Origin of the sequence: uncultured Castellaniella sp. (assembly GCF_937988725.1) — a bacterium.
Lineage (GTDB): Bacteria > Pseudomonadota > Gammaproteobacteria > Burkholderiales > Burkholderiaceae_B > Castellaniella.
Window position 1 is genome coordinate 507737 of the sequence record NZ_CALKHS010000009.1, and the last position, 57045, is coordinate 564781.

Annotated in this window: 53 protein-coding genes and 1 tRNA gene (1 of these 54 running past the window's edge); 33 read left to right on the forward strand and 21 right to left on the reverse strand. The window is 65.4% G+C overall.

Translation table 11 applies throughout. The features are described 5' to 3' along the window. Positions 1-31: 31 nt before the first annotated feature. The gene (locus Q0263_RS09940) at positions 32-820 is read right to left on the reverse strand and encodes a biotin/lipoate A/B protein ligase family protein (RefSeq protein ID WP_298015612.1); all 789 of its coding nucleotides are present in this window, start codon (positions 818-820) and stop codon (positions 32-34) included. Continuing rightward, positions 817-1122 (reverse strand): biotin--protein ligase, encoded by a 306-nt coding sequence (locus Q0263_RS09945; protein ID WP_298015613.1) that lies wholly within the window; start codon positions 1120-1122, stop codon positions 817-819. The genes Q0263_RS09940 and Q0263_RS09945 overlap by 4 nt, the downstream gene beginning before the upstream one ends. Positions 1123-1181: 59 nt before the next feature. On the opposite strand from Q0263_RS09945, the gene Q0263_RS09950 reads away from it, so the two are divergent. The 4 genes from Q0263_RS09950 (at position 1182) to Q0263_RS09965 (ending at position 4184) form a co-directional block, all read left to right on the forward strand. Continuing rightward, positions 1182-2717 carry an MDR family MFS transporter gene (locus Q0263_RS09950; protein WP_298015614.1) on the forward strand — a complete coding sequence of 512 codons (1536 nt, stop codon included), beginning with the start codon at positions 1182-1184 and terminating at the stop codon, positions 2715-2717. A gap of 216 nt (positions 2718-2933) precedes the next feature. Continuing rightward, positions 2934-3254 carry an SMR family transporter gene (locus Q0263_RS09955; RefSeq protein WP_298015615.1) on the forward strand — a complete coding sequence of 107 codons (321 nt, stop codon included), beginning with the start codon at positions 2934-2936 and terminating at the stop codon, positions 3252-3254. Between the two features lie 45 nt (positions 3255-3299). Then, complete coding sequence (locus Q0263_RS09960; RefSeq protein ID WP_298015616.1) at positions 3300-3689, forward strand: multidrug efflux SMR transporter; 390 nt, start codon at positions 3300-3302, stop codon at positions 3687-3689. A 72-nt stretch (positions 3690-3761) separates the two neighbouring features. Next, positions 3762-4184 (forward strand): MarR family transcriptional regulator, encoded by a 423-nt coding sequence (locus Q0263_RS09965; RefSeq protein WP_298015617.1) that lies wholly within the window; start codon positions 3762-3764, stop codon positions 4182-4184. Positions 4185-4272: 88 nt separating this feature from the next. Here the strand turns inward: Q0263_RS09965 and aqpZ are convergent, their stop codons facing one another. Together aqpZ and Q0263_RS09975 are read right to left on the reverse strand one after the other, a co-directional pair. Then, positions 4273-4971 carry an aquaporin Z gene (gene aqpZ, locus Q0263_RS09970; RefSeq protein WP_298015618.1) on the reverse strand — a complete coding sequence of 233 codons (699 nt, stop codon included), beginning with the start codon at positions 4969-4971 and terminating at the stop codon, positions 4273-4275. A 150-nt stretch (positions 4972-5121) separates the two neighbouring features. Further along, complete coding sequence (locus tag Q0263_RS09975; protein WP_298015619.1) at positions 5122-6372, reverse strand: M20/M25/M40 family metallo-hydrolase; 1251 nt, start codon at positions 6370-6372, stop codon at positions 5122-5124. A 619-nt stretch (positions 6373-6991) separates the two neighbouring features. Between Q0263_RS09975 and Q0263_RS09980 the strand changes: the two genes are divergently transcribed. From Q0263_RS09980 to Q0263_RS10045, 14 genes are all read left to right on the forward strand, one after another. Then, on the forward strand, positions 6992-8401 hold the full coding sequence (locus tag Q0263_RS09980) for an amidase (protein WP_298015620.1): 1410 nt from the start codon (positions 6992-6994) through the stop codon (positions 8399-8401). 35 nt (positions 8402-8436) lie between these two features. Next, a complete protein-coding gene (locus Q0263_RS09985; protein ID WP_298015621.1) occupies positions 8437-9441 on the forward strand; it encodes a TRAP transporter substrate-binding protein in 1005 nt (334 codons plus the stop codon). Positions 9442-9509: 68 nt separating this feature from the next. Then, a complete protein-coding gene (locus Q0263_RS09990) occupies positions 9510-10019 on the forward strand; it encodes a TRAP transporter small permease (protein WP_298015622.1) in 510 nt (169 codons plus the stop codon). Between the two features lie 33 nt (positions 10020-10052). Next, positions 10053-11345: a TRAP transporter large permease gene (locus tag Q0263_RS09995; protein WP_298015623.1), complete on the forward strand. Its 1293-nt coding sequence runs from the start codon at positions 10053-10055 to the stop codon at positions 11343-11345. Positions 11346-11555: 210 nt separating this feature from the next. Beyond that, positions 11556-11885: a helix-turn-helix transcriptional regulator gene (locus tag Q0263_RS10000; RefSeq protein ID WP_298015624.1), complete on the forward strand. Its 330-nt coding sequence runs from the start codon at positions 11556-11558 to the stop codon at positions 11883-11885. Between the two features lie 14 nt (positions 11886-11899). Next, entirely contained in the window at positions 11900-12376 is a 477-nt protein-coding gene (locus Q0263_RS10005) for an ArsI/CadI family heavy metal resistance metalloenzyme (RefSeq protein WP_298015625.1), read from the forward strand. Positions 12377-12384: 8 nt separating this feature from the next. Next, a complete protein-coding gene (locus tag Q0263_RS10010; RefSeq protein ID WP_298015626.1) occupies positions 12385-12879 on the forward strand; it encodes an arsenate reductase ArsC in 495 nt (164 codons plus the stop codon). Positions 12880-12888: 9 nt separating this feature from the next. After that, positions 12889-13938: an ACR3 family arsenite efflux transporter gene (arsB, locus tag Q0263_RS10015; protein ID WP_298015627.1), complete on the forward strand. Its 1050-nt coding sequence runs from the start codon at positions 12889-12891 to the stop codon at positions 13936-13938. Further along, on the forward strand, positions 13935-14390 hold the full coding sequence (arsN2, locus tag Q0263_RS10020) for an arsenic resistance N-acetyltransferase ArsN2 (protein WP_298015628.1): 456 nt from the start codon (positions 13935-13937) through the stop codon (positions 14388-14390). Before arsB ends, arsN2 begins: the two co-directional genes overlap by 4 nt. A gap of 41 nt (positions 14391-14431) precedes the next feature. After that, the gene (locus tag Q0263_RS10025; RefSeq protein ID WP_298015629.1) at positions 14432-15019 is read left to right on the forward strand and encodes an MFS transporter; all 588 of its coding nucleotides are present in this window, start codon (positions 14432-14434) and stop codon (positions 15017-15019) included. A gap of 588 nt (positions 15020-15607) precedes the next feature. After that, positions 15608-18220, forward strand: a complete 2613-nt coding sequence (locus tag Q0263_RS10030; protein ID WP_298015630.1) for an AAA family ATPase — start codon at positions 15608-15610, stop codon at positions 18218-18220. A 121-nt stretch (positions 18221-18341) separates the two neighbouring features. After that, positions 18342-19079, forward strand: coding sequence for a hypothetical protein (locus tag Q0263_RS10035; protein WP_298015631.1), 738 nt, complete (start codon positions 18342-18344; stop codon positions 19077-19079). Between the two features lie 90 nt (positions 19080-19169). Then, positions 19170-19394 carry a hypothetical protein gene (locus Q0263_RS10040; protein ID WP_298015632.1) on the forward strand — a complete coding sequence of 75 codons (225 nt, stop codon included), beginning with the start codon at positions 19170-19172 and terminating at the stop codon, positions 19392-19394. A gap of 285 nt (positions 19395-19679) precedes the next feature. Then, complete coding sequence (locus Q0263_RS10045; RefSeq protein WP_298015633.1) at positions 19680-20252, forward strand: hypothetical protein; 573 nt, start codon at positions 19680-19682, stop codon at positions 20250-20252. A gap of 315 nt (positions 20253-20567) precedes the next feature. Here the strand turns inward: Q0263_RS10045 and Q0263_RS10050 are convergent. Then, a tRNA-Ser gene (locus Q0263_RS10050) sits at positions 20568-20658 on the reverse strand. Positions 20659-20756: 98 nt separating this feature from the next. Further along, complete coding sequence (serS, locus tag Q0263_RS10055; RefSeq protein WP_298015634.1) at positions 20757-22094, reverse strand: serine--tRNA ligase; 1338 nt, start codon at positions 22092-22094, stop codon at positions 20757-20759. Positions 22095-22249: 155 nt separating this feature from the next. Here serS and Q0263_RS10060 point away from each other — a divergent pair, with 155 nt between their 5' ends. Further along, entirely contained in the window at positions 22250-22858 is a 609-nt protein-coding gene (locus Q0263_RS10060; RefSeq protein ID WP_298015635.1) for a HutD family protein, read from the forward strand. 19 nt (positions 22859-22877) lie between these two features. Here the strand turns inward: Q0263_RS10060 and Q0263_RS10065 are convergent, their stop codons facing one another. From Q0263_RS10065 to Q0263_RS10080, 4 genes are all read right to left on the reverse strand, one after another. Further along, positions 22878-23585 carry an aspartate/glutamate racemase family protein gene (locus tag Q0263_RS10065; protein ID WP_298015636.1) on the reverse strand — a complete coding sequence of 236 codons (708 nt, stop codon included), beginning with the start codon at positions 23583-23585 and terminating at the stop codon, positions 22878-22880. Then, positions 23578-24885, reverse strand: a complete 1308-nt coding sequence (locus Q0263_RS10070) for a replication-associated recombination protein A (protein WP_298015700.1) — start codon at positions 24883-24885, stop codon at positions 23578-23580. Before Q0263_RS10070 ends, Q0263_RS10065 begins: the two co-directional genes overlap by 8 nt. Positions 24886-24959: 74 nt before the next feature. Further along, the gene (gene lolA, locus Q0263_RS10075; protein ID WP_298015701.1) at positions 24960-25610 is read right to left on the reverse strand and encodes an outer membrane lipoprotein chaperone LolA; all 651 of its coding nucleotides are present in this window, start codon (positions 25608-25610) and stop codon (positions 24960-24962) included. Positions 25611-25612: 2 nt separating this feature from the next. Further along, a complete protein-coding gene (locus tag Q0263_RS10080; protein WP_298015637.1) occupies positions 25613-27970 on the reverse strand; it encodes a DNA translocase FtsK in 2358 nt (785 codons plus the stop codon). A 45-nt stretch (positions 27971-28015) separates the two neighbouring features. On the opposite strand from Q0263_RS10080, the gene trxB reads away from it, so the two are divergent. Genes trxB through Q0263_RS10095 form a run of 3 tightly spaced genes read left to right on the forward strand, consistent with a single transcriptional unit; the run spans position 28016 to position 30083 of the window. Beyond that, the gene (gene trxB, locus Q0263_RS10085; protein WP_298015638.1) at positions 28016-28975 is read left to right on the forward strand and encodes a thioredoxin-disulfide reductase; all 960 of its coding nucleotides are present in this window, start codon (positions 28016-28018) and stop codon (positions 28973-28975) included. Beyond that, positions 28962-29714, forward strand: a complete 753-nt coding sequence (locus tag Q0263_RS10090) for a Smr/MutS family protein (RefSeq protein WP_298015639.1) — start codon at positions 28962-28964, stop codon at positions 29712-29714. Before trxB ends, Q0263_RS10090 begins: the two co-directional genes overlap by 14 nt. A gap of 33 nt (positions 29715-29747) precedes the next feature. Then, on the forward strand, positions 29748-30083 hold the full coding sequence (locus Q0263_RS10095; RefSeq protein WP_298015640.1) for a multidrug efflux SMR transporter: 336 nt from the start codon (positions 29748-29750) through the stop codon (positions 30081-30083). 228 nt (positions 30084-30311) lie between these two features. On the opposite strand, the gene Q0263_RS10100 is transcribed toward Q0263_RS10095, so the two are convergent. From Q0263_RS10100 to Q0263_RS10115, 4 genes are all read right to left on the reverse strand, one after another. Next, on the reverse strand, positions 30312-32075 hold the full coding sequence (locus Q0263_RS10100; protein WP_298015641.1) for a TRAP transporter fused permease subunit: 1764 nt from the start codon (positions 32073-32075) through the stop codon (positions 30312-30314). Positions 32076-32091: 16 nt separating this feature from the next. After that, complete coding sequence (locus Q0263_RS10105; protein ID WP_298015642.1) at positions 32092-33060, reverse strand: TAXI family TRAP transporter solute-binding subunit; 969 nt, start codon at positions 33058-33060, stop codon at positions 32092-32094. A 101-nt stretch (positions 33061-33161) separates the two neighbouring features. After that, entirely contained in the window at positions 33162-35738 is a 2577-nt protein-coding gene (locus tag Q0263_RS10110) for a GGDEF domain-containing protein (protein WP_298015643.1), read from the reverse strand. Positions 35739-35806: 68 nt separating this feature from the next. After that, on the reverse strand, positions 35807-36292 hold the full coding sequence (locus tag Q0263_RS10115) for an Lrp/AsnC family transcriptional regulator (protein WP_298015644.1): 486 nt from the start codon (positions 36290-36292) through the stop codon (positions 35807-35809). A 119-nt stretch (positions 36293-36411) separates the two neighbouring features. On the opposite strand from Q0263_RS10115, the gene metC reads away from it, so the two are divergent. Continuing rightward, a complete protein-coding gene (gene metC, locus Q0263_RS10120; RefSeq protein ID WP_298015645.1) occupies positions 36412-37641 on the forward strand; it encodes a cystathionine beta-lyase in 1230 nt (409 codons plus the stop codon). Positions 37642-37665: 24 nt separating this feature from the next. On the opposite strand, the gene Q0263_RS10125 is transcribed toward metC, so the two are convergent. Beyond that, positions 37666-38868, reverse strand: a complete 1203-nt coding sequence (locus tag Q0263_RS10125; RefSeq protein WP_298015646.1) for an MFS transporter — start codon at positions 38866-38868, stop codon at positions 37666-37668. Between the two features lie 99 nt (positions 38869-38967). Here Q0263_RS10125 and Q0263_RS10130 point away from each other — a divergent pair, with 99 nt between their 5' ends. Continuing rightward, positions 38968-39978 (forward strand): AraC family transcriptional regulator, encoded by a 1011-nt coding sequence (locus Q0263_RS10130; RefSeq protein ID WP_298015647.1) that lies wholly within the window; start codon positions 38968-38970, stop codon positions 39976-39978. 33 nt (positions 39979-40011) lie between these two features. Beyond that, on the forward strand, positions 40012-40923 hold the full coding sequence (locus Q0263_RS10135) for an MBL fold metallo-hydrolase (RefSeq protein ID WP_298015648.1): 912 nt from the start codon (positions 40012-40014) through the stop codon (positions 40921-40923). Positions 40924-41075: 152 nt separating this feature from the next. Here Q0263_RS10135 and icd read toward each other — a convergent pair whose 3' ends face one another. Continuing rightward, the gene (gene icd / locus Q0263_RS10140) at positions 41076-42332 is read right to left on the reverse strand and encodes an NADP-dependent isocitrate dehydrogenase (RefSeq protein ID WP_298015649.1); all 1257 of its coding nucleotides are present in this window, start codon (positions 42330-42332) and stop codon (positions 41076-41078) included. A 183-nt stretch (positions 42333-42515) separates the two neighbouring features. Between icd and Q0263_RS10145 the strand changes: the two genes are divergently transcribed. Continuing rightward, on the forward strand, positions 42516-42947 hold the full coding sequence (locus Q0263_RS10145; RefSeq protein WP_298015650.1) for a DUF1841 family protein: 432 nt from the start codon (positions 42516-42518) through the stop codon (positions 42945-42947). Positions 42948-43034: 87 nt separating this feature from the next. Here Q0263_RS10145 and Q0263_RS10150 read toward each other — a convergent pair whose 3' ends face one another. Both Q0263_RS10150 and Q0263_RS10155 read right to left on the reverse strand, forming a co-directional pair. Then, entirely contained in the window at positions 43035-43388 is a 354-nt protein-coding gene (locus Q0263_RS10150; RefSeq protein WP_298015651.1) for a cytochrome c, read from the reverse strand. A 9-nt stretch (positions 43389-43397) separates the two neighbouring features. Further along, positions 43398-43754 (reverse strand): c-type cytochrome, encoded by a 357-nt coding sequence (locus Q0263_RS10155; RefSeq protein ID WP_298015652.1) that lies wholly within the window; start codon positions 43752-43754, stop codon positions 43398-43400. Between the two features lie 163 nt (positions 43755-43917). Between Q0263_RS10155 and Q0263_RS10160 the strand changes: the two genes are divergently transcribed. The 7 genes from Q0263_RS10160 (at position 43918) to Q0263_RS10190 (ending at position 52857) form a co-directional block, all read left to right on the forward strand. Beyond that, positions 43918-44778 (forward strand): MoxR family ATPase, encoded by an 861-nt coding sequence (locus tag Q0263_RS10160; RefSeq protein ID WP_298015653.1) that lies wholly within the window; start codon positions 43918-43920, stop codon positions 44776-44778. Positions 44779-44864: 86 nt separating this feature from the next. Then, positions 44865-45479, forward strand: a complete 615-nt coding sequence (locus tag Q0263_RS10165; protein WP_298015654.1) for a GNAT family protein — start codon at positions 44865-44867, stop codon at positions 45477-45479. 30 nt (positions 45480-45509) lie between these two features. Continuing rightward, entirely contained in the window at positions 45510-46679 is a 1170-nt protein-coding gene (locus Q0263_RS10170) for a VWA domain-containing protein (protein ID WP_298015655.1), read from the forward strand. A gap of 56 nt (positions 46680-46735) precedes the next feature. Beyond that, positions 46736-49537, forward strand: a complete 2802-nt coding sequence (locus Q0263_RS10175; protein ID WP_298015702.1) for a pitrilysin family protein — start codon at positions 46736-46738, stop codon at positions 49535-49537. Positions 49538-49688: 151 nt separating this feature from the next. Further along, complete coding sequence (locus tag Q0263_RS10180; protein WP_298015656.1) at positions 49689-51122, forward strand: amidohydrolase family protein; 1434 nt, start codon at positions 49689-49691, stop codon at positions 51120-51122. Continuing rightward, positions 51119-51829: a sulfite exporter TauE/SafE family protein gene (locus Q0263_RS10185; protein WP_298015657.1), complete on the forward strand. Its 711-nt coding sequence runs from the start codon at positions 51119-51121 to the stop codon at positions 51827-51829. The genes Q0263_RS10180 and Q0263_RS10185 overlap by 4 nt, the downstream gene beginning before the upstream one ends. A gap of 17 nt (positions 51830-51846) precedes the next feature. Next, positions 51847-52857: a substrate-binding domain-containing protein gene (locus Q0263_RS10190; RefSeq protein ID WP_298015658.1), complete on the forward strand. Its 1011-nt coding sequence runs from the start codon at positions 51847-51849 to the stop codon at positions 52855-52857. A 73-nt stretch (positions 52858-52930) separates the two neighbouring features. Here the strand turns inward: Q0263_RS10190 and Q0263_RS10195 are convergent, their stop codons facing one another. The 3 genes from Q0263_RS10195 to dnaK all read right to left on the reverse strand — a co-directional run. Further along, on the reverse strand, positions 52931-54322 hold the full coding sequence (locus Q0263_RS10195) for a solute carrier family 23 protein (RefSeq protein ID WP_298015659.1): 1392 nt from the start codon (positions 54320-54322) through the stop codon (positions 52931-52933). A gap of 196 nt (positions 54323-54518) precedes the next feature. Beyond that, the gene (gene dnaJ / locus Q0263_RS10200; protein ID WP_298015660.1) at positions 54519-55649 is read right to left on the reverse strand and encodes a molecular chaperone DnaJ; all 1131 of its coding nucleotides are present in this window, start codon (positions 55647-55649) and stop codon (positions 54519-54521) included. A gap of 180 nt (positions 55650-55829) precedes the next feature. After that, positions 55830-57045, reverse strand: the 3' portion of a protein-coding gene (gene dnaK, locus Q0263_RS10205) for a molecular chaperone DnaK (RefSeq protein WP_298015661.1). It continues 707 nt past the right edge of the window; only the last 1216 of its 1923 coding nucleotides appear in the window; its start codon lies beyond the right edge, outside the window; the stop codon is at positions 55830-55832.

Below are 57045 nucleotides of genomic sequence, written 5' to 3' on the forward strand. Positions count from 1 at the left end.
ACGCCCGGGCCGGCTTCGGGGACGCGCCGGACTAGGGCACCTTGGACAGCCAGTCCGGGGCGCCGAACTTTTCCCGGATCAGGAGATCGGCCTTGGCCATCTCGCCGTCGGTCAGGACGTCGTCCCGCAGGCCGTTGCGCTGTCTGAATGTATCCAGCATGCGGGCGATGATGGCTTCGCGGGGCAGGCCCGTCTGGCTGCGCAGCGGGTCCACGCGCTTGGCGGCGGACGTGGTGCCCTTGTCCGACAGCTTCTCACGGCCGATGCGCAGGACCTGCAGCATTTTCGCGGCATCGATGTCGTACGCCATGGTCACGTGATGCAGCACGGCGCCGCCCCGGCGGGCCTGGGCCGCGCCGCCGATCTTGCCGCCGTCGGACGTGATGTCGTTCAGCGGCTGGTACCAGGCCCTGATGCCCAGTTCCTTCAAGGCCTGCAGGACGAAATCGTCCATGTAGGCGTAGGCATCCCGGAAGCTCATGCCCTCCACCAGGGACAGCGGCGCGTAGATAGAATAGGTGATCGCGTTGCCGGGCTCGATGAACATGGCCCCGCCGCCGCTGATGCGGCGCACGACCTGGATGCCGAGCGCCTGGGCGGCTTGGGCGTCGACTTCGTTCCTCAGGGACTGGAAGATGCCGATGACGACCGCCGGCGCCGCCCATTCCCAGATCCGCAGGGTCGGCGCGCGGCGCCCCGCGGCCACCTCATCCAGCAGCGCCTGATCCAGGGCCACGTGCTGCAACGGCGTCAGCGGCGCGGGATGGAGCAGCCGCCAATCGAAATCGGTCCATGCGCTGCGGCTTGCGGGCTCGTTCATGCCAGCGCCCTCCCGACCACGACGGCGATGCCTTCCGGCGTCAGGCCGAACATCTCCACATCCGCCCCCAGCGCATCGCTCACGGCCTGGGCCAGGCGCCCCGCATCGATGTCCGCGGGCAGGCCTTCGAGCGCCGCGTCGATGGCGTCCAGGGCCTCGGGCGGCTCCAGAAAGAAATCCCCCGACAGCCGCACGTGATTCAGGCGTCCGTCCAGAACCTGCAGATCCACCACCACCAACTTGCCGCCGGGGATCTTGTATTCCCCATGCCCCTGACGGGGGTTTCGCTTCGCGTCATGCATGCCTGTTCCCTCATGTTCCGCGTGGACTAAGATTGAAGCCTCGCCGCACTGCCGCCATTATGACCGTGACCGCCCCCGAAAAGCAGGATTCCCCCCACGGCCAGCCTGCCGAATCCGCCCCCGTCGCCCATCGGGGCTCGATCCTGGCCGCCCTGATGCTGACGATGTCGCTGGCCGCCATGGACATCACCATCGTCGCCACCGTCATTCCGCAGATCGTCGGCGACCTGGGGGGCTTCGATCGGTTCACCTGGCTGTTTTCCATCTATCTGCTGGCCCAGACCGTCACCATCCCCATCTACGGCAAACTGGCGGACCTGTACGGCCGCAAGCCCGTGCTGATCGGCGGCTCCGCTCTCTTCCTGCTGGGCTCGGCGGCCTGCGCCCTGGCCTGGGGCATGATCCCGCTGATCGTCTTTCGCGCCCTCCAGGGCTTCGGGGCCGGGTCCATCATGGCCACCGTCAACACCCTGGCGGGCGATCTGTATTCCACCCGCGAACGCGCGCGGGTGCAGGGCTGGCTGTCCAGCGTCTGGGGCATCGCGGCCATCGTCGGCCCCACCCTGGGCGGCGCCTTCGCCGAATACGCCACCTGGCGCTGGGTCTTCCTGATCAACCTGCCCATCGGACTGGCGGCCATCGTCCTGATCGCCCGCTACCTGCACGAGCAGGCGCCCGCCCACCGGCACGCCATCGACTACGCCGGCGCCATCCTGATGATGCTGGCGGGGGCCGCGGGGGTCTTCGGCCTGCTGCAGGGCGGCAATGCCTGGGCCTGGCTGTCCGCCCCCAGCCTGGCGACCTTCGCCGTGGTGACCGTGCTGACGATCGCCACCGTGATGCGGGAACGGCGCGCCGCCGAACCCATCATGCCCGGCTGGGTCTGGCGCCACCGGCTGATGCTGGGCTCGAACCTGGGCGCGCTGGGCATGGGCCTGGTCATGATGGCGCCCGGCACCTACCTGCCGGTCTTCGCCCAGTCCGTCATGGGCCTGGGCCCGATCAGCGCCGGCCTGGTGCTGGCCAGCATGAGCCTGGGCTGGGTCCCGGCATCCGCCTGGGCGGGCCGCCTGTACCTGCGCTTCGGCTTCCGGGACACGGCCCTGTTCGGCGGCGCCCTGATCCTGCTGGCGGTGCTGGGATTCGCCGCCCTGCCGCCCCAGCCCGCCGTCTGGCTGGTCACGGCGGACCAGATGCTGCTGGGGGCCGGCTTCGGGATGCTGTCCACCCCCCTGCTGGTCGGCGTGCAGTCCGTCGTCCCCTGGCGCCAGCGCGGCGTGGCGACCAGCGCCAACATGTGGTCGCGCTACCTGGGCCAGAGCCTGGGGGCCGCCGTGGTGGGCGCGCTGTTCAACAACGCCATGCGCGAAGCGCTGGACGCCGCCCCGGCCGCGCTGGGCGGCGCCCTGCCGACCGTGAACGGCGTGATCACCGCGTTGCAGACGGATCCGGCGGCATCGGCCGGCCGCCGGTACCTGCTGTCGGCTTTCGACGCGGCCACTCATCAGGTATACCTGGGCATGATCGGCGTGGCCCTGCTGACGCTGCTGGCCGTGCTGCTGATGCCGCGCCACACCGTCGAGACCGCGCACTGATTCCGCCGGGCCGGATCGCTCCTCGCGCAGCGTTCCATTTATACATATGCATGCGCATGCATAATATTTGACACCCACCGCTTTGATCATTAATATGTATGCGCATGCAATTAATGGCATCCATTCGGAGGAAAATCGATTTCCTCCGATTCCAGGAATAGTTTTCCCACCCCTGAACGGTCCGGCAGGACCGATCGACGACAAGGAATCTTCATCATGAACTGGCTTTATCTGGGCATCGCCGTAGTCTTCGAAATCGCCGTCGCCCTCTCGGCGGGGAATGCGAAGGGATTCACCCGGCCCGGGTGGACGATCGCCACCTTAGTCACCGGCGCGATCGGCACCTTCTTTCTCAGCCTGGCGCTGCTGACCTTCGACGTCGGCGTGGGCTACGCCATCTGGACCTCCGCCGCCGGCGTCGGCATCGTGGTCCTGGGCGCCCTGTTCTTCGGCCAGAAGCTCAGCTGGGGCAAGTCCCTGGGCATCCTGCTGGTCATCGGCGGCGTGGCCGGGCTGCGCCTCAGCGGCGCGGCCTGAGCGCGCGCCCCATCTCCCATCCCGAACGACGACAAGGAACTCGACATGACGAACGATCACGACATCACGCGCGGCAAGGGACGCGCCTGGATCATGCTGCTGCTGGCAGGCGCCTTCGAGATCGGCTACGCGCTCAGCGTGGGCGGCAGCAAGGCCTTCACCGTGCCGGCCTGGTCCATTTCCGCAGCGGTGTTCTTCCTGCTGACGCTGTATGCGCTCAGCGCCGCCCTGAAAACCATCGGCGTTGGCATCGGCTACGCCGTGTGGGCCGGCATCGGCTCGGTGGGCGCCGCCGTCTTCGGCGGCATCCTGCTCGACCAGCCGTTGACCCCGCCCCAGGCATTCTGGCTGGCGGTCATCATCGTCGGCGTCGTGTGGCTGAAACTGGCGGACAGCGCGGCCCTTCGCGCCGGCAAGGCCCGGGGAATCCCATGACCCCATGTGCATGGGCATGCATATGAGACAATGCGGGATCCACCCCGTCCCCACACGGAGCGCAAGCCCGCGATGTCCAAGAAAAGCGACGCATGGCGAAACCTGATCCAGGCCGTCGGCAACATCGAAGCCGATCTAGGCAAGATGCTGCAGGCGCGGCACGGGCTGGGCCTGTCCGAATACCGTGCGCTCGACATCCTGGCGCAATCGCCGGACTCCGAACTGCGCATGCAGGAACTGGCTGCGCAGCTGGGCCTGAATCAAAGCTCGGTCTCGCGCATGGTCGAGCGCCTGGAGCGCACCGGCCTCAGCGTCCGCGACCTGTGCCCCGACGACAAGCGGGGGGTGTATACGGTGCTGACCGATCAGGGGCGCGCGCGCCTGGAAAGCGCATCGCCCGACTACGAGCGGGCGCTGGACGCGGCGCTGGAAGAGCACGGCGCAGGGAAGCTGCTGTCGGGCAGGGTCGGCAAGACGGCAGCCAAGGGATCCTGAGCGCCTGCCGCCCCCGACACACCGAGTCCGCCTGGCGCCCATACCGCCCGGGCGTCGGGACGCGGCGGCCATGAGGCCGCGCCGGACCTCAATCGTCGCTGGTGAGCAAGGCGCGGTAGATCAGCGCGCCGATCACCCCGCCCGCGATGGGCGCCAGCCAGAACAGCCAGAGCTGGTCCAGCGCCCAGCTGCCCTGGAACAGGGCCACGCCGGTCGACCGCGCGGGATTGACGGACGTGTTGGTCACCGGAATGCCGATCAGGTGGATCAGCGTCAGCGACAGGCCGATCGCGACGCCGGCCAGGCTGGACTGCGCCAGCCGGTGCGTGGCGCCCATGATGATGAACAGGAAAAACCCGGTCAGCACCACTTCGGCCGTCAAGGCCGCCGTCAGCGAATAGCCGCCGGGCGAATGCTCGCCGTAGCCGTTCGATGCGAAGCCCGCCGACGCGTCGAAGCCGGCCTTGCCGCTCGCGATCAGATACAGCACCGCGGCCGCGGCGATGGCGCCCAGCACCTGGGATACGACGTAGGGAATCAGGTCGCGCGCGGGAAAGCGCCCGCCCGCCACCAGACCGAACGTCACGGCGGGGTTGATGTGGCAACCCGAAATATGCCCGATCGCATAGCACATGGTCAGCAGCGTCAGGCCAAAGGCCAGGGCGACGCCCGCAAAGCCGATCCCCAGCTCGGGAAACGCCGCGGCCAGCACCGCGCTGCCGCAGCCGCCGAACACCAGCCAGAACGTGCCGAACAGTTCCGCGGCGCATCGCTTGGTCAAGGACATATGGTTGACTCGTTGGAAGTTCAAGAGCCAAAAAGTCTACCAACGCGATCTGCCGGATGGCGCACGGCAAACGCAATGAATTGTCAATTTAAAGGTAATTGACAATCTATCGCGACGCCGCATCCCCGAAGCGGCGGATGCGGCCGCCGTTCACGACATCAATTCGACCAGGGCGCCGGCCACGATGCGCGTCGCCATCTTCAGTTCGTGCAAGGGCACGCGCTCGTCCGCCCGATGGCCGTTGGCCTCCAGGGGATCGGCGGGCCCCGCGCCGAACATGACCGTCGGGATGCCGGCCTCGCTGTACAGGCGCGCATCGGTATAGAGCGGCATGCCGATCGTCGTGACGGGCTTGCCCAGGATGTCGCCGGCCTGCGCGCACAGCAGACCGGCCAGGCGCTCCGAAGCCTCGGTCGGCCTCAGGGGATGGGCCAGCAGGATGCGCCGGATATCGACCCGCACACCGGGCAGGCTGGCCAGGGCCTGGCGCACGGTTTCCATCAATTCCGCTTCGACCGCGGCCGGATCTTCCTCGGGGATGATGCGCCGATCGACGCGCAGGCTTGCCTCGTCGCCCACGACATTCGTATTGATGCCCCCCTGGATCAGACCCACGATGAACGTCGGGCTGCCGATCCCCGGCACCCGCGAGCTGCGTTCGGACAGGCGGTCCCGATAGGCATACAGGGCGTTCAACAAAACGGAAGTCGCCTCGATGGCATCGGCGCCCGTGGTCGGAAAGGCCGCATGCGCCGAACGTCCCTTGACGGTGATTTCCAGGTGCAGGCAGCCGTTGTGGGCCACCACCACATGATGCGTGAAAGCGGCGGAGATGACGTAATCGGGCGCGCTCAGCTTGTGTTCGAGAATCCACCCCGGCCCCGTCAGGCCGCCCGTTTCCTCGTCATAGGTCAGGTGCAGTTCCACCGTGCCGCCGAAATCCGCCCCCTGACGCTTGAGTTCGCGCAAGGCCAGCATCGCGTACGCGTAGGTCGTGAAGTCGGATTTGGATACGGCGGCGCCACGTCCGTAGAGCCAGCCGTCGCGCACGACGCCGCTGTAGGGGTCGTCGCTCCAGCCTGACCCCGGAGGCACCACATCGCCATGCGCGTTCAGCGCGATCGTCGGGCCTGGCCCGAATTTTTCCCGCACGATCAGATTGGTCACGCTGCGCATGCCGGCCGCCCGCACCGCTGCCGCATCGACCCCGTGCCGTTCCACGGCGAACCCCAGTCTTTCGAGCAGCTCCGCGGCGAGCTCCGCATGCGCGGCGCAATCCCCGGGGGGGTTGTCGGAAGGGCACTGGACCAGCCTGGACAGCATGGCGACCTGCTGTTCGAAGTGCGTCTCCACAAAAGCGCGAATCGTTTCCCTGGCGCTTGGCGTGTTCTCTGTCGGCATCTCTGACTCCTCCATGATTCCGGTTCGGCGCGTCTCGACCGGACGCGACCCCTTGCCAGAACAATACTGTCAACAATGAATTAAACATTATCCGCGCCATTCAATCAATAGCGTTGTCATTATTTTCTTCCATAAATACGCCAATACCCCATTAAAACAATTTATCTTTCCGTATTTCCAATTCCATTTCAAAACGCCGAGGACGATGTCAGGATCGCTGCAGGAAATCGGCTTTCCTGAGATCCACATTCGGCAGTTCGATTGTTCAACACGAATTACATCATTGTTAACAATAGGGTAAACACTTATGTTTTAAAAAAATCCGATCTCTATCATTAGCCATGTTGCGATTAAGGTTTTTGTCAGCTGACAGTCCAGGGGTTCCCGGAGCACTGTTCGCCGACCCCAAAGATCTCACCACACCAGCGAGGCCCATCGTTGAAGCTGCCGATCGTCAACCCCGATACCCCCGAGAGCGCCGCGGCGCCCCTCGACCTTCCCGCTTCCGACAGGTAGGCGCCGCCACACGGCGGCTTCCCCCGCAGACCGAACCCGCAGCGCCCGTACGGCCGGACGTCACGCCGGCCCCGACCGATTCACACCAGAAGGGAAACGCCCAGTGGACATCATCGACCTTTCCGCTACAGAACTGGCAGCCCGGGTCCGCGACGGCCGGGTGTCGCCCGGAGACATCGCCGAAGCCCTGATCGACGAAGTCGAGCGCGCCAATCCCGCGCTCAACGCCCTCATCCGGTTCGACCCGGCTCTGATCCGCGGCGAAGCGGCCCGGGTGCGGGACCTGATCGCATCCGGGGCGCCGGCGCCGCTGGCCGGCGTGCCTTTCACCGCAAAAGACAATCTCTGGGTCAAAGGCCAGGTGGTCTCCCAGGGATCGCGGCTGTTCGAAGATTTCGTGGCGCCGCGCGATGCCGTGGCCGTCGAACGGCTGCGATCGCAAGGCGCCATGATCCTGGGCCTGACCAACTGCTCGGAATTCGCCTGCAAGGGGCTCACGACGAACCTTCTGTTCGGCGCGACCCGCAATCCGTGGGACCTGGAACGGACGCCCGGAGGCTCGTCCGGCGGCGCGGCAAGCGCGGTCAGCGCAGGCCTGGGCGCCCTCGCGCTGGGCACCGACGCCGGCGGTTCGGTGCGCCGGCCGGCAGCCCACGTCGGGGTCTTCGGCATGAAACCCAGCCCAGGCCGCATTCCCCATCCCGTCGGCTTCACGGAGCCCGTCTTCGGGCAGAGCGTCATCGGCATCATGGCGCGCACCGCCGCCGACCTGGATCTGTCCTTCAAGGCCCTGTGCGCCTACGATGCCCGAGACCCCATGTCGGCGCCGCACATGCCCGGAGAACCCGCGATGCTCAAGGGCTTGCGGGTCGCCTACAGCCCGCGCCTGGGATTGGGTTTTCCGGTCGATCGGGACGTACAAGCCGCCGTCTCGGAGACCGCGCGGCTGCTGGAACGCTTCGGCTGCCACATCGAAGAAGCCGACCCCGCCTGGCCGGCCGACACGGATGAAGCCGCCTTGATGCCGCTGCAGCTCGGCGGGCTGGCCGCCCTGTACGGCGACGCCTGGCGGCAATCCCCCGACCGGTTCGACCCCGACATCGGCAGGCAGATCGAACAGGGGTTGCGCCTGAACGCATCGGACATGGCGCGGGCCTGGTTCCTGAGAGAAGAAATGCTGCGCGCGCTGACGCGGTTTCAGACGCGCCACGACCTGCTGCTCACGCCGACCACGCCCTGCGTGGCATGGCCGCTCGACCGCCTGGGGCCCGAAACGATCGAAGGAAAGGCCGCATCGCCGCGCGGACATGCCGTATTCACGCCGATCTTCAACCACACCTTCGTCCCGGCGTGCTCCGTGCCCTGCGACGTGGCCCCGGACGGCCTGCCCATCGGCCTGCAGATCGTCGGGCGGCGATACGAAGACGAACTGGTGCTGGCCGCAGCGTCAGCGATAGAAACCGCGGGCGGGGCCAGGCATGCGAAGCCCCGCCGCGTCGCAGTGCGCCGCTGATCCGCCGATCAGCATCAATAAAGTGGAGAGACACCATGATATCGATCAAGAAACTGGCAACATCATCCGCCATCGCCGCCCTGGCATGCGTTTCCCTCAATGCTTCCGCGGCCAACATCAAAGTTTCGACCAACGTCGCCGAAACCTCGACCTGGGTCGCCGGGGCCAAGAAGTTCAAGGAACTGGTCGAAACCCGCAGCGAAGGCCGGCATACCGTGCAGATCTATCCCAATGCCACGCTGGCCAGCGGAAACGATCGCGTCGAGATCGAAATGGCCCAGGCCGGCGCCATCGACATCGTCCTGAAATCCACCGTCTGGCTCGCCCAGCTGGACAGCAAGTTCATGGCGATCTCGCTGCCCTGGGCGTTTCCCGACGCTGACAGCGCCTTGCGCGTCATGGACGGCGCTCCGGGCAAAGAACTGAACACCATCCTGCGCAAGAAGAACCTGCAGGCGCTGGCCTGGGGGTCCGGGGGCTTCTTCCAGCTCTACAGCAACGCGGGCCCCATCAAGACGCCGGAGGACATCGCCGGCGTGAAGATCCGGACTCCCGGACTCTCTCTGTTCCTCGACTCCTGGAAGGCGGTCGGCTCCGTCCCCGTCGCCCTGAATTTCTCCGAGGTGTTCTCCTCCCTGCAGGCGGGCGCCATCGAAGGCGGCATTTCGCCCGTCCCGCTGATCTATTCGTCGCGTTTCTTTGAAGTCAGCAAACACATCTCGCTCGTCAACTTCTCGTTCGAGGCCATCGGCCTGCTGGCCAGCAACGTCTTCTGGTCCGGCCTGTCGGAAGCGGACCAGAAGATGATCCAGGAAGCGGCCACGGAAGCCATGCGCCACCAGCGCCAGGTCGCGGCCGAACAGGAGAACGTCCAGAAACAGAAGATGGCGGAAGCCGGCGTCTCGATCTACACCCCGACGCCGGAGCAGATCGCGGCGTTCCGCGCCAAAGCGCAGGACGTGCTCCCCCCGTTCGTCGACAAGATCGGGCGGGGCTTCGTCGACAGCATCAATGCCGAACTCGCGAAATCCAGCAGCTGAGCGAGGAGGCCGGCACGGACGTCACGTCCGTGCCGAGAAAGATCCGACCATCCAAAGGAACCTAAGCAATGTCATCTCAACAGCCTCTGAAGAAGCTGGCGTCCTGGCTGGATTCCATCGAATACATGGCCATCATCCTGTGCTGCACCGGGATCGTCCTGCTCGTGTTCTTCGGCGTATTGTCCAGATTCATCTTTCACCATTCCATCGCATGGTCGGAAGAACTGGCGCGCTACATGTTCCTGTGGGGCGCCTTGTTCGGGGGCTCCGCCGCATGCCGCAACGGCCAGCACGGCGGCATCCCTCTGCTCGTGGACAAGTTCCCGTACCTGGGTCAACGCTTCATCGAAACGATCGTGCCTTTCGGCTGCGCCCTGTTTCTCGGCTGCATGGCCTGGCAAAGCTACCGGGGCGCCGTCCAGGCCTTCGTCAGCGAGCAGGTCAGCTCCACCACCGAGATCCCCGTCTGGATCGTCAACGGCATCGTCGCCTTCGCATTTGCCCTGGCGACACTGCGCTGCATCCAAGGCTATCTGGAACGCGCCTACCGCGTGGACCAGATCGACATCAAAGAATAGCGTCACGACGCCCTCTCTAGAGAGACCTCACCCATGGAACTGCTCTCCTCGCCAAGCATCGTTGGCGTCCTGATCTTTCTGACGCTGCTGGCCCTGAATTTCCCCATTTTCGCAGCGGTGGGCCTGGGCGCGCTGGCGACCCTGGTGTTCTACCAGGTGGCGCCTCTGAGCGTCGCCTCCTACGTCTTCGCCGGATCGCTGGACTCCTTTCCGCTGCTGGCCACGCCGCTGTTCATCATCGCGGGCGCCTTCCTGACCAAGACAGGCATCGCGACCCGGCTGGTCCGCCTGGCCGAACTGATGGTCGGCAATCTCCCCGGGGGGTTGCCGCTGACCGTCCTGGTCACCGGAGCCATCCTCGGATCCATGTCCGGCTCGAATCTCGCCACGGTGGCCGCGCTGAGTTTCCTGATCCAGCCGATGGCGGAGCGCGGCTATCCACGGCCTTTCGCCGTGGCGGTCGTCGCGGCGGGATGCACCTTCGGCGTCGTGATTCCCCCTTCCATCAACCTGATCATCTACGGCGTGATCACCGAGGAATCCATTCCCAAGCTCTTTGCCGCCGGCGTCGGGCCAGGGCTGCTGATGCTGCTCACCCTCGGCGGCTACGTCGTCGCGGCATCCAAGATCAAGGGCTACAAACGCGGCGGCGAGGAACGGTCCTGGGCCAGCATCTCGCACGCCTTTCGCGAAGCCTTCTGGGGGCTGCTGGCTCCGGTGGTGATCCTGGGCGGCATCTACAGCGGCCTCTTCACGGCGACCGAAGCGGCCGCCGTCGCCGTCGTGTACATGTTCCTGGTCGACCGCTTCGTCTACAAGGCCATCCCCTGGAAGGCGCTGCCGCGCGTCATGTTCGAATCCGGCCGCACGATCGGCGTGGTGGTCTTCATCATCTCCACGGCGGCGGTATTCGGATGGATCATGCAAACGCAGGGACTCGCCAGCATGATGAACTCGGCCGTGATGTCGGCGACCGACGGCAAGCCGGCTCTGATCCTGCTGGCCTTCAATGCGATCTTCGTCGGCGCGGGGATGTTCCTCGAACCCCTGGCGGCCATCTATCTGCTGGTCCCGCTGTTCAAGCCGACCCTGGACGCCATCGGGTACGACCTGATCCAGTTCGGCGCGATGATGACCGTCAACCTGTCGATGGCGCACCTGACACCCCCCGTCGGCGTGGGGCTGTTCCTCGCCTCTCAGCTGGGCGGCGTGCCCTTCACCCAGGCGGTACGCGCGGCGATCCCCTTCATCATCTGCGAGATGACCGTCATCCTGATGGTCACGTTCATTCCCGGCATTTCGCTGTGGCTGCCCTCGCTCATGTAGCCTGAACCGGCCGGGACGAACCTCGGCGCCTGCGCTGCGAAGTCAGTCAGGCGCCGATTGCCATCCCGCCCCGAAAAACTTTCAGTCGTATGAAGGGCCTTCAGGCATGGCCTTGCGCGATGCAAACTGAGGCAGCATCCTTAGCGCTTGTCTTCGGTCTGCACATGGCCATATAATTCAACCTTAGTTGAATAGTTGAATTATTGGACTATGACTGAAGATCAAACCATCCTTTCGCTGGCCGCCTTGGCCCACCCGCAGCGCTTGCGGGCTTTTCGCGCGTTGGTCGTCGCCGGCCACGAAGGGCTCACACCCAGCGCTTTGGCCGATCACCTGGGCGTGGCACGCAACGCTTTGTCCTTCCACCTCAAAGAGCTGGCTCATGCCGGCCTGGTGACGGTCGAACAACAGGGCCGCAACCTGATTTATCGCGCTGATTTCCCACGCATGAACGACCTTTTGGGCTACCTGACCGAGCACTGCTGCCAGGACGGCATCTGCGAGGTCAGCGCCAACGGAACCGGCTGTCAAACCTGCTGAACCAGGAGAACTCCATGAAACGCTTCCATGTGCACCTGCACGTCGATGACCTGAACCGCAATATCGCCTTCTATTCGAGCCTTTTTGCCGCACGACCCGCCCGGGTCGAAGCGGACTATGCCAAGTGGATGCTGGAAGATCCGCCAGTGAATTTCGCCATCTCCGCACGCGACCATGAGCCGGGGCTGGATCACTTCGGCATTCAGGTCGACAACGATGCGGATCTGGCCGCGCTCAAGGCGCAGGCCCAGGCGGCCGAAGCGCCGATTCTCGACGAGGGCCAAACCACCTGCTGCTATTCCCGCAGCGAGAAGCACTGGGTCACCGACCCCCAGGGCATCGCCTGGGAGCACTTCCACACGCTGGAGGGCATCCCGACCTTCAACGAGTCCGAACGGCCGGCCGCCAACGCCTGCTGTACTCCCACGCCGGCCCGCTCCGCCTGCTGCACGCCCGCTGCGGCCAGCGGCGCCGATAAATCCTGCTGCTAGGGGCCGTCATGCCGGACAAGGTCTACAACGCGCTGTTCATTTGCACCGGCAACTCCGCCCGGTCCGTCCTGGCCGAAGGCCTGCTCAACGGCCTGGGCAAGGGTCGCTTCAAAGCCTATTCGGCCGGCAGTCACCCCAAGGGTGAAGTGCATCCGATGGCGCTCGCCACCCTGGAGAAGCTGGGCATGCCGGCAACCGGCTATCGCAGCAAGAGTTGGGACGAATTCACGCAATCTGGCGCACCGGTGTTCGATTTCATTTTCACCGTGTGCGATAACGCGGCCGGTGAGGTGTGCCCGATCTGGCCAGGCAAGCCCACGTCGGCCCATTGGGGCGTGCCCGACCCGGCTGCCGTGGAGGGTAGCGACGAGGCAAAAGCGAAGGCGTTTCAGGATGCGGCGGTCACGCTCAAGCGTCGTATCGACCTCCTCCTGTCACTGCCGCTGGAACGCCTGGACGCCATGTCCCTGCAGCGTGAATTGCGCGGCATCGGCAAAGCATAAGAGGGAAGCATGAGTGTTTTCGAGCGCTACCTGACTCTATGGGTCTTTCTCTGCATTATCGCGGGCGTCCTGCTGGGACAAGCGGCGCCAGGCGTCTTCCAGGCCATCGGGAGCCTGGAAATTGCCCAGGTCAACCTGCCGGTGGGGCTGCTCATCTGGCTGATGATCATCCCCATGCTGGTCAAGGTGGACTTCGGTGCGCTCAGCCAGGTACGCCGGCATTGGCGCGGCATCAGCGTCACACTGTTCGTGAACTGGGCCGTCAAACCATTCTCGATGGCCTTCCTGGGGTGGCTGTTCATTCGGCAGGTGTTCGCGCCTTGGCTGCCCGCCGCTCAGCTCGATAGTTACATCGCGGGGCTGATCCTGCTGGCCGCCGCGCCATGCACGGCCATGGTGTTCGTATGGAGCCGGCTCAGCGGCGGCGACCCGCTCTTCACCTTGTCCCAAGTGGCATTGAACGACACCATCATGGTGTTCGCGTTTGCGCCAGTCGTGGGACTGCTGCTGGGCCTGTCGTCCATCTCCGTGCCATGGGTTACGCTGCTGACTTCGGTGGTGCTCTACATTGTCATTCCCGTCATCCTGGCCCAGCTCTGGCGTCGGGCGCTACTGCGCCGTGGCCAGGCTGTCTTCGATGCCACCTTGACGCGCGTTGGTTCGCTGTCCATCGCCGCGCTGTTGTTGACGCTGGTTCTGCTCTTCGCCTTCCAAGGGCAAGCCATCATTGAGCAGCCCCTGGTGATCGCCATGCTGGCCGTGCCCATCCTGGTCCAGGTGCTATTCAACTCGGCGCTGGCATACTGGTTGAACCGGCGCCTGGGCGAACGCCACGACATTGCGTGCCCCTCGGCCCTGATCGGCGCCAGCAACTTCTTCGAGTTGGCCGTGGCCGCAGCCATCAGCCTGTTTGGTTTTCAATCCGGCGCAGCACTGGCCACCGTGGTGGGGGTGTTGATCGAAGTGCCAGTCATGCTGCTTGTAGTACGAGTGGTCAACCGCACCCGTGGTTGGTACGCTTGTAGCGCCGAGACGCCTGTTCGGGAGCCTGTCCTATGAATGCCGCGACTGATCTCCTGCACGACGAGCCGATCGCCGGGGATGACCCCGGCTTCGTCGCCGCATTGCTGGATGCCGGCTTGCCCGTGGATGATCTGGCCGAGGTCGGCCGGGCCTTCTACGCCTACCGCATGCGCTCCGGCCGCTTGATCGGCTATGGCGGCTTCGAGCGCTACGGACGGGACGCGCTGCTGCGATCCATCGTCGTGCCTTCGGCGGACAGACGCCAAGGCATAGGACGAAACCTTCTGAATTTGCTGCAGCAACGTGCTTATGATCAAGGCGCTCGCCAATCCTGGTTGCTGACGGAGGCGGCTGCGCCATTCTTCGAACGGCTGGGCTTCAAAGCCGCTGACAGAGCGGACGCACCGCAAACCATCCTGGCCACCCGACAAGCCCGAAGCCTGTGTCCGGCCAGCGCCACGCTGATGACGCGAACGATCGTGTTCTGAGACGGCCATGAGGCTGACACATCGCGGCCTTCTCGTTTGCCTTGCTGATCTCCGCGCTGCTGGGTCCCTCTGCCGGCCGTGCGATAGACCGCCTGGGAGGGCGGCCTGTGCTCATTGCCACTAATGTCCTGTTCGCCCTGGGGCTGATTTGGCTGGGCTGCGTGCACGGCGTCGTGGGCCCCTTTGCCGCCTGGGCGCTATTGGGCGTGGGGTTGGGCAGCGGCTTGTATGAAGCCGCTTTCGCCGCGTTGGTCGCTCGCTACGGCAGGGATTCGCGCAGCGCCATTTCAGGCATCACGCTGATTGCCGGGTTCGCCAGCACAGCTGGCTGGCCGCTGTCGAGCTACCTGGAATTGCACATCGGCTGGCGCGGCACATATTTTGCGTGGGCCGGCTTGCACCTGTTGCTGGCCCTACCCTTGAACAGCCTGCTGCCTTCGGCGGCGCCATCCGGATTCCGCCCAGCGCAGCAACAGGAAACGCAAAGCGCCACGCCTCCTCATGAGGCGCTGTGCAACACGATTCTCCTGGCCATCGTATTCGCCATCCCGCACGCATCGCTCAGGCGTCGGCTCCGTGGCTATTCGGGCTGTGTTTGGACCGCTGGCAGTCCGGAGCCCTATGGGTGACCTCGGGATTGTGGCTGATCGGTTTCGTGGCGTTGCTCGTGCTTCGGGCAAAGAAGGCTCAGCCCGCCACTGCGACTGGCGCTTTTACTTAGTAACCCTTTGGTTCTAAAGGACTTTTTAAAGGCGGGGCTTAAAACTGGCGGAGAGGGTGGGAATCTTCCGCAGCCCCTCGGAGAGCCGCGTCTTTCCTGGGAGCCTCGGCAGTTCTACACAGCGTAATGGAACGCGTTGTGTAGAACTCCTTGGCATGATCTCAAGCAACATTTGGTGCCCCGGCAACCCCGCCTGCCCCGCCCCCTTCACCTGGACCACGATGTGTAGAGGCCTGGCGCCACGGCCCAGGCTATAAGTCGGCGATTGTCAGATGACGCATCTGCGGCCCAGACCCTTTGCCCGCTCCAACGTGTATTGCCAGAGCCCTCGAGGCTCAACACGGCCAATCACTCCAGTTCAAAGTTGGAGCGCTAAGACCACGTGGGTTATGCAGCTATTGGAAATGCTTGACAAAATGATACTAAGATGGACGGGTCAATAGCTGCTTGCGTCTCGTAATCTGTTCTGCGTAGGCACACCGTGAGAGGGGCCAAGATGGCATTGTTGGACGAAATACTGAGGTGGTCTCAGACTGATCTGAAACCGTGGCAGCAAGATGCTGTGCGCCGCTTATTTCTTTCACAAGAGGTAGATCTCACTGAGCAGGACTGGGCTGAGCTCTATGCCCTCTTGCTTGCGGAGCACCGACTACCTAATCCGGACAACCTAGTGCCAGTGCCGTTGTCCGCTGCAAACCTTCCAGCCAGCCAAGGGACCGCAGTACCTGTGGTGCTCAAGGCCATGAGGAACACAAAGCACCTCAATCGTCTATCAGAAGGGCAGGTACTCACCTTCGAGGCGACCGGATTGACGATGATATTCGGTGGCAACGGCAGTGGCAAATCTGGCTACGCCCGCGCTCTGAAGCATGCGTGCCGCGCGCGAGATCAGTTCGAACCAGTACATCCGGACGCCACTGATCCACTCGCTCAGACACAAACCCCTGAGGCAACATTTGATGTTGAAGATCAAGGTACCGATTTGGCGCTGACTTGGAAGCGCGGCGAGGTCCCGCCAGAGAAGCTGTCGAGCATTGCAGTTTTTGACTCCCGCTGCGCCCGCGTCTACCTGACGGCCGAACAGGAAGCAGCTATTGCTCCATACGGGTTAAGCGTGGTGGAGAGTTTGGGTAGTAAGGTATTGCCCCAACTCAAACAGCGATTGGATAAGGAACGAGAGTTGATTGATATCGATCCTACTCCATATGCAAACTTGCTCGGCAATACTGCCGTCGGGAGCCTGATTGCTGGCCTGAGCAATAAGACCGACACCGATACGATTAACAAGTTAGGTACGTTGAGCCAGTCGGAGGTCGGCCGTCTGGTGGAGTTGGAAAAGCTATTGAAAGAGGCTGACCCGAAGGCGGCCGCCAGTGTTCTGCGCAGCCAATCCCAGCGCATAACCGAAGTTTCACAACAGGTGGAGAAGGCATACGGCTGGGTTAACGAAGAGTCGATCTTGGGCCTACGTACGCTTGTCGACGCTGCTGCGGCTGCTACGCAGGCCGAACTTCTTGCTGCCGAGGCATTCCGTGCCGGTGAGACTTTGCTGGCGGGTACCGGTGAACAAGTGTGGAAGGTGTTGTTTGATGCAGCGCGCCGCTATTCCGAGACCGTTGCCTATAAGGGCCATATCTTTCCACACGTAGATGAAGCGGTCTGCGTCTTGTGCCAGCAGCCGCTCGTGGATGGGGCGCAACGATTAGTGCGCTTTGATCAGTTTGTTGAAGCCGACGCTGCTAAAACCGCCCGAAAGGCACGTGATGACTTAGCGGTTGAAACCAAGAGACTCACCGATGCTGTACTGTCACACGAAATGCCGGCGTCTTTGATCCAGGAGTTAGATGCTCTGGAGAGCGGACTCGCAGCATCGATATCAGCCTTCAAGGACGGCCTCGGCACTCGGCGCAAAGCCATGTTGTCTGCAGCGAGTTCCGGGGAGTGGGGATCCTTCCCTATCTTGCCGGAAGATCCCCGTCCGAGGCTAACGACGCTCGCTGAGCAGTTGATGCAGAAAGCCACCATTCTCGACAATGCAGCGGACATCGCAACGCGACAGGGGTTGGAGAGTGAGCTCAAGGAGCTGCAAGCCCGTCAGCAGTTATCGCTGGTACGGACCAAAGTGGTCGAGCTAGTGAATCGCATGAAACGACATAAGCAACTTGGAACTTGCGATGTCGATCTGAAAACGAACAAGATCACGGCCAAATCCAAGGAGTTCGCTACTATCGGTGTGAATCAGGCATTGGCGATCGCTCTGAATGATGAGTTTAGTCGTCTGGGCATTGGGCATATTAAGACCAAGTTGATCCCTAGAGGCGACAAGAGTAAGAATAAATATCGCCTCGGCTTGGATCTGCCGGTAATGTTCGATGTGGAGGAGGTCTTGTCTGAAGGGGAGCAGCGGGCCATCTCTATTGGCTTCTTCCTGGCCGAGCTACGGCAATTCAGCTATAAGGGCGCGATCGTTTTCGATGACCCGGTGAGTTCGCTCGACCATTGGCGTCGGCGTGACGTCGCTCGTCGTTTAGCAGAGGAGGCGCGCGACCGCCAGGTAATCATCTTCACCCACGAGACTGTATTCCTGGCGCTACTGAAAGACGCAGCTGATGATGCTCAGGTCGGTTTTCTTTCTCAGAACCTCGAGTGGAGGGATGGCAAGCCGGGGGTTGTCGTATCAGGGCTGCCCTGGGATCATCAGCCATACGCGGCTCGAATCGATGCGCTGGAGCGAGCCCAGCGCGGCCTTGAAAGGACTTGGCCTATTTACCCCAATGCGGAAGATACCGCACGGATGCGCCAGCAGTACAGTCTTCTGCGTTCGACTATTGAGCGGGTGATACAAGATCTAGTCTTAGGCGGGGTCATTCGTCGGCACCACGAATATGTGAAGGCCGGGGACCTACACCGGGTAGTCGGGTTTCCGGTTTCAGAGCAGCAGGAATACACTCGTTTGGTCAATCGCTGCAACCGAATAACGGAGGCGCACGATTCTTCGACTGGTCAGAACTTGCCACCACCAACGGCTGCTGATCTAGGCGAGGATCTCGCGGCCCTCAAGGCTGTCATGGGCGTTACCAGATGCCGCCAAAAGACCATGAAGCAGTAGCAGGCTGATCTGTGGCAGATTTAGCCGGAACGACGGATAGTGAGACGGCCAAGAATCGCTCAGTCTGGCCCGTAGAGTTAGTGTGGTCATTGACCTCCGCAAAATTTTACTGGGAGTGCTTATGGCTGAATTATCCGGAAACGAACTGCCAGACAAGTTGGAGAAACTGCGGAGTGTCTGCGGCGAAGCTGAGGCGCTTTTAGTTGAGGCTGGTATCCGAAATTTGTTTGATTCCTGCTATCTGGATCTTGCGGAGACAGCGTTCTTGTCACTGATAGTTCATGAACGACCTTCTGCTGTATTCTTCGAGGCTGTTGCGTATGAACCGGACCCGTTTATCCGCGGAACGATGATAAGCGAAGGGTGGCGTGAGAGTTGGGAGCATGACCCCAATTCAATCTGGCCAACCCCGGATGATGTAAAAACCGAGCTTCGTACTGACTTGGAATCCGTCGCTAACCAGATTGGACTGCCTAGGTCTCTTATGGCTACCTACGCTATTGCGGGTCAGAATCGGGTTTGCTGGCTTACCACAGAGTGGTCCGAGGAACTGTCGGACAAGATTGTCAAAATTTTAGATGAACGCCACGAGCGAGCAGAAAAAGCTGCGGAACAGATCGCGCGCGAACTCGAGTCACTGATCGTAGAGATTGCTGATGATCCCGGTTTTCGAGCAATTCGCGGGCGACCCAAACGGCTTCTATTCATACAGAAGAAGTATGGAGATCGCGTTCCTGTTCATCCTCGCGGGAAGATGATGCAGCCTGCTCAAAATTGCGAATACGTGGACATGAACCTTGGCACCGTCTTGGTCAAGGCAGACGAGCGAGTTTGGTTGGATACGAACCTCTCCGACTGATGCAGGTCGTATGGCCGCCCCTACTCGAGTCGGCCTGCAACCTGCATCCGCTACGTGGTCGGCAATGCCGCTTACCATGGAGCGGACCGCGTGATCGAGGCTTTCGGCCATGATCTGGCTTGTGACGCCGATCGGTATGCCGACAGATTCACCAGCGGCCGGCCGATGTCGGCTCAGAGGGTGGGCGAGGTCCTGGAGATCCGCATCCATGATGCGCGGGATTTCTCGCAGCACCGAGAACGGGCGCTGCTGCAACTCAAGCGCCTGATCCGGTCGGCGCTGTCGACTCACGAACTGGGCGGGGTGGCAGCATGAGTGCGAGCTCACAATCCAGTCTGAGCGAATTGAACGCACTATATCTCCCTGGGGTGGATGTTTCTCATGTGCTAGTTGAGGAAAGCGAATCATGGGAGTTATGGAGTTCAACCGTTCGGCGGCCAGGCTTGCCCGCCGCCGAACGATACTCGATATGCCAGGACGGAGAGATTCAAGCTACAGCGATGCGTGAGGAAACGGCTCGATTGACCTTTGATGCATGGCGTATGAAGCTCCGCAGTCAGTGGTACACCTTTATCATTCCTGTAAAAGGAGGAGGCAACGATGGACTGGCTTCAATCTATTTTGTCGGCGGTGGGCGGCGGCGGCATAGTAGCGGTATCCGCATCATGGCTTTTTAAAACCACATACGAGTCTAGACTGCAGCGCCAGCTTGAGGAATCAAAAGCTGAGTTGGCACGATTTTCAGTTGAGCATCAAATACGGTTCTCCCACCTCCACGCCAAACGAGCAGAGGCGATGGCGGAGTCTTATTCGCTCTTGAACGAATTGATGAATGCAGCAAGGGCTTATACAGCAGTGTTTGAGGTGTCCTCGATGGGCACGAGAGAGGACCGTGCGAAAATTGCTGGTGAGGCAATGCAGGCGGTCCGAGGGTACATACCCGGCCGGCTGATCTATTTTCCAAAGCCTGTGGCCAGCTCAATTCAGGAACTGCTGACGGAGATCAATAGGAACCTTGTGCAGTTTCAGTTCTTGGTAGATGACCCAGAAGTGAAGGCGGAAAGGATTCAAAAATGGACCGAAATCGCAGAGAACATGACATCTACGCTACCGACCCTTTTGGAGGCCGTTGCGGATGCATTCAGAGACCTCCTCGAGCCGGGCACTTCGTAAAAGAGCTCACTATCCACGTCAATACTGCCCTCATTTGACGACTTGGATCTCTGATCTGGGAGGCTGGGCCTCGACACCCCCGAAGTGAGGTTCTCGGGCTGCCCCCCGGGATAGGAGTCCAGGTTGGTCAGATTTGAAATCCGACCAAGTCAGATTCGAGAGCTGACTTTGGCATTTGAAATGCGGAAGTCTGGCGGGCGACTATTGCGCAATGCCGACCGCCACGAGATCAGCATCTATGTGGGGCTGAATGATGGCCCACAAAACAAAACCCGCTGATTCACTCAATGAAATCAACGGGTTATGCATTCTTTCTGGCGGAGAGGGTGGGATTCGAACCCACGGTACGGGGTTACCGTACGCCTGATTTCGAGTCAGGTACATTCGACCACTCTGCCACCTCTCCGGTCATGACTGCGGTCAAGCTGCGCATTCTAGCACAGAATCCTGCGCCTGCCCGGCAGGCACGGACGGGGATCGGGCCCCGCCCGCCCGGCGCGGCGGCTAGGCGCGGATGACTTCCAGCCCGCCCATGTAGGGGCGCAGGACCGGCGGCACGACCACGCTGCCGTCGGCCTGCTGGTAGTTTTCCAGCACGGCGACCATGGCCCGGCCCACGGCCAGCCCGGAACCATTCAAGGTATGCAGGTATTCCGGCTTGGCCTTGGGGCCTTCGGGGCGGAAACGCCCTTGCAGACGGCGGGCCTGGAAATCCAGGCAGTTGGACACGGAGGAGATTTCCCGCCAGGTGTTCTGCGCCGGCAGCCAGACTTCCAGGTCGTAGGTCTTGGCCGAGCCGAAGCCCATGTCGCCCGCGCACAGCAGCACCACGCGGTAGGGCAGGCCCAGGGCCTGCAGCACGTGTTCGGCATGGCCGACCATCTCGTCCAGGGCCTGCCAGGACTGCTCGGGATGCACGATCTGCACCATCTCGACCTTGTCGAACTGGTGCTGGCGGATCAGGCCGCGCAGGTCGCGCCCGCCGCTGCCGGCTTCCGAGCGGAAGCACGGGGTGTGGGCCGTCAGCTTCAGGGGCAGGTCCTGGGCGTCCAGGATGCGGTCGCGCACGGTGCCGGTCAGGGGGATTTCCGCCGTCGAGATCAGGTACAGGTCTTCGGCGGGGCCGTCTTCATCCGGCGTGCTGCCCTGCCCGCCCTTGGTCACCCAGAACATGTCGTCCTTGAATTTCGGCAGCTGGCCGGTGCCGAACAGGGTGGAGCTGTTGACGATGTAGGGCGTATAGCATTCCTGATAGCCGTGTTCGCCGGTCTGCAGGTCCAGCATGAACTGCGCCAGGGCGCGGTGCAGGCGGGCGATGGGGCCGCGCAGCATCATGAAGCGCGCGCCCACCAGGGACCGGGCCGATTCGAAATCCAGGCCCACGGGTTCGGCCAGCGCGACGTGATCCAGCGGCTCGAAACCCAGGCCGGCCGGATTGCCGTCGGCGTCGGCCGCCCCCGGCAGCCAGCGTCGGACTTCGACGTTGTCGGCTTCGGACGTCCCGTCGGGCACGCTGTCGTCGGGCAGGTTGGGAATGGTCATCAGCCACTGGGACAGTTCCTGCTGCACGGCGCCCAGGTCCTGTTCCAGGGCCTTGAGGCGGTCGGGAATCGCCTGGGATTCGGCCAGCGCGGCGGATGCGTCCTCGCCCCGGGACTTGAGCTGGCCGATCTGCTTGGCCAGCGCATTGCGGCGGGCTTGCAGTTCTTCCGTCTGCACCTGGACGGCCTTGCGGCGGGCTTCCAGGGCATGATAGCGGTCTGTGTCGAAGGTCAGGCCGCGGCGGCCCAGCGCGTGCACGACGCGGTCCAGGTCCTTGCGCAGCAGATTGGTATCTAGCATGACGATGAGCGAATGATGAAGACGTTCCGGGAAGTCCCTGAACGTCCGTGACTGGGTCCGCGCAGCGGGCGGGCCGAAACCGGGCGCCCCGGATGGCGGCATCCGGGGCCGGGTTATTGTATTAAATTAAACTCAACCACAGCACGCGAGCCTTCATGCAGGACGCCATCCGCTTCATCCCCGCCGCCGAACTGCGGCCCGTCCCCTGGAAAAACGGCGGCGGCACGACCCGCCAGATCGCCATCTTCCCGGACGACGCCGGGCCTGACGACTTCGTCTGGCGCATCAGCGCGGCCGACGTCGCCTCCGACGGGCCGTTCTCGCACTGGGAAGACATCGACCGCATCCTGATCCTGACCGAGGGCGGCCCCCTGCGCCTCACCCGGACCGACACCGGCCAGGAAACGCTGCTGGACACCGGCGCCCGCCTGTATTTCGCGGGGGAAACGCCCTACACCGCCGCCCTGACGGCCGGCCCGGCCAAGGATTTCAACCTGATGCTGCGCCGCAAGCAGGCGCACGGCTGCCTGGACATGCGCAGCGGCGCCCAGCATCTGCCCCTACGGCCGGGCGAGACGATCCTGCATTGCGTGCGAGGCCGCTTCCAGGCGGACCTGCCCGCCCGCCTGGGCGGCCAACAGGTGCTGGACACGGGCGACACTCTGCGCATCACCCTGGATTATGTGCCTTTCTTCAAGCTGGAACTGACCCCGCTGACGCCGGACGCCCGGCTGGTGGACGCGCGCGTCAATCTGTATCCCTGACGGCGGGCTGGAAGAGGCCTTAGCGGTCCAGCGCGGCTTGCGCCGCAGCCTGCGCATGGATCGCCGTGGTGTCAAACAGCGGCACGACGGCGTCCCGGGGACCGACCAGCAGCGATATTTCCGTGCAGCCCAGGATGATGCCCTGGGCGCCCCGATCGGCCAGGCGCTGCATCACGGCGCGGTAGGCCTGGCGGGACGCGGCTTCGATGCGGCCCAGGCACAGCTCGTCATAGATGACGCGGTGGACCAGGGCGCGATCGTCGGCGTCCGGCACCAGGACCTCGATGCCGTGCCGGTCCCGCAGGCGGTCGCGGTAGAACGGCTGTTCCATGGTGAAGGCCGTGCCCAGCAGGCCGATGCGGGCAAGGCCCGCCTGGCGGATGGCCGCCGCCGTGGGGTCGGCGATGTGCAGCAGCGGGATCCGGACGGCGGATTCGATGGCGGGCGCCACCTTGTGCATGGTGTTGGTGCACAGCACCAGGAAATCCGCGCCGGCGCGTTCAAGAGAGCGGGCGGCTTCCGCCAGGATAAGCCCCGCGGCATCCCAGTCGCCGGCATGCTGCAGCCGTTCGATCCCGGCGAAATCGACGCTGTAGAGCACGATCCTGGCGGAATGCAGGCCGCCCAGCCGCGCCTTGACGGCCTCGTTGATCTGGCGATAGTAAGGCACGGTGGATTCCCAGCTCATGCCGCCGATCAGGCCGATGGTTTTCGAAACGTCAGGCATCGTCGGCTTCCTCGTCCCACTGGCGCAGCTGCGCCAGCTTTTCGCCGATCCTGATTTCCAGGCCGCGGGGCGCGGGCCGGTACCAGCCGGGCTCGTCCATGCCTTCGGGCAGGTAGGTTTCCCCCGCCGCGTAGGCATTGGGTTCGTCGTGAGCGTAGCGGTAGGCGTGACCGTAGCCCAGTTCCTTCATCAGCTTGGTGGGCGCGTTGCGCAGGTGCACGGGCACTTCGCGGCTCTTGTCCTGCTTCACGAAGGCGCGGGCCCGGTTGTAGGCCATGTAGCCCGCATTGCTCTTGGCGGCGACGGCCAGATAGATCACGGCCTGGCCCAGCGCCAATTCGCCTTCGGGGCTGCCCAGCCGCTCATACGTCAGGGCCGCGTCGTTGGCGACCTGCATGGCGCGGGGGTCGGCCAGGCCGATGTCCTCCCAGGCCATGCGCACGATGCGCCGCGCCAGGTAGCGCGGGTCGGCGCCGCCGTCGAGCATGCGGGTCAGCCAGTACAGGGCGGCATCGGGGTGGGACCCGCGCACGGACTTGTGCAGCGCCGAGATCTGGTCGTAGAAGTTGTCGCCGCCCTTGTCGAAGCGCCGGGCGTTCAGGGTCAGGGCGTTTTCGATGAACCCGGCGTCGATCCGCGTGACGCCGCTGGCGCCCGCCGCGGTCTGGCATTGTTCCAGCAGGTTCAGCAAGCGCCGGGCATCGCCGTCGGCATAGCCGATCAGGGTATCGATCGCCAGCTCGTCGAAGCTCAGATCGCCCATGGCCTGCGACTGCGCCCGCCGCGCCAGCTGGCGCAGTTCGTCTTCGTCGAGCGACTTCAGCACGTAGACCTGGGCGCGCGACAGCAGCGCGGAATTGACTTCGAAGGACGGGTTCTCGGTCGTGGCGCCGATGAAGGTCACCAGGCCGCTTTCCACGTAGGGCAGCAGCGCATCCTGCTGGGATTTGTTGAACCGGTGGATTTCATCCACGAACAGGATGGTGGGCCGGCCCTGGGCCTGGTGCTGTTCGGCCTGGGCCATGGCGGCGCGGATGTCCTTGACGCCCGAGAACACCGCCGACAGGGCGATGAAGGCGCAATCGAAGGCCGTGGCCATCAGCCGCGCCAGCGTGGTCTTGCCGACGCCGGGCGGCCCCCAGAAGATCATGGAATGCGGCTTGCCGGACTGGAACGCCAGGCGCAGCGGCTTGCCCTCGCCCAGCAGATGCGATTGGCCGATGACCTCGTCCAGGGTATGGGGGCGCAGGGATTCCGCCAGCGGCGCATGCGCGGGATCGGCCGCGCGGAGCGGCGCCAACCCGGGGTGATCCCCCGTTCCGCCCTTGCCGGGCGGCGGGGGCGCATCCCCCAGCAGGTCCCCCTGGGTGGCCATCAGTTCATCTTCACCAGATCAGCGCCCTTGGGCACGGTGAACTGAAACTGGGACGCGGGAATCCCGGGATTGGCCTTCAGGTCGGAAAACCGGATGCGCGAGGTCTGGCCGAAGGCGTCCAGCAATTCCAGGCGCTGGGGCAAGCCGTCCGAGAAGCCGATGTCCACGTGGGTGAAGCCGGCGTCCGGGGTCTTGGGCACGGCGCGCAGCCATTGCAGGCCGTCGCGATCGGGCTGGGCCTGCACGTTGAAAGCGTCATCCAGGGAGCCCGAGCCGAACAGCAGCGCCGCCGGCGAGGCGCCGATGGCCTGCCCCGCCTTGCGTTCGGTGACCTGTTCCAGGTCCGGGTCGTACTGGTAGACGCGCTGGCCGTCGGAGACGATCAGCTGGGCATAGGGCTTCACGACCTGCCAGCGGAATTTCCCCGGGCGCTGAAAGGCGAAAGTGCCGGTCTGCAGGCGCTTGGCGCCATCCGGGGCGGCCTGTTCCTGCTGGAACTGGCCGGTGGCGGACTTGACCTTGTCGACGAAGGCCTGCAACTGCATCTGGGCCGTATCGACGGCCCAGGACAAGGCCGGCGCGCCCGCCAGGCCGCAGGACACGACGACGGCCAGCAGGCCGCGGCGGATCTTCGGGCGATAAGCATTCATGTTCATGACTCTTCTTCGCCGGGCTGCGCCGGCACCAGGATGTCGCGGTTGCCGTTGGGCTGCTGCGGGCTGACCAGGCCGGAACGTTCCATCTGCTCCAGGATCCGCGCCGAGCGGTTGTAGCCGATGCGCAGATTGCGCTGCACGAAGGAAATCGAGGCCCGGCGGCTGCGCATGACGACTTCCACCGCCTGATCGTACAAGGGGTCGTTTTCCTGGTCGGCGAAGCCGGTGACGGAACTGACGCCATCGCCGGTTTCGCCCTCCAGGGCGCCTTCCAGCAGGCCTTCGACGTAATCGGGTTCGCCGGCTTCCTTCAGGGATTCGACCACGCGGTGGACCTCGTCGTCATGCACGAAGGCGCCATGGACGCGGGTGGGCACGCTGGTGCCGGGCGGCTGGTACAGCATGTCGCCCTGCCCCAGCAGCGTTTCGGCGCCCATCTGGTCCAGGATGGTGCGGGAATCGATCTTGGACGAGACCTGGAAGGCGATGCGGGTGGGAATGTTGGCCTTGATCAGGCCGGTGATCACGTCCACGCTGGGGCGCTGGGTGGCCAGGATCAGGTGCACGCCGGCCGCCCGCGCCTTTTGCGCCAGGCGGGCGATCAGTTCCTCGACCTTCTTGCCCACCACCATCATCAGGTCGGCCAGCTCGTCGATGACGACCACGATCATGGGCAGGGTGTTCAGGGGTTCGGGCGCGTCGGGCGTGAGCGAGAACGGATTGGGAATGGGCTGTTCCTGTTTCTGGGCCTCGCGGATCTTGGCGTTGTAGCCGGCCAGATTGCGCACGCCCAACTTGCTCATGAGCTTGTAGCGCTTTTCCATTTCGGACACGCACCAGTTCAGGGCGTTGGCCGCGTGGCGCATGTCGGTGACGACGGGCGCCAGCAGATGGGGAATGCCTTCGTAGACGGACATTTCCAGCATCTTGGGATCGATCAGGATCAGGCGCACCTGGCTGGCGTCGGCTTTATAGAGCAGCGACAGAATCATGGCGTTGATGCCCACCGACTTGCCCGAACCGGTGGTGCCCGCCACCAGCAGGTGGGGCATCTTTGCCAGATCGGCGACCACCGGATTGCCCGCGATGTCCTTGCCCAGCGCCATGGTCAACATCGAGGCGCTGCTGTGATAGACCTGGGACCCCAGGATTTCCGACAGGCGCACCATCTGGCGGCGCGGATTGGGCAGTTCCAGCCCCATCAGGTTCTTGCCCGGAATGGTTTCCACCACCCGGATGCGCACCAGGCTGAGGGCCCGGGCCAGGTCCTTGGCCAGATTGACGATCTGGCTGCCCTTGACCCCCGTGGCGGGCTCGATTTCATAGCGGGTGATGACCGGGCCGGACTGGGCCGACACCACCGTGACGCTGACGCCAAAGTCCGACAGCTTCTTTTCGATCAGGCGCGAGGTGAATTCGATGGTTTCGGGCGAGACGGTTTCCTGGGCCTGCTCGACCGGATCCAGCAGGGACAGGGCCGGCAGGCCGCCGCCCAGCGCCGGGTCTTCCTTGACGGTGAAGAGCGCCTGCTGCTTTTCCTGCTGGACGCGCGGGGACTTGGGCACCGTGGTGACGGTGGGCTCGATGCGCACCGGCTGTTCGTGCACCAGCTGCGTCTGGCGGGTCTCGACGATTTCCTGGCGCTCGGCCTGGGCTGTCTGGCCGGCCCGGCGGTCCAGCCAGGCGTTTTTCAGGTAGAGCAGCCGGCGCGCCGCCAGTTCCAGGTAGTAGCCGACCTTTTCCGAGACGTTGAGCCAGGAGAATCCGAAGAACAGGCTGGACCCCATAACGATGAAGGCCAGCAGCAGCAGGGTGCCCCCGGCGCTGCCCGCGGTTTCGGCCAGGATGCCGGCCAGCAGGCGGCCCAGCTGCCCCCCGGCGCCCGCCGGCAGGGCGGTCCCGAGGCTTTGCAGGCGCAGGGCTTCGATGCCCATGCAGCCCAGGAACAGCAGCGTGAAGCCGATGCCGACTTCCCAGCGCACCCGGGGCAGCAGTTCCGGGACCTTGGACGGCAGCACCACGCGCGTCAGGCGATAGAAGCCCGCCGCGACGTGGCGCAGCATCAGCAGCACCCACAGCCAGGCGGAGGCGCCGAACAGATACAGCATCAGATCGGCCACGTAGGCCCCGAACGTGCCGCCCCAGTTCTGGGTGGCGCCGATGGTCAGGGAGTGCGACCAGCCCGGATCGGACCGGTGCCAAGTTCCCAGGACCAGGATCAGCCAGCCGGCGACCGCCGCGAGCAGGATCCAGCGGGCCTCGCGCAGCAGGCCGGTCAGGCGCGTCTGCAAGGGTGAAGGGCCATTGCGCACGTTGCGCGTGGAGCGGGAAGAGGTCACCGGAATTCTAGCCATCCGCCCATTATAATTGTGCGGTTGATGATGAACGGATTTTCTGTGATGTCTACTGCAAAACACGCGAAAGTGATGATTCTGGGCTCCGGCCCGGCCGGTTATACCGCCGCGGTCTACGCCGCGCGCGCCAATCTGTCCCCGGTGCTCGTCACCGGCCTGGAACAGGGCGGTCAGTTGATGACCACCACCGAAGTCGACAACTGGCCCGCCGACGTGGCGGGCGTCCAGGGGCCGGACCTGATGCAGCGCTTCATGGAACACGCCCAGCGCTTCAATACGGAAATGATCTTCGACCACGTCGCCAGCGTCGACCTGTCCAAGCGGCCCTTCGTGCTGAACGGCGACACGGGCGCCGCCTATACCTGCGACGCCCTGATCATCGCCACCGGCGCGTCCGCCCAGTACCTGGGGCTGGAATCCGAACACTCCTTCATGGGCCGCGGCGTATCCGCCTGCGCCACCTGCGACGGGTTCTTCTACAAGAACCAGGACGTGCTGGTGGTGGGCGGCGGCAACACGGCGGTGGAAGAAGCCCTGTACCTGTCCAACATCTGCCGCACCGTCACGCTGGTGCACCGGCGCGACAAGTTCCGCGCCGAACCCATCCTGGTCGATAAGCTGATGGACAAGGTCGAGAACGGCAACATGCGCCTGAAGCTCTTCTACGAACTGCAGGAAGTCCTGGGCGACGATTCCGGCGTCACGGGCGCCCGTCTGCTCAACAACCAGACCGGCCAGACCGAAGACCTGGCCGTGACCGGCACCTTCATCGCCATCGGCCACAAGCCCAACACGGCCATCTTCGAAGGCCAGCTGGCCATGGAAAACGGCTATATCACCACCCGCAGCGGCCTGCAGGGGCTGGCCACGATGACCTCGGTGCCCGGCGTGTTCGCCGCGGGCGACGTGCAGGATCACGTCTACCGCCAGGCCATCACCAGCGCCGGCACCGGCTGCATGGCCGCCCTGGACGCACAACGCTGGCTGGAGAATGAAGGACTCTAAGCCCACGCTGGCCGACCTGCGCCGGCTGCGTTCCGCCGCCGAACAGGCGGCGCAGCCTCCGGCGCCCACGCCCCGGCCCCGCCCGCGCAAGGCGCGCCGGCCGGGCCGCTCCGGCCAACCGACGCCGACCGCCCGCCAGGCCGATCCGCCGCCCGTCGCCGACGACGCGCCGCCCGCGCTCGATCTGGCCGACCAGGCGCTATTTCGCCAGGCCATGCGTTTCGTGCAGCCGCTGCCCGATCACGGCCCGCGGGCGCGGGCGTCCCTGCGCCGCGCCCCGGACAGCCTGCTGCGCGCCCGCCGCGAACATGCCCAGGGAGCGTCCGAATCCCCCAAGCGGCCGAAACCCGCCCGCCAGCGGCAGCCGGCCCAGGCGGGCATCCTGGATCCCGAGGCCCGGGAGTTCCTGCAGCCCGGCTGCGGGCCCGACCTGCTGCGCGGCCTGCGGCGCGGCAAATGGATCGCCCAGGCCACCCTGGACCTGCACGGCAGCACGCTGGACGAGGCCCGGGAACGCCTGGACCGCTTCCTGTCGTCCTGCCTGGAACACGGCATCCGCTGCGTGCGCGTCATCCACGGCAAGGGCATCGGATCGCGCCAGGGCGAACCCGTGCTGAAGTCCGCCATCCGCCAGCACCTCAGCCGACTGGAAGCCGTCCAGGCCTGGGTCCAGGGCGACGAACGCGACGGCGGCGCGGGCGCCGTGACCGCCCTGCTGCGCCTGCCCCAGGAACCCTGACGTCCCATTTACCGGCGCCCCCAGGAAGCCATCATGAACATCAGCTGGATCTACCTGATCATCGCCATCGCGGCCGAAGTGATCGCCACGTCCGCCCTGAAGGCGTCCGCCGGTTTCACCCGGGCGGTTCCGTCCGTCATCACGGCGATCGGCTACGGGCTGGCGTTCTATCTGCTGGCGCTGGCGCTGCGCACCATTCCGGTCGGCATCGCCTACGCCGTCTGGTCGGGCGTCGGAATCGTCGCCATCGCCATCATCGGCTATTTCATCTTCGGGCAGGCGCTGGATGCGGCCGGCATGATCGGCATCGGCCTGATCCTGGCGGGCGTGCTGGTGCTGAACGTGTTTTCCGCATCGGGCGGGCATTGAGGCCGCAGGCCGGCCGCCGAAGGGACAAATGAACAGGGCCGGTGATCAGATCACCGGCCCCGCCAGATTTTCATTTTTATGGGTACCGCCTACAAATGAAAGCGCCATCTGTGTAGCGCCAGTGCCCAAGCAGGGCTGTCTCCTCACCTGCATGTGCAGCATTATGCAGGCTGTATCGACAGATGACACCTAGGGAAGTCCCTAGGAAAGCGGTCCGCAGGCGCATTGTTACAACAGGGCCGGGCCGAAACAGATCGCGGCGCCGGCCAGTCCGGCCAGCAGCCTCAGCCACAGGCGGTGTCCCGAAATGAAGGCGAAGGACAGCCCCCAGAGCCCGATGCCGATCTGCACGAAGGCGAGCACGGCCAGCCAGGGATGCTCGATCAGCTGCACCAGCCGGGGGTTGGCGATCATGGCCAGCGGGATGATGTAGAGCCCCACGCCCAGCCGCATGGCCGAAGCGGCGACCTTCAGCCAGTTCTCGCCCACGATGCCCGCGGCGATGAACACGGTGCCGCACACGGGCGGCGTGATGGTCGACAGCAGGGCGAACCAGAACACGAACAGGTGCGCCAGCAGCAGATCGATCCCCAGGCGGTTCAGGGCCGGGCCGGCGATCGCCACGCAGATGACGTACGCCGCCGTGGTCGGCACCTCCATGCCCAGCAGCAGGCAGGCCACGGCCGTCAGCAGCAGCGCCGGCCACAGGCTTTCCTGCGCCAGCGCCAGGATGACCGAGGTGACCTTGATGCCCAGCCCCGTCATCCCCAGGACGCCGACCACGATGGAAGCGCAGATGATGATCGCCGCGATCATGGAAATCTGCCGGCCCGCGATGATGGCGGCTTCGGACATTCTGCGCGCGAAGGCCGACAGCGACACCTTGAAGCGGATGTCCAGGAACAGCAGCAGCACGCCCACCAGGATCGCCATGCAGGCGGCATACTGGGGCGTCACCTGGGCGATGAACATCTGCTGCAGCAGGACCCCGAACGGCACCAGGAAGAACAGCAGCGTGACGACGACGTCGCGCCGGCTGGGCTGGTCTTCCTGATCCAGGGCCCGGAGCCCATAGCGGCGAGCGAACAGATCGATGCCGATCCACACGGCCAGGAAATACAGCAGGGCCGGCAGCAGGGCCGCCGCCATGATCCGGGTGTACGGCGTCCCGGTGAGCTCGACCATCACGAAAGCGCCCGCCCCCATCAGCGGGGGCATGATCTGCCCGCCGGAAGAGGCGACGGCTTCCACCGCCCCGGCCAGGGACTTCGGATATCCCATGCGGACCATGGTCGGCATGGTCACGGCGCCGATGGAGGCGGCATTGGCCGAGGCGGACCCTGAAATCGACCCGAACAGGGCGGAGGCCAGCACCGCGACCTTGCCCGCGCCGCCCCGCAGGCGGCCCGCCGCCGCGATGGCGATGTTCAGGAATCCCTGCCCCGCTTCCCCCACGTTCAGCACGGCGCCCATGATGACGAAGATCGCCACGACGCTGACCGACACCCCCGTCAGCGATCCCCAGACCCCGCCTTCCGTGATCGTCAGCGTGCCCAGGGCGCTTCCCAGGGGAACGGCCGGATGGCCGAACTGCCCGGGCACGTACTGGCCGAAGAACCCGTACAGCAGGCAGACCAGGGCCACCATCGGCAAAGGCCAGCCGATGGCCCGGCGGGCCATCTCCAGCGTCACGCCCAGCAGCACCAGCCCCACGGCGATCTGCAGGCCGCTATCGAGGAAACCGTACTGGTCGCCCAGGGCATCGGCATTCAGGGCGGTATACAGGCACGCGGCCAGCCCCAGCGACATCACCACCCATCCCGACGCCTTCTGCCGCCGCGATCGCGCCGGATAGATGAACAGCCAGGGAAGCGCCAGCGCCATATGCAAAGGCCGCGCCACCAGGGCGGGCACCAGGCCGCTGAACACCAGGCCCAGGTGAAAGGCGATCGACACCAGCCCCAGGCCCACCCAGATAGGGTGCTGCCGCATCTGCCGCACGACCATGTCAGCGCATGCCTTCAGGGATCTGGATGCCCGCTTCCTGGTAATAGCGCACGGCCCCCGGATGCAGCTTGACCTTGGTCATCATCAGCATGTCGGGCGTCACCGCCTTCCACCAGGGAGCGCGGTCGCTCAGCGCCGCCTTCTGCTCCCAGAACGTCTTGGTCAGCAGATAGGCGGTCTGATCGTCCATCGCGGTCGTCGTGAATGCCTCGACGGGCAGGAACGTGGTGGCGACATCCTTGTTCACCCCCGCATAAGTGCCGGCCGGAATGATCTGCTTCAGGCGGCCCGTCTGCGCGATCTGCTCGTCGCTCAGCGAGACCAGGGACACCGGCATGCTGGCGGCGGCCTCGACCAGATTGGGCGCGGGGAAGGACCCCGCCGTCACGAAACCGTCGATCTGCCCGTTCTTGAGCGCATCGGCGGCGTTGCCCAGTTCGGCCGAGGCGATCTTGACCTTGCCGTCCAGGCCGAAGAGCTTGATGTATTTTTCACCTTCGGTGGCTCCGAAGCTGCCCTTGCCCAGCAGGATGGTCTTGCCGGCCATGTCGGAGAACTGATCGACCTGCTGGTCCCCCCGCATGACGAAATGCATGGTCAGGGAAGGAATCGGGAACAGCGCCCGGATCGAGGCGAAGGATTCCTTGGGACGATTCTTGAAGGGCCCCGTGCCGGCCATGGCGCTTTCCACCAGGCCCGGCGGCGACGTGAACACATAGTTGCCCGACCGGACGGCGGCCTCCATGACGTTCTGCACCGAGCCCTGGCTTTCCTCCACCGTCAGGATGGTGCCTCCCTTCGAACCGGTCTTGATGGCGTTCGCCAGTTCCACGCCCATCTGGTAGTAGGACGTGCCGGTCTTCGCCGACTTGTAGGCGATGCGCTGTTCCGCATGCCCGGTCGCCGCCAGCCCGAATGTGCACAGGGCCGTGATGCCCAGCGCTGCCGCCGTCTTCAGAAATGTCCGCATGTTCCGTTCTCCTCAAATGATCCCTGACGGGCATTGAGGGTATACGCAAGACTTTGCCAGCGTCAATTTTTTATCGCGGGCGATGGCCGGAGGACATCCCCTCAGTCCGGCAGCCAGTGCTCGGCGGGCGCGGGCTTGCCGAACAGAAAACCCTGGGCGCAGGCGCATCCCATGGCCTGCAGGGCATCCCGCTGGATCCCGGTCTCCACTCCTTCGGCCACCACGTTCAGGTCCAGCGACCGGGCCAGGCTCAGGACCGCCGACACGATGGCCGAGCTGCGCTGCTGCTGCCCCAGGCCCAGGGCCTGGATGAACGAGCGGTCGATCTTCAGGGAACTGAGCGGAAACCGGTGCACGTGGCTGAGCGACGAATATCCCGTGCCGAAATCATCCAGGGCGATCCGGATCCCGGCCTCGTGCAGGCCGCCCAGGATGCGGCCGGCCGCATCCGGATTCGACAGGAGCGTGCTCTCGGTGACTTCGGCGCAGATCTGGTGCGGCGCGATATGCGTCTGCGACAGCATGTCCAGCAGGCGCCGGGGGAAATTCCGGCTGTGGAAATGACGCGGCGAAATATTGATGTTCAGCACGCCCCGCTCGCCGATGAAACCCTGCGCCGCGTCGCAGGCCAGGCGGTACAGATGCCAGTCGATGGCTTCGATCAGGCCGGTTTCCTCGGCCGCGGGCAGGAAGGCGCCCGGCCCCAGCAGGCCCCGCTCGGGATGCCGCCAGCGGATCAGCGCCTCGTAGCCGACGACGCCGGCATCGGGCAGGCGCACGATCGGCTGAAAATACGGCACGAACTGGCCGCTTTCCAGGGCCGCGCGCATCTGCTGCTCCAGGTCCAGCACGTTCATGGCGGACGCATGCAGTTTCTCGTCGAACAGCACGAACCGCTGCCGGCCGGCCGCCTTGGCGCGGTACAAGGCCGTATCGGCGTCATGCAGCACCTGATCGACCGTCCGGTAGCCGGCATGGCTCATGGCGATGCCGATGCTGGCCGACACGTGCAGGGCGCGGTCGCCGATGCGGACCGCCTGGGCCAGCCCGGCCTGGACGCGCTGGGCCACCAGACAGGCCGTGGAGGGCTGGGGGCAATTTTCCAGCAGGATGGCGAACTCGTCCCCGGACAGGCGCCCGACGACGTCGGGGGTGCGCACGCAATCCGCGATCCGCCGGGAGACCTCGCGCAGGACTTCGTCGCCCACCTGGTGCCCCAGGCCGTCGTTGAACAGCTTGAAGCGATCGACGTCCAGGTACAGCAAGGCGAAACGGCGGTCAGGATCGCGCCGCTGGGCGGCCAGCGCGCGTTCGAGACGGTCGCGCACGTACACGCGATTGGGCAGGCCGGTCAGCGGATCGTGCATCACCTGGTGCCGCAACTGCCGCTGCGCCTGTTCCCGGACCGCGATCTGCTGGCGAAGTTCCTGGGTGCGTTCCATCACCCGCTGTTCGAGCTGGGCGTTCAGGGCCTGCAAGGCGGCGTCCTGCTGGCGCCGCCGCAGGGTATTGGCGATCTGGTAGGACACGAAGGTCAGCAGATCCGCATCCTGATCGGTGTAGCCCAGTTCCTGGCGGTAGCTCTGCAGCACGACCACGCCCATCACCCCCTGCGCTCCCAGCAGCGGCGCCCCCAGCCAGCACGCGGCCTCGGGACCGTAGGTGGCCGCATCGACCTCGCCGCGGGCGATCAGGGCGCCGATCTCGGCCTCGCTCATCAGCACCGTCCGGCCGCAGCGAATGGCGTATTCGCTCATGCCCCGCCCCAGGGGCCGCGCGGTCAGCCGCGCGCCTGCGCCGTCCACGGCATAGGGAAAATCCAGCCGCTGCCGGTCATCGGACAGCAGGGCGATATAGAAGTTTTCCGCATTCAGCAGCTCGCCGACCGCCAGGTGGATGCTGCGATAAAAGGCCTCGTTGCCGTCCTGGCTCTGCCCCAGCGCCGCGATCCGATAGAGCGTCGCCTGAAGATGCGCCGCCCGTTCGCCCTCGCGGACCTGTTCCTGCAGCCGGGCATTGGCGCTGGCCAGTTCGCGCGTCCGGTCCGCCACCCGGCGCTCCAGGGCTTCCTGCCCCATCTTGCGCTCGACGGCGTTGAGCACGTGCTCGGCGACGAAGGCCAGCACGTTCTGGTCGGACTGCGTGTATCCCCGGCCGGCTTCGTAGCTCTGCACCGTCAGCAGGCCCACCACCTGCCCTTCGCGGCGCATCGGCACGCCCATGAAATCCACGGACGGCGTGCCCACCGCGCTGCTGCGATCCAGCCCCAGGCTGCGGGCGACCTCGTCGGACGCGCCCCGCCTGGGCTGGCCCTGGCGGATCAAGGCCAGGGTGATGGTATTGCTCAGCTGCTCGGCGGTGAATTCCTGGTCGGGCCGATACAGCTGGCCGTCCATGACGTCGGCGAAATAGATGAACCGCACGGTCTGGCGCTGCGTGTCGTACAGGGCGATATAGAAGTTCTCGGCGTACATCAGCCGGGCGATGATGCCGTGCAGGCCTTTCAGCAGGCTTTGCATGTCCAGCCCGGAGGCGGCCATGTCGGCAATCGCGAACAGCGCCCGCTGCAGGCGCTCGGATTGCTCCAGGCGCTCCACCGAGGCTTGCAGGCGCTGGATGTCCGGGATCCCGGCAGGCATGCCATCCCGTTCCAGGTCCGTCTGGTGTTCGCCGTCCATGCCGTCCTCTCGTACGATCCTTGAAGCGAAAGCGCCCCGCTCGTGAAGTATACAAACAGTGACGAGGCCTACGCGCGGACCGGCCTTTCAGGCGGGCGGACCTGCTCCAGCGGCAGCGCCGTGGTGTGCCGCACCACTTCCATGACGAAGCCGGAACTGACGTCCACCAGCTCGGCGACCTTGATGAGCCGCTTGTACACCCGGTCGTATCCGGCGATATCCGACACCACCACCTTCAGCAGATAGTCGACTTCCCCGGCCATCCGGTAGACCTCGAGGATTTCCGGAATCCCCGCCACGCCGTCCAGGAACCGGGTCGTCCAGGCGTCGTCGTGGCGGGCGGCCTTCACCGTGACGAAGACCGTCAGCCCCAGGCCCAGGCGGACCGGGTCGCACAAAGCCACCTGCGCCTGGATGACCCCGTCTTCTTTCAGGCGCTGGATGCGCCGCCAGCAAGGCGTCGTGGACAGGCCCACCCGCGCGGCCAGGTCCGCCAGGCCCACCGAGGCATCCTGTTGCAGGATTTCCAGGATCCGATAATCCAATTTATCCATACAGACCACTCATATTAGAAATAATTTCTAATTCATAGCGGATTATATAGAAAGAACGGAAACCTTTTCCTGCTGGAAAACCTAGACTGTTCCTCATCGCCCACCGAGGAAATGCACACATGAACGCCCCATTGACTTTCGACATGGTCCGCTCGCCGTCGGAAACTCCCGCCCATGCGGAACAGGCGGTGGACACTTTTCTGTCGCACGGCACGCGCTCGCCCAAGGAGTACGGCGGCACGGTCAATCCCCCCGTCTGCCGGGCCTCGACCATCGTGTTCGACAACATGCAGGACATGGACGAGCGCCAGCGCGCCCTGGACCGGGACGAAGCGGGCGTGATGTGGTACGGCCGCAAGGGCACGCCCACCACCTTCGCGCTGCAGGAATCGATCGCCCGGCTGGAAGGGGGCTACCGCACCCTGTTGGCGTCCTCGGGCCTGGCCGCCTGCACCGCCGCCCTGTCGGCCTTCGTGCGGGCCGGCGACCACATCCTGATGAGCGACAGCGTCTACGGCCCCACCCGCCACTATGCAACGACGATCCTGGCCCGCTACGGCATCGCCACGACTTTCTACGATCCCGCCATCGGGGCGGGCATCGAATCCCTGATCCGCCCCGAAACACGCGTCGTCTACGTCGAATCCCCGGGTTCGCAGACCTTCGAGGTGCAGGACATTCCGGCCATCGCCGAATGCGCCCACCGGCACGGCGCCCGGGTGGTGATGGACAACACCTGGGCCTCGCCGCTGTACTTCAAGCCCTTCGAGCACGGCGTGGACGTTTCGGTGCAGGCCTGCACGAAGTACATCACCGGCCACTCGGACGCGCTGCTGGGCTCGATCACCACCACCCAGGAGACCTGGCAGGAAGTCAGCAGCCACGTCTACGCGCATGGCCTGAACGCCGGGCCTGACGACGTCTACCTGGCCCAGCGCGGCCTGCGCACGCTGTCCGTGCGCCTGGAACGCCATCAGCGCAATGCGCTGGAAGTCGCCCAATGGCTGGCCGCCCAGGCGGCCGTGGAACAGGTGCTCTACCCCGCCCTGCCAGGCGCTCCCGGGCACGAGATCTGGCGGCGCGACTTCACCGGCGCGTCGGGCCTGATGGGGCTGGCGCTCAAGCCCTGCGCCGCCCGGCACCTGCGCAACTTCGTCGACAGCCTGGAGCTCTTCCACCTGGGATTTTCATGGGGCGGCTTCGAAAGCATGATCATGCCGCAGGAATCCATGCCGCTCCGGGAAGCATCCCGGTGGCCATACGCGGGCCCGCTGGTGCGCCTGCACATCGGCCTGGAATCCCCCGACGACCTGATCGCCGACCTGAAGGCGGGGTTCACCCGCCTGTGACGCCGGCAGGCTGCCGGCGCCCCGTCACGCCCCGGCGGACGCCGGGGCCATGTTCACCCGGAAGGAAATGAGCAGCGCGGCGGCGAGCAGCATCAGGCCCCCCAGGCCGAACACGCCGGCCACGCCTTCCAGCTTCAGCACCAGCCCGCCGCCGCCCGCGCCGATGGCGATCGCCACCTGGATGGCCGCGACCAGCAGGCCGCCGCCGCTTTCCGCCTCGTCGGGCACGGTCCGGGCGACCCAGGTCGACCAGGCGACGGGCACCGTGCCGAAGGCGAACCCCCAGATCGCGATCAGGACCGCCGTCAGCAGCGGAAGATCGCCCAGGCCGCTCAGCGCGATGCCCACGGCCCCGATGAGCAGCGGCGCCATCACCATGGTCAGGCGCGTGCCGCGTTCCAGCAGGAAGCCGCCCAGCGACGTGCCCAGGTAGTTGGCGACCCCGAACCCCAGCAGAATTGTCGAGACCGCCGTGATCGTCACGCCGGTGACGTCTTCCAGGAAGGGGCGCACGTAGGTGAAGAGCGCGAAGTGCCCGCCGAAGATCAGCAGCGCGGCCGCCATGCCGACGCCTACCTGCGGACGCGCCATCACATCGATTAGGGTGCGCAGGCCCGCCCGCCCCGACGGCGCCATGCGCGGCAGGGTCGCCCATTGCACGGCCATGGCCAGCGCCCCCAGTCCCGCCGCTCCCAGGAACACGATGCGCCAGCCCACCACCGCCCCCAGATAGCTGCCCAGGGGCGCGGCGACGATGGTGGCCGCCGCGACGCCGCTGACGGTGATGGACAGACCGCGCGGCACCAGGTCTTCCGGGACCAACCGCATGACGATGGCCGTCGACATGGCCCAGAAGCCCCCGATCGCCACGCCCAGCAAGGCGCGCCCCAGCAGCAGGACGCCGAATCCGCTCGCGAACGCCACCAGCGCGTTCGAGACGATCAGCAGGCCCGAGAACCCGATCAGGACATGCCGCCGGTCCAGCTTCCGGGTGAGGGGCGACACCAGCAGGCTGGCCGCGAACGCCCAGATCGCCGTGGTTGAAATGGCCTGCCCCGCCAGGCTTTCCGTAATGCCCAGGTCCTTCGCCAAGGGCGTCAGCAGGCTGACCGGCAGAAACTCCGCCGTCACCAGGCCGAAGACGCCCAACATCAGGGAAATCACGGCGCCCCACAGGGGAGCGCCCGAATGCGGATGCGCCTGGGCATCCGCTTGCCGTCCGTTCATATCGATCCTTTGCCAAAAAAATGCGTCATGGCACATGCGCCATGGATGACAGGCAGGATATACTGGCCGAACCAGACAATCTATGGCATAAAAATCATAATGTTTGATCAATCGTCCGATCATGCTGGCCTCCCGGCGCGCTCGACCCCTTCCGAAACCGCCCGGGACCTCATCAGCGAACTGCTGACAGGCATGCGGCTGTATGGCCTGCACTACCGCCGCATCCAGGCCACGCCGCCGTTCGGCATCCGCTTCGGCGAGGAGCCCGACAAGGCCCAGTTCCATTTCGTGGCGCGCGGACAGGTGTACCTGCGCAGTCCGGGCGGCGAGATCCAGCCGCTGGCCTGCGGGGATGCCGTCCTGCTGCCCAGGGGCGGTCCGCACGCCCTGCTGTCCGACCCGGACCTTCCCTGCCAGCGCATCGCGCAGTTCAACGCCACGGCGATCTGCAGCGCGGTCGACGACGTGGACGCCTGCCGGCACGACGCCTGCCGGACGGACAAGGCCGTCATATTCAGCGGCTGCATGGTCTTCGACCTGGGCGCCATGCATCCCCTGGTCCGGCTGATGCCGGAAGTGATGCACGTCGGCACCTTGCTCGCGCGCAGTCCGGAAATCCTGCCGATTCTCGAAGCCATGGAACGCGAGGCCCGCACCGAGCGGGCCGGCTACGCCGGCATCCTGACCCGGCTGGCCGACGTCGTGTCCGCATCCATCGTCCGCGGGTGGGTGGAATGCGGCTGCGGCGACGCCAGCGGCTGGATCGAGGCGCTCAAGGACCCGCGCCTGGGCCGCGTCCTGGCCGCCATCCACCGCGATCCCGGCCGCAACTGGACCGTGGAGAGCCTGGCCTCGGAAATGGGCAGTTCGCGATCCGTGTTCGCCGAACGGTTCCAGGCCGTCACCGGCATGACGCCGCTGCGCTACGTCGCGGAATTGCGCATGCGCCTGGCCACGCAATGGATGGCGCGCGGCGAGCTGTCCACCGACGCCATCGCCGAACGGCTGGGCTATGGCTCCCAGGCGGCCTTCAGCCGGGCCTTCAAACGGATCACCGGCCAGCCGCCGGGCGCCGCGGCCCGGGCCGGCCGGCAGGCGATGGCGACCTGAGTTCACGCCAACAGCATAGGATCCACGACCATCATGAATCGTCCCACCCTGTATCAAACCGCCCTCCTCCTGGCAACCATGCTCCTGTCGATCTGCCTGGTGCCGAACGCATCCGCCCAATTCGTCCCTGTGCCCCCGGAGGCCACGCATTTCACCCTGGGCGACTTCAAGGTATCCGTCCTTCACGACGATGCCTTGTCATTTCCCAATGACGGCAAGATCTTCGCCACCAATGCAAGCCCGGCGGCCGTTGACAAGGTTCTGAAGGCGGCGGGCGCCCCGACGGACACCATCCTCCTGAGCGTGAATGCGCTGCTGATCCAGATGCCCAAGCGCACCATCCTGCTGGATACCGGGTACGGAACCGCCGGCAAGGGTGTCCTGCGGGAAAGTCTGGCCAAGGCAGGGGTCGCCCCGGATACGATCAGCGATATTTTCATCACGCACTCGCATCCCGATCACATCGGCGGCCTCATCGACGCCAAGGGCCGGTTGGTTTTCCCCAAAGCCACCATCCGGATGTCCGCCCAAGAATGGCGGTATCTCCAGGCTCAGGACGACGCGCGCACTATCGTGCCGATCATCAAGGCCCGGGTGGAAACGTTTGAACCAGCCAAGGCGGTCCTGCCGGGCATCACCCCTATCGCGCTTCCCGGACACACCCCAGGGCACGTGGGCTACGAGATCGCCTCCCAGGGGCGCAAGCTGCTGGACATCGGCGACATGGCACACAGCTCGATCATCTCGCTGGCGGATCCGGAATGGACGCTCGCCTGGGACTCCGATCCGCAGCAGGCAAGCAGGACCCGCCGCGAAGAACTGCAAAAACTGGCGAATTCGCATGAACTGGTATTCGCGCCGCACTTCCCTTTTCCAGGGATCGGACGGATTGAACCGCTGGGCCAGGGATTCCGGTTCCAGCCTGGTCTGCCAGCGGACAAATGAACTGGGGGCGCTTCCCGGCATGCTCCTGCGCCCGAATCTCGCCGTCCTGCACAACAACCTCAGCGCCATAAAAACAAAGCTCCACCCCTCGAAAGGGGTGGAGCCCAGATCCGGCAACCCCACTGACCGCAGCGGGGAATCGCCATGGACGATCACATATTGTCGATCATCACCTGGCCGAAACCGGAGCACGACACCTGCGTGGCGCCTTCCAGCAGGCGGGCGAAGTCATAGGTGACCTTCTTCGACAGGATGGATTTTTCCATGCTGCTGATGATCAGGTCGGCCGCTTCCGTCCAGCCCATGTGGCGCAGCATCATCTCGGCCGACAGGATTTCGGAACCCGGGTTCACGTAGTCCTTGCCGGCGTACTTCGGCGCCGTGCCGTGCGTGGCTTCGAACATGGCCACGGAGTCGGACAGGTTGGCGCCCGGGGCGATGCCGATGCCGCCGACCTGAGCCGCCAGGGCGTCGGAAACGTAGTCGCCGTTCAGGTTCAGCGTGGCGATGACGTCATATTCGGCCGGGCGCAGCAGGATCTGCTGCAGGAAGGCATCGGCGATGACGTCCTTGACCACGATGTCGCGGCCGGTCTTGGGGTTCTTGAATTTGCACCACGGGCCGCCGTCGATCAGCTGGGCGCCGAATTCCTTCTGGGCCAGGGCGTAGCCCCAGTCGCGGAAGCCGCCTTCGGTGAACTTCATGATGTTGCCCTTGTGCACCAGGGTGACGCTCGGGCGGTCGTTGTCGATGGCGTACTGGATGGCCTTGCGCACCAGGCGTTCCGTGCCTTCGCGCGACACGGGCTTCACGCCGATGCCGGACGTGCCCGGGAAGCGGATCTTGTTGACGCCCAGGGTGTTCTGCAGGAACTCGATCAGCTGGCGGGCCTTGTCGGATTCGGCTTCGAATTCGATGCCCGCGTAGATGTCTTCGGAGTTTTCACGGAAGATGACCATGTCGGTCTTTTCCGGCTCGCGCACGGGCGAAGGCACGCCCTTGAAGTAGCGCACCGGGCGCAGGCAGACGTACAGGTCCAGCTGCTGGCGCAGGGCCACGTTCAGGGAACGGATGCCGCCGCCGACGGGCGTGGTTAGCGGGCCTTTGATGGACACCACGTAGTCGCGCACCACGTCCAGGGTTTCGTCGGGCAGCCAGACGTCCGGGCCATAGATCTTGGTGGACTTTTCACCAGCATAGACTTCCATCCAGTGGATCTTGCGCTTGCCGGCGTAGGCCTTGGCCACGGCGGCATCCACGACTTTCAGCATCACCGGGGTGATGTCCTGGCCCGTGCCGTCACCCTCGATGTAGGGGATGATGGGTTCGTCGGGGATATTGAGGGAAAAGTCGGCGTTGACCGTGATTTTCTGACCACCGGCCGGGACCTTGATGTGCTGATAAGACATGAGTGCTCCAGTGTTGCTGGGGTTGTTGTTCAAAAGAGGATGCTGTGCGTGGGGTCGCAGTCTTATATAAGAGTTTAACGTAAACTGCCCCGCAGGGCGTCGGGAATCTGCAGGGGTTCGAATCCGCCCGGGCACGGGCCGGTAAAATGAAGATTACGCTTCATCATGCCCCTTGCACATCCCATGTTCAACCCATCTAAAGAGCAGGTCCGCGAATTCTTCACCGAGGCCTGGCGCAAGCGCCGCGCCGGCGGCGTGCTGACGCCGCTGGAAACCATGGCGGCCGACCTGGTCGAACGCCACCCCGAATACCACGACGACCTGCAAGACCCGGAGGCATCGCAGCGCGACTATCCCGTCGAGGGGGGCCGCACGAATCCCTTCCTGCACCTGTCCATGCATCTGGCGATCCAGGAACAGCTGTCGATCGACCATCCGCCGGGCATCCGCGCCGCCTGGAACAGCCTGCTGCAGACCCACGACGAACACGAGGCCGCCCACGTCATCATGGAAGCCCTGGGCGAAGTCGTCTGGGAAGCCCAGCGTCTCGGCAAGCCGCTGGACAACGATCACTATCTGGATCTGATCCGCCGCCACGCGAGCCGCACGAACTGACATTCCGGCCGGGTGCCCGGCAACCGGGCGGGCGCGCGCAGCGCCCCCGGAGGGCCGCCGACGATGCCGGCGACCCGCTTGCGGCGATTACCGCACGTGCAGGGAGGTAGGCAGCGAGGACAGCCAGGCGGAAATGTTGACGATGTCGGCGGCCGACAGCTGCGACGCCATGGCCCCCATCACGGCGTTCTTGCGCACATTGGCGGACGCCGGTTCGCCTTTCTGGCCACGCTGGTAGGCCACCAGGGCATGCGCCAGGTAATCCTGATGCTGGCCGGCCAGGATCGGATAGGCCGGCTGGATGGGGGTCTTGGCGTCCGCGCCGTGGCAGGACGCGCAGGTGAATTTTTCAAAGGCCGCCTTGCCGGCCGACAGATCGGCGGCCTGAGCGCCCGCCGTCATCAGACTGCACCCAAGCAGGGCAATCCAGAATGCTCGCATGGTGTTCCCCTATTTGAGATTGTGGTAGTAGGCTGCGACGTCGGCCATGTCCTGTTCGGTCAGGGACTTGGCGATGGCATCCATGGTCGGAAAGGAGCGGGCGCCGCTGGCGTATTCCTTGAGCGCCGCGACGATGTATTCCGCGTTCTGACCCGCAATCATGGGGACATGGTACAACTCGGGATAAGCCGCCTTGTATTCCTGAATACCGTGGCAGCCGATGCACATGGAAACCTTCTGGGAACCCGCCTGCGCATCACCCTTGATCGCCGGAGCATCCGCCGCCATGGCGGCCCCCGCGAACAAACAGGTCACCAGCAAGCTGGCAGCCTTAAAACCATGCCTTGTCATTCCGTGTGACTTCATATGGCCTCTGTCTCGTGTTTCGAATTTTATGTCGGCATCGGCCGCCCTCTTGCCGGGCCGATGAGGCATACTGATTGTACGATAGTTGCCCCGATACAGACAGCCATCGAATGTTGAACCCTATAACAACACGCCCTCGCGCCGCCGGGCGCGCGCAGAACCCATGACCGATGCCGCCGTTTCCTCCGATTCCCGACGTTTTCAGGGCACTGACCGCTACGTCGCCACCGACGCCCTGAAAATGGCCGTCAACGCGGCCCTGACCTTGCAGCGCCCCCTGCTGGTCAAGGGCGAACCCGGCACCGGCAAGACGCTGCTGGCCGAGGAAGTCGCCCGGTCCCTGGGCCGCCCCCTGCTGCAATGGCACATCAAGTCCACGACCAAGGCGCAGCAGGGCCTGTACGAATACGACGCCGTCTCGCGCCTGCGCGATTCGCAGCTGGGCGACGACCGCGTCCACGACATCGGCAACTACATCGTGCAGGGGGTGCTGTGGCAGGCCTTCGCATCCGACACGCCCTGCGTGGTGCTGATCGACGAAATCGACAAGGCCGACATCGAATTCCCCAACGACCTGCTGCGCGAACTGGACCGCATGGAATTCCATGTGTACGAAACCCGGCAGACTATCCAGGCGCGGCACAAGCCGTTGATCATCATCACCTCGAACAACGAAAAGGACCTGCCGGACGCCTTCCTGCGGCGCTGCTTTTTCCATTACATCGAATTCCCCGACCGCGCCACGCTGACCGACATCGTCGCCGTGCACTTTCCGCGCCTGCGCGAAGACATCCTCGGCGCGGCCCTGGACGTGTTCTTCCGCCTGCGCGACGTGCCCGGCCTGAAGAAACGGCCGTCCACGTCCGAATTCCTGGACTGGCTGCGCCTGCTGCTGGCCGAATCCGTGGCGCCGCAGACCCTGGCCCAGGGAGACATCCCGCCGCTGGCCGGCGCCCTGCTGAAGAACGAACAGGACCTGAACCTGCTGCAGCGGCTCTCCGCCCTGGCGCAGCGCGGGCGCTAGGCCGCCCCGGTCACCGGGCTCCGGCGCTTCCCCGACGAAGCGTTCCGTTTCCAGACACGCAACCCACCCACTCCAGGCACTTCCTCATGAGCACATCCGCATTCACCACCCTGCCCGCCCCCGTCACCCTGGAAGGCCACGGCGTCCGCCTGGTCCCCCTGTCCCCGGACCACGTCGCGGGGCTGCAGGCGGCGGCCGCCGACGGCGAACTGTGGACGCTGCGGATCACCTCGGTCCCGGAGCCGGAACACGCCGGCGTCTACGTGGCGGCCGCCCTGCAAGGCCAGGCCGACGGCCACATGCTGCCCTTCGCCGTGACGGACGCCGCCAGCGGGGCGGTCCTGGGCACGACGCGCTATCACGACATCGTGCCCGCGCTGGCGCGGCTGGAGATCGGCTACACCTGGTACGGCCGGTCCCGGCAGCGCACGCACGTCAACACCGCCTGCAAGCTGCTGTTGCTGGAACACGCCTTCCAGGCCCTGGGCGCCGCCGTCGTGGGATGGCGCACGGACAACTACAACACAGCCTCGCAACGCGCCATCGAGCGGCTGGGCGCCCATCGGGACGGCGTGATCCGCCATCACGCCCTGCGCCGCGACGGCACCGTGCGCGATACGGTCATGTACAGCCTGCTGGCCGGCGAATGGCCGGAAGTCCGCGCCCATCTGCGCTATCAGCTGCAGCGGCCGCGCGGCTGAGCCGCGGGCCGTCCGAATCACGCATTCTTCATGCTGATCGACTTCTTCACCCGCCTGCGCAACGCCGGCATCCCGGTCTCCATCCAGGAATACCTCAGCCTGCTGGAACTCCTGCGCAGCCCGGCCGCGCCCGCCAGCACAGAAGACTTCTATCACCTGGCCCGCATGGCGCTGGTCAAGGACGAAACCCGCTACGACCGCTTCGACCAGGTCTTCGCCGCCTTCATCGGCCAATTGCAGGCCCGCGCCGGCAAGCCCGACATCCCCGCCGACTGGCTGCTGCAGACCATCCGCAAGCATCTCAGCGACGCGGAAAAAGCAGCGCTGGAAAAGCACGGCTGGGACCGCCTGATGGAGATGTTCCGCGAACGCCTGGCCGAACAGAAGGAACGCCACGCCGGCGGCAGCAAGTGGATCGGCACCGGCGGCTCCTCGCCGTTCGGGCACGGCGGCTATCATCCCGAAGGCATCCGCGTCGGCGGCCCCTCGGCCGGCAATCGCACCGCCGTCAAGGTCTGGGAACAGCGCCAGTACCGGGACTACGACGACCAGCAGACCCTGGGCACGCGCAACTTCAAGGTGGCGCTGCGCCGCCTGCGCCGTTTCGCCCGCCAGGGCGCGGCCCTGGAACTGGACATGCCCGGCACCATCCGGGGCACCGCGCAGCAGGCCGGGCTGCTGGACCTGCGCTGGGTGCCCGAGCGCCACAACGCCGTGAAGGTGCTGATGCTGCTGGACGTGGGCGGCAGCATGGACGATCACGTGGCGCGCATCGAATCGCTGTTCTCGGCCGCCCGCAGCGAATTCAAGCACCTGGAAGTCTTCTACTTCCACAACTGCCCCTACGAATCGGTCTGGCGCCACAACGAACGGCGCCACGGCGCGCGCATCGACACCTGGGACCTGCTGCGCAGCTACGGCGAGGACTGGCGCCTGATCCTGGTGGGAGACGCGTCCATGAGCCCCTACGAACTGCTCTATCCGGGCGGCTCCATCGAACACAACAACGCCGAGACCGGCGCCGCCTGGCTGCAGCGCATGCTGAACCACTGGCCGCACGCCGTCTGGCTGAATCCGGAGCCCTCCGGATCCTGGCCCTACCGCCAGTCCATCGCCATCGTGCGCGAGCTGATGCACGACCGCATGTACGGCATGACGATGGACGGACTGGAACAGGCGATGCGATTCTTGGCAAAATAGCCGGTCCGCCGCCTCGTCGTCGATCCGCGCCCTGATTGGACATTCTCGTGAAATTCATGCCGATGCATCGCCCCGCCGCTCTCCCCGCCCTGCTGGCCCTGTGCAGCCTGCTGCTGATGGGCATCCAGGGTCCCGCGCAGGCCCAGGCCGCCGCACCCCCCGCACAGGCCGCGCCGCAGCAGGCCCCGGCCGCCCCGCCTCAGGGCATCCGGCAGGTCGTCATGATCGAAGGCGTCACCGAATACCGGCTGGAAAACGGCCTGACCGTGCTGCTGGCCCCCGACGACTCCCGCGCCCAGACCACGGTCAACATGAGCTACCGGGTCGGGTCGCGCAACGAAGGGCCGGGCGAGACCGGGATGGCGCACCTGCTGGAACACCTGCTCTTTCGCGGCAGCCCCGAGCACCCGGACGCCCTGGCGGAATTCTCGCGGCGCGGGCTGGCGGCCAACGGCTCCACCACCACGGATCTGACCAACTACTACGCGACCTTCGCCAGCAACCCGAATACCTTGCGCTGGTACCTGGCCTGGCAGGCCGACGCCATGCTGAACGCCCGCATCGGCCGCGCCGACCTGGACGCGGAAATGCCGGTGGTGCGCAATGAAATGGAGCAGGGAGAGAACAGCCCCTTCAGCATGCTGCTGCAGCAGACCGACGCCGCCGCCTATGTCTGGCATCCCTACGGACGCAGCGTGATCGGCGCCCGCTCGGACGTCGAACACGTGGACATCGAGCAACTGAGGGCCTTCTATCACCGCTACTACCAGCCCGACAACGCCGTGCTGATCGTCACCGGGCGCTTCGACGCCGCGCAGACCCTGCAATGGATCGCCCGGGATTTCGGTCCCCTCGCGCGGCCCGAACGCGCGCTGCCGCCGGAATACACGGTCGAGCCCGTGCAGCAGGGTGCCCGCGCCGTGACCTTGCGGCGGGCGGGCGGCAGCCCCATCGCCATCGTCCAGTACCACTTCCCGGAAGGCGCCAGCGACGCGTACACGGCCCTGTCCCTGGGCACGGACATGCTGGCCGACAGCCCGGCCGGCCCCCTGTACCGGGCGCTGGTCCAGACCGGCCAGGCCGGCAGCGTCTTCGGTTTCGCGCGCGCCATGAAGCAGCCCGGATACGTCGTGTTCGGGGCGCAGCTGCAGCCCGCGGCCGATCCCCATGCCGTGCTCGCCACGCTGGAAAAGACGCTGGAATCGGGCGGCATCGACCAGCTGGACCAGGCCGCGCTGGACCGCAGCCGCACCGCCTGGCTGAACCAGTGGAAGCAGGTCTACAACCAGCCCGCCAATCTGGCCGACGCCCTGTCCAACGCCGTATCGCGCGGGGACTGGCGGCTGTTCTTCATCGAGCCGATGCGCATCCGCGCCCTGAAGCTGGACGACATCCGGCGCCAGCTGCACGCCTGGCTGCTGCCCAGCAACCGCACCAGCGGCCTGTATCTACCGACGCCCGATCCCGTCTATGCGCCGGCGGCGCCCGCCGCCGACCTGGGCCCCTGGATCGCCCAACTGAAGACCGGCACCGACCGCCCCGCCGTGGCCAGCTTCGACACGGACCCGCAGGCCCTGGACGCGGACACCCGGCGCAGCACGCTGAACCTGCCCAACGGCCCGGTCACCCTGGCGCTGCTGCCCAAGGCCACGCCGGGAGACCAGGTCCATGCCTACATGCGCCTGCGCTTCGGCGCCGCCGAGCAGATGCGCGGCCTGGGCCTGGTGCCGTCGATCACGGCCGCCATGCTGCTGCGCGGGGCCGACGGACTTTCCCGCCAGCAGATCGAGGACCGGCTCAACGCGCTGGATTCCGACCTGAGCTTCAGCGGCGGCGGCAACACGCTGACCGTGACCATGCGCAGCTCCCGCGACCATCTGCCGGACCTGCTGGCCCTGACCTTCCGCCTGTTGCGCCATCCCGCATTCCCGGCGGCGGAACTGAGCGAGCTTCAGCACGCCCTGCTGGGCAATATCGAAGACGAAGCCGTCAGTCCCGCCTGGCTGGTGCGCAACACCCTGGAGCGCCAGGACCAGCCCTGGAAAAGCGACGACATCCGCTACACCCCCACGGCGCAGGAACTGCTGAAGGACACGCAATCGCTGACCCCCGCCGCCCTGAAGCAGTTCCACGACCGCTTCTACGGCGCCGGCGGCATCCAGCTGTCCGTGGTCGGCGACTTCGACCCGCAAGCCGTCGAACACAGCCTGCGCGCGGGACTGGAAGGCTGGCGGCAGGCGCCGGCCTACGAACGGGCCATGGAACCCTGGTATCCCATCGCGCCCGAAGTCTTCCACATCCCGGCGCCGGGCAAGGCCAATGCCAATTACCTGGCCGCGCTGCAGCTGAAGCTGCAGGACACCGACCCCCGCTGGCCCGCCCTGATCCTGGCCAACTACCTGCTGGGCGGATCGGAGGATTCCCGCCTGTGGCAGGCGATCCGGGTCAAGGGCGGCCTGTCCTACACGGTGGGCAGCTCGCTGCAAGCGTCGTCCTGGGAGCCTTCCGGCAGCTGGACGTTCTTCGCCACCATGGCATCCCAGAACGCCCAGGCGCTGCAGGACGCCATGGTCAAGACGCTGAGCGACACGCTGAAGAACGGATTCACCCAGGACGAAGTGGACCAGGGCGTGAAATCCCTGCTCAATTACCTGAAGCTGGGCCGCTCCAACGACAGCTGGCTGGCGGACCACTGGCTGGACTACCTGGATACGGGCCGCAGCTTCGCCTGGCAGCAGCGCATCATCGACCAGTTGAAGAGCCTGAAGGCCGGGCAGGTGAACGCGGCGATGCGGGATCTGCTCAAGCCCGGCGAACTCAGCATCGCGGTGGCCGCCGATCCCAAGGCGAAACCCTGAAGACGGACTCCGCGCCCGCACAGGACGCGCCCCTGCGATGCGGCCGCGATGCCCGCACCCGGCAACGGCGGCGGCCTTCCAAGCGCCCGATCATTGCCCTTTCGAGCGAGGCTCGCTACAATTCATCGATCACACAAATCGATTTGGGGAAATGCCTGGAAGACTGCAGGATTTCCCGGAGGACGCCATGACGGACCGCCTGAAGGACATGCATGAACATCCGGCGCTGCTGCTGCCGGACCTGACGCTGCTGCCGGAGGGCGCCCGGCGCGGGCACGCCGTGCTGGTCGAGGGCGGCCACATCCGGGACGTCGGCCCCGCGGACGGATTCCAGGCGCTGGAAGTCCCCCGGATTCCGCTGCCGGGCCGGCTCCTGATGCCCGGCTTCATCGACGCCCATCATCATCTGACGCAGTCTTTCGGCAAATCCCTGGTGTTCGGCGAACCGTCCGAGATCTTCAAGCGGGTCTGGGTGCCGATGGAACAGTTCATGGACGAGGATGCCATCGAGACCGCCACCCGGCTGGCCGCCTGGGAATCGCTGCGCGGCGGGTTCACCACGGTGGCGGACGCGGGCACGCGGGCCTCGGCGGACGTCGGCCTGCTGGCGGACGCGACCTCCAGCGTCGGGCTGCGTTGCGTGCTGGGCGTGATCTGCAACGACCTCCAGGGCGGTGCACAGGTCGCCAGCCGCGCGGACATCGAACGGCTCGCCCGGAAGCACCTGACGCGCTGGCATGGCCACGACCTGGTGCATCCCTCGCTGGCGATCTCCATCCCCGAAGCCGCGACGGACGAGGTGCTGGTCGCGGTGACCAAGCTGGCCCGGGACGCCTCCGTCTGCTTTCAAACGCACCTGAACGAACACCTGGCGGCTGTGGAACGCTCCCTGGTCGCCACCGGGCACCGGCCCCTGCAAAGACTGGCCCGGCTGGGGGCCATCGGCCCGGAACTGCTGGCGGCCCACGCCACCTTGCTGACCACCGACGAGATCCTGCTGCTGCGCGACAGCGGCGGGGCCATCAGCTACAACCCGGTCGCCAGTTCCTGGAAAGGCAATGCCGTGGCCCCCGCCCTGCTGCTCAGCGAGCTGGGCGCGCGCGTCGGCCTGGGCACCGACGGCACGCGCAGCGACGCGTTCCGCCTGCTGGACGCCGCGGAAACGGCCCAGCGCTTCGCCTACACCATGGCGGCGGGCGACTCCTCCTCCGGCGGCGGCTGGATCTGGCTCGACCAGGGGCTGCGCGGCGGCGCCGACGCCGTCGGGCTGGGCGGCAAGGTCGGGGAAATCCGTCCGGGCGCCTATGCCGACCTGCTGGTGATCGACCTGGACACACCCGAATTCGTGCCCAGCTGGGATCCGGAATGGGAACTGGTCCGCCTGGGCAACCGGGACCAGATCGAATCGGTGATCGTCCACGGCCGCCTGCGGCTGGACCACGGCCACCCGGTGGACTGGGACGGCGGGCGCCTGCTGGAGAAAGCCCGGGAAACCGCCCAGCGCATCGTCGCCTCGGCCCCGATCCAGCGGATCGATCCCTCGGCCTCCGAACACCGCGCCCTCTGGAAGGCGCGCCATCCATGAGCAGCACCGCCCTCTACCTGATCGGCCTGACCGTCTTCGTCTCGGCCTTCGCCCAGGGAGCCAGCGGGATGGGATTCGCCATGCTGGCGGCGCCAGTGGTCAGCCTGTTCGCCCCCACCCTGATTCCCGTCATGCTGCTGGTGCTGATGATTCCGCTCAACGCCTACATAGGCTGGCGCGAAAGGGCCGCCATCGACTGGAATGGCGTCAAGCTGATCAGCATCGGCCGCTTCGCCGGCACATTCCTGGGCCTGTGGATACTGCTGATCGTCAATCTGCACCAGCTGGCCCTGCTGATCGGCTGGTCCACCCTGATCGCGGCCGTCGTCGCCTTGCTGTCGCCCTCGTTCGACATGAACCGCACGGGGCTGGGCATCGTCGGCCTCATCACCGGAATCACGGAGACCTCCACCGGAGTCGGCGGTCCGCCGCTGGCCCTGGCGTACCAGCACAAACGCGGCCCCGTGCTGCGCGCCACCGTCGCCCTGTGCTTCCTGGTGGGCGAGGTCATCTCCCTGATCGTGCTGGCCGTCAGCGGCCAGATCCACGCCGACACCCTGCTGATGTCCGCCAAGATGCTGCCTTTCCTGGCGCTGGGCTCCTATGCCAGCAAATTCGTCCATCACCGGCTGGACGGTCCCTTATTGCGTTACATTGTGCTTGGATTCTCCAGCATCTCAGGCATCGTCGTGATCCTGCAGGCGTAATTCAATCCACGGACCAGATGACAACAAGCAGACAGAAGTTCAAGCGGGTGACCATAGCCGACGTGGCGCGCGAGGCCGGCCTGTCCCCCACGACAGTCTCCCACTCCCTGAACGGCATCGGCCAGGTCGATCCCAAGACCCGGCAGCACGTCAAGGACGTCGCCGCGCGCCTGAAATACCGGCCCAGCGTGCGGGCGCAGCGCCTGCGCACGGGCCGCTCGAATGCGATCGCGCTGCTGTCCTCCATGCCCTCCGCCGTCTCCGCCGGCGCCTCGCAGCTGGGTTTCTTCACCGAACTCGCCATGGGCTCGGCGCGGACCGCGCTGCTGCGCGGCTACGTGCTGCTGCTGGCGCCTCCCGTGGACCAGTGCAATCCGCTGGCCCTGCTGGACATGGACGGCGCGATCCTGCTGGAACCCGCGCAGGCGGATCCCGTCGCCCAGGAGCTCGACGAGCGCGGCATCCGCTACGTCACGATCGGGGCGGCCCCCGGCCCCATGAACATCGACCTGCGCCACGGCGAGGCGGCGGACCTGCTGCTGCGGCATCTGCTGGACGTCGGCGCGCAATCCATCGGCCTGATCCTGGGCAGCAACGGGCGGGCCTCCCAGGAAGCATTCCGCGCGCGATACCTGGCCCTGGCGCAAGAGCGCGCCTTCACGCCCATCATTCACGAAGCCCCCGAGGAAGCAGGGGAAAAGGCGGGCTACGACGCGACCCGCCGGCTGCTGCAACAGCACCCCGGGCTGGACGCTCTGTGCGTGCCCATCGACACCTTCGCCTCGGGCGCGGCGCAGGCCGCCGCGGATGCCGGCCGCGGCATCGGCCGGGGCTTGCGGCTGGTCACCCGCTACGACGGCCTGCGCGCGCGCACCTGCCAGCCTCCGCTGACCGCCGTGGACCTGCACCTGGACGCGATTTCGGCGGCCGCCGTGGATCTGCTGCTGCAAACCCTGGACGGCCGTCCTCCGCAGCCCATGGACACGCCCCCGCCCGCACTCATCGCCCGGGCGTCCTCCCTGGGCTAGGATCCCGCGACGAAGAAGGGGCGGCTCATCAAGAGCCGCCCCTTTTCGCACTGCCCGAAAGCCTGCGGCGACCTCAGATCCGGTAATTGGCCGGGCGGCCGACGGCGGGCTTGTCCGAGGAGCCGCCCGAAGGCTGCCCCGCGTTCCCGGTATGGCGGAACAGCAGATTCAGCAGGACCGCCACCAGCGCGCTCATGGCCACCCCGCTGCCCACGATGGCTTCGACGTTGGCCGGCAGCGCGTGGTACATGCCCGGAATCAGCACCGGCAGCAGGCCCAGCGCCAGGGCCAGGGTGCAGGTGATCAGATTGCCCGTATTGCTGAAGTCCACCCGGGCAAGCATCTGGATGCCCAGCACGCTGATGATGGCGAACACCACCACGGCCGTTCCGCCCACCACGGCCGGCGGAATGCCGTTGAGGATCCGCGCCAGCGGCGTGAAGCCGATCAGGATCAGCAGGGCCCCGGCGACCGCCGTCACATAGCGGCTGCGCACGCCGCTGGCGCGCACGATGCCGATGTTCTCGCCGCTGGTCACCATGGCGGGCGTGCCGAACAGCCCCCCGATGATGGACACGATGCCGTCGGAGCGGATGACGCGGGGCACATCCCGAGTCGCCACGACCTCGCGGCCCACGATTTCGCCGTTGATGATGGTCTGTCCGGTGGCCTCCGCCATCGAAGCGATGCTCCAGATCAGCATGGGAATGGCGGCGATCAGGTCCAGGTGAGGCGTGCCGAAGGGCAGGAACTGCGGCAAGGCGAAGGCGGGGCCGGCGGCGTGCGCCCCAAAAGAGGTCTGCCCCAGCGCCAGGGCGACGATCGTGCCGCCGATCAGGCCCAGGGCCACGGACAGCTGCCGCCAGAACCCGCGCAGGAACCTGAAGCACAGCACCGTCAGCAGGATGGTGACGAAGGCCAGCAGCAGTTGCTGCGGATCCCCGAAATGCGCCGTCCCGGGCCGGCCGGTGAACAGCTGGCCGGTCACTTTGACCAGATTGATGCCGATCACGACCACCATGGTGCCGATGACCAGCGGCGGGAAGTATTTCAGCGCCCGGACGAAGACGGTCACCACCAGGATATAGAAAATGCCCGTCAGCACGACCGCGCCGGCGGCGGTCTGCAGATCCGTTCCCTGGGCGATGGTGATGAACAGGATGGTCGCCGCCCCGCCCGGCAGCATGATGAAGGGCAGGCGCACGCCGATGTTGGCCACGCCGACGGACTGCAGGATCGATCCCAGGCCGCTGAAGACGAAGACGCTGGAGAGCAGCGCCGAGGCCAGGTCGGTCGGCAGGTCCAGGGCGCTGGCGATCAGGAAGACCGAGGAGATGGGCGTCGCCACCATCACCAGGATATGCTGGATCGCGAACAGGATCAGATTGTGAACGGGACGGATCTGGTCGACCGGATGGACGCCGTCCGCCAGTGGCTCGCCGTCCGGGTGATGCGTAGTCTCCATGAGTCTGCCTCTTATCAGGATCTATCGGAATAAATCGATTTGGGATTCATGGCCAAAAAGCCGCCTAAATCGATTTGTGCAAATAGTGGATCCTGCGGGAAGAACTGTCAACACAGGGTTTTTACGGGGGCGAAAAAAGCCCCGCGTCCGGCCGGAGCCGGTGCGCGGGGCTGCAGGGATGAATGCCGGACCGGCGTCAGGAAAAGAAGTTCTTGACCTTGTCCGTCCAGGATTCGCTCTTGGGGGAATGGCGGTCGCCGCCGGTCGTGAGCGACGCCTCGAACTGGCGCAGCAGCGCCTTCTGTTCGTCGTTCAGGCGCACCGGGGTTTCCACGGCCACGTGGCAATACAGATCGCCCGGATAGCTGGAGCGGATCCCCTTGATGCCCTTGCCGCGCAGGCGGAACGTCTTGCCCGTCTGGGTGCCTTCCGGGATCGTGATTTCCCCGCGCCCCGCCAGGGTCGGGACTTCCAGCGTACCGCCCAGCGCCGCCTTGGTGAAGGGGATGGTCAGCTCGCAGTGCAGGTCTTCGCCGTCGCGCTGGAAAATGCCGTGGGGCTTGATGCGGATTTCCACGAACAGGTCGCCCGCCGGCCCGCCGTTGACGCCCGGCTCGCCATTGCCCGACGAGCGGATGCGCATGCCGTCGTCGATCCCGGCCGGGATCTTGACTTGCAGCGTCTTGTTCTTGCGGATGCGCCCCACCCCGTCACAATCGGCGCAGGGATGGGCGATTTCCTTGCCGCTGCCATGGCAGGTCGGGCAGGTCTGCTGCACGCTGAAAAAGCCCTGCTGCATACGCACCGCGCCGCTGCCGCCGCAGGTGTGGCAGGTGTGCGGCGTGGTGCCCGGCTTGGCGCCGGACCCGTGGCAGGTATCGCAGGTTTCCCAGCTGGGAATGCGGATTTCGGTATCGAAGCCGTTGGCCGCCTGCTCCAGGCTGATTTCCAGGTTGTATTTCAGGTCGGCGCCGCGATAGACCTGCGGGCCGCCGCCGCGCCGGCCGCCGGCCGCGCCGCCGAAGATTTCCCCGAAGATGTCCCCGAAGGCGTCGGCGAAACCGCCCGCCCCGCCCATGCCGGCGCCCGCCGCCGCGTTGGGGTCCACCCCCGCGTGGCCGAAGCGGTCGTATGCGGCCCGCTTTTCCGCGTCCGACAGCATCTCGTAGGCCTCTTTGGCCTCCTTGAACTTGTCTTCGGCTTCCTTGCTGTCCGGATTGCGGTCCGGGTGATATTTCATCGCCAGCTTGCGGTAAGCCTTGCGGATGTCGTCATCCGAGGCGTTCTTGGCGACCCCAAGGACTTCGTAGAAATCTCGTTTTGCCATTGGTCTTGTATTACTTGTTCAGTGCGCTGCGGTTTGAAGGACACATGCCCGGACCGGCGAAACGCCGGATCCGGGCCGTGCTTGCTGATCCTGAACCGCGTCCGGAGCCCCAAGCGGCGGCCCCGGACACGGCGACCCGACGCCCCGCCCGCCCGGGATCGGGCGGACGGGGCATCGGAATCAATCGCGCTTCACTTCCTTGAAGTCGGCATCGACCACATTGTCGTCGGCCGGCTGGGCGGCATCCGCCGCGGTCGCGCCTTCGGCGGCGGCCTTGGCTTGCATGTCGGCGTACATCTTCTCGCCCAGCTTCTGGGAAGCCGTCGCCAGGGCCTCGGTCTTGGCGTCGATGGCGGCCTTGTCGTCGCCCTTCGCGGCTTCTTCCAGGTCCTTGATCGCGGCTTCGATGGCGTCCTTTTCAGCGGCGTCGAGCTTGTCGCCGTATTCCGTCAGAGACTTGCGCGTGGCGTGCGCCAGGCCATCGGCCTGGTTGCGGGCCTGGGCCAGCTCGGCCACGCGGTGGTCTTCCTCGGCGTTGGCTTCGGCGTCCTTCACCATGCGCTCGATCTCGTCCTCGGTCAGCCCGGAGCTGGCCTTGATCGTGATCTTGTTTTCCTTGCCGGTGCCCTTGTCCTTGGCGGACACGTGCAGGATGCCGTTGGCGTCGATGTCGAAGGTGACTTCGATCTGCGGCAGGCCGCGCGGAGCGGGCGGAATGCCTTCCAGATTGAACTCGCCCAGCGCCTTGTTGCCGGCGGCCACTTCGCGTTCGCCCTGGAAGACCTTGATGGTCACGGCCGGCTGATTGTCGTCCGCCGTCGAGAACACCTGCGAGAACCGGGTCGGGATCGTGGTGTTCTTCTTGATCATCTTGGTCATGACGCCGCCCAGGGTCTCGATCCCCAGGGACAGCGGCGTCACGTCCAGCAGCAGCACGTCCTTGCGGTCGCCCGACAGCACGGAACCCTGGATCGCGGCGCCCGCGGCCACGGCTTCATCGGGGTTCACGTCCTTGCGCGGATCGCGGCCGAAGAATTCCTTGACCTTTTCCTGGACCTTGGGCATGCGGGTCATGCCGCCGACCAGGATCACGTCGTCGATTTCCGAAACCTTGATGCCGGCGTCCTTGATGGCGATGCGGCAGGGTTCGATCGTGCGCTCGATCAGGTCCTCGACCAGCGCTTCCAGCTTGGAGCGCGTGATCTTCAGGTTCAGGTGCTTGGGACCGGAGGCATCGGCCGTGATGTACGGCAGGTTGATTTCGGTCTGCTGCGTCGAGGACAGTTCGATCTTGGCCTTTTCGGCGGCTTCCTTCAGGCGCTGCATGGCCAGCACGTCCTTGGACAGGTCGGTGCCGGACTCCTTCTTGAACTCGTCGATGATGTAGTTGATGATG

Bases quoted from the DNA above. Each gene is read 5' to 3' on its own strand.
- Q0263_RS10155 (WP_298015652.1), bottom strand. From the start codon at position 43,754: ATGAAGTCACACGGAATGACAAGGCATGGTTTTAAGGCTGCCAGCTTG.
- Q0263_RS09990 (WP_298015622.1), top strand. From the start codon at position 9,510: ATGTCATCTCAACAGCCTCTGAAGAAGCTGGCGTCCTGGCTGGATTCC.
- Q0263_RS10045 (WP_298015633.1), top strand. From the start codon at position 19,680: ATGGACTGGCTTCAATCTATTTTGTCGGCGGTGGGCGGCGGCGGCATA.
- Q0263_RS09975 (WP_298015619.1), bottom strand. From the start codon at position 6,372: ATGCCGACAGAGAACACGCCAAGCGCCAGGGAAACGATTCGCGCTTTT.
- Q0263_RS10030 (WP_298015630.1), top strand. From the start codon at position 15,608: ATGGCATTGTTGGACGAAATACTGAGGTGGTCTCAGACTGATCTGAAA.
- Q0263_RS10125 (WP_298015646.1), bottom strand. From the start codon at position 38,868: ATGAACGGACGGCAAGCGGATGCCCAGGCGCATCCGCATTCGGGCGCT.
- Q0263_RS10175 (WP_298015702.1), top strand. From the start codon at position 46,736: ATGCCGATGCATCGCCCCGCCGCTCTCCCCGCCCTGCTGGCCCTGTGC.
- serS (WP_298015634.1), bottom strand. From the start codon at position 22,094: ATGCTAGATACCAATCTGCTGCGCAAGGACCTGGACCGCGTCGTGCAC.
- Q0263_RS10115 (WP_298015644.1), bottom strand. From the start codon at position 36,292: ATGGATAAATTGGATTATCGGATCCTGGAAATCCTGCAACAGGATGCC.
- aqpZ (WP_298015618.1), bottom strand. From the start codon at position 4,971: ATGTCCTTGACCAAGCGATGCGCCGCGGAACTGTTCGGCACGTTCTGG.
- Q0263_RS10035 (WP_298015631.1), top strand. From the start codon at position 18,342: ATGGCTGAATTATCCGGAAACGAACTGCCAGACAAGTTGGAGAAACTG.
- trxB (WP_298015638.1), top strand. From the start codon at position 28,016: ATGTCTACTGCAAAACACGCGAAAGTGATGATTCTGGGCTCCGGCCCG.
- Q0263_RS10010 (WP_298015626.1), top strand. From the start codon at position 12,385: ATGCCGGACAAGGTCTACAACGCGCTGTTCATTTGCACCGGCAACTCC.
- Q0263_RS10145 (WP_298015650.1), top strand. From the start codon at position 42,516: ATGTTCAACCCATCTAAAGAGCAGGTCCGCGAATTCTTCACCGAGGCC.
- lolA (WP_298015701.1), bottom strand. From the start codon at position 25,610: ATGAATGCTTATCGCCCGAAGATCCGCCGCGGCCTGCTGGCCGTCGTC.
- Q0263_RS09965 (WP_298015617.1), top strand. From the start codon at position 3,762: ATGTCCAAGAAAAGCGACGCATGGCGAAACCTGATCCAGGCCGTCGGC.
- Q0263_RS09955 (WP_298015615.1), top strand. From the start codon at position 2,934: ATGAACTGGCTTTATCTGGGCATCGCCGTAGTCTTCGAAATCGCCGTC.
- Q0263_RS10180 (WP_298015656.1), top strand. From the start codon at position 49,689: ATGCCTGGAAGACTGCAGGATTTCCCGGAGGACGCCATGACGGACCGC.
- Q0263_RS10195 (WP_298015659.1), bottom strand. From the start codon at position 54,322: ATGGAGACTACGCATCACCCGGACGGCGAGCCACTGGCGGACGGCGTC.
- Q0263_RS09950 (WP_298015614.1), top strand. From the start codon at position 1,182: ATGACCGTGACCGCCCCCGAAAAGCAGGATTCCCCCCACGGCCAGCCT.
- arsB (WP_298015627.1), top strand. From the start codon at position 12,889: ATGAGTGTTTTCGAGCGCTACCTGACTCTATGGGTCTTTCTCTGCATT.
- Q0263_RS09960 (WP_298015616.1), top strand. From the start codon at position 3,300: ATGACGAACGATCACGACATCACGCGCGGCAAGGGACGCGCCTGGATC.
- Q0263_RS10165 (WP_298015654.1), top strand. From the start codon at position 44,865: ATGAGCACATCCGCATTCACCACCCTGCCCGCCCCCGTCACCCTGGAA.
- Q0263_RS10060 (WP_298015635.1), top strand. From the start codon at position 22,250: ATGCAGGACGCCATCCGCTTCATCCCCGCCGCCGAACTGCGGCCCGTC.
- Q0263_RS10100 (WP_298015641.1), bottom strand. From the start codon at position 32,075: ATGCGGCAGCACCCTATCTGGGTGGGCCTGGGGCTGGTGTCGATCGCC.
- arsN2 (WP_298015628.1), top strand. From the start codon at position 13,935: ATGAATGCCGCGACTGATCTCCTGCACGACGAGCCGATCGCCGGGGAT.
- Q0263_RS10000 (WP_298015624.1), top strand. From the start codon at position 11,556: ATGACTGAAGATCAAACCATCCTTTCGCTGGCCGCCTTGGCCCACCCG.
- Q0263_RS09940 (WP_298015612.1), bottom strand. From the start codon at position 820: ATGAACGAGCCCGCAAGCCGCAGCGCATGGACCGATTTCGATTGGCGG.
- Q0263_RS10130 (WP_298015647.1), top strand. From the start codon at position 38,968: ATGTTTGATCAATCGTCCGATCATGCTGGCCTCCCGGCGCGCTCGACC.
- Q0263_RS09985 (WP_298015621.1), top strand. From the start codon at position 8,437: ATGATATCGATCAAGAAACTGGCAACATCATCCGCCATCGCCGCCCTG.
- Q0263_RS10160 (WP_298015653.1), top strand. From the start codon at position 43,918: ATGACCGATGCCGCCGTTTCCTCCGATTCCCGACGTTTTCAGGGCACT.
- dnaJ (WP_298015660.1), bottom strand. From the start codon at position 55,649: ATGGCAAAACGAGATTTCTACGAAGTCCTTGGGGTCGCCAAGAACGCC.
- Q0263_RS10105 (WP_298015642.1), bottom strand. From the start codon at position 33,060: ATGCGGACATTTCTGAAGACGGCGGCAGCGCTGGGCATCACGGCCCTG.
- Q0263_RS10110 (WP_298015643.1), bottom strand. From the start codon at position 35,738: ATGGACGGCGAACACCAGACGGACCTGGAACGGGATGGCATGCCTGCC.
- Q0263_RS09945 (WP_298015613.1), bottom strand. From the start codon at position 1,122: ATGCATGACGCGAAGCGAAACCCCCGTCAGGGGCATGGGGAATACAAG.
- Q0263_RS10080 (WP_298015637.1), bottom strand. From the start codon at position 27,970: ATGGCTAGAATTCCGGTGACCTCTTCCCGCTCCACGCGCAACGTGCGC.
- metC (WP_298015645.1), top strand. From the start codon at position 36,412: ATGAACGCCCCATTGACTTTCGACATGGTCCGCTCGCCGTCGGAAACT.
- Q0263_RS10150 (WP_298015651.1), bottom strand. From the start codon at position 43,388: ATGCGAGCATTCTGGATTGCCCTGCTTGGGTGCAGTCTGATGACGGCG.
- Q0263_RS09995 (WP_298015623.1), top strand. From the start codon at position 10,053: ATGGAACTGCTCTCCTCGCCAAGCATCGTTGGCGTCCTGATCTTTCTG.
- Q0263_RS10170 (WP_298015655.1), top strand. From the start codon at position 45,510: ATGCTGATCGACTTCTTCACCCGCCTGCGCAACGCCGGCATCCCGGTC.
- icd (WP_298015649.1), bottom strand. From the start codon at position 42,332: ATGTCTTATCAGCACATCAAGGTCCCGGCCGGTGGTCAGAAAATCACG.
- Q0263_RS10005 (WP_298015625.1), top strand. From the start codon at position 11,900: ATGAAACGCTTCCATGTGCACCTGCACGTCGATGACCTGAACCGCAAT.
- Q0263_RS10190 (WP_298015658.1), top strand. From the start codon at position 51,847: ATGACAACAAGCAGACAGAAGTTCAAGCGGGTGACCATAGCCGACGTG.
- Q0263_RS10090 (WP_298015639.1), top strand. From the start codon at position 28,962: ATGAAGGACTCTAAGCCCACGCTGGCCGACCTGCGCCGGCTGCGTTCC.
- Q0263_RS10185 (WP_298015657.1), top strand. From the start codon at position 51,119: ATGAGCAGCACCGCCCTCTACCTGATCGGCCTGACCGTCTTCGTCTCG.
- Q0263_RS10135 (WP_298015648.1), top strand. From the start codon at position 40,012: ATGAATCGTCCCACCCTGTATCAAACCGCCCTCCTCCTGGCAACCATG.
- Q0263_RS10065 (WP_298015636.1), bottom strand. From the start codon at position 23,585: ATGCCTGACGTTTCGAAAACCATCGGCCTGATCGGCGGCATGAGCTGG.
- Q0263_RS10095 (WP_298015640.1), top strand. From the start codon at position 29,748: ATGAACATCAGCTGGATCTACCTGATCATCGCCATCGCGGCCGAAGTG.